Origin of the sequence: Pseudomonas sp. WC1 (assembly GCF_050586565.1) — a bacterium.
Taxonomy (GTDB): domain Bacteria; phylum Pseudomonadota; class Gammaproteobacteria; order Pseudomonadales; family Pseudomonadaceae; genus Aquipseudomonas.
Genome location: NZ_JBOBDQ010000052.1, coordinates 1 through 42946, shown reverse-complemented (window position 1 = coordinate 42946; position 42946 = coordinate 1). Strand labels below are relative to the sequence as shown.

The following is a 42946-nucleotide window of genomic DNA, read 5'->3' as shown; positions in this document are numbered from 1 at the left end:
CGATCACAGCCTGTTGTTCAGTGGCGGGGACATGCAGCTGTATACCGGCGCCTTGACCAACTTCTATGGCGACGTCTACAGCCTGGGTGGCTTGACGGTGGCCGGCAATGCCGCGGGCGGTCTGGCGAACAAGGTGGAGAACATTTCCGGCAGCCTCGAGAGTGCCGGGGACATGCGCCTGAATGCGCAGGCCATCGAGAACAGGAAGGAGGTTTTCAAGACCACGGGCACACCGAAGTGGAGCTCGATCGGTATGCGTCAGACTGGGCCGGGCGCCGGTCATATGGTGCTCGAAGAGTACTACGAGAGAAAGGTCGAGATCGACTCGCCTGCCGGGGCAATCCGTGCTGGCCGCGACCTGTTTGTGCTCGGGGGGCGGCTGGAGAACTCGGCTTCGGTGATCACCGCCCAGCGTGATATCACGGTCAACGTGCAGAACTTCCTCAACAAGGGCGAGGCACTGGGCACCTATTCGGAGCTGAAGTCGTTCTACCTGACAGGCGTTGACAAGGTCAAATACGCCATGCCGTACTTTGCCGCGGTGATGCGCTATAACGCTGCCAATGACCCGGAATATAAAAGGGACACCAGTAACGGCGGCAGGAATGTCGTAGGCACGATGCGAATGTGGGATGCCAACTGGAACGAATCACGCATCACGCCCTATACCCGGCTTGGCGGTACCGCAAACTACAACACCATCGCGGTCATCGGCTGGAAGAGCTGGTTTGACGGATTCTCGATCGGCTCGCTGAACATCGCGCCGGCATACAACCCTGATGTGAGAGCGCCGCTGCCCGCGCAGATTCAAGGCGTCACGTTCTTCGATCCGCGCACCATCGTGCATGACACCCAGGTCGGTGCGGCGAATGCCGTTGTACAGGCGGGTGGCCGGGTAAGCATCAACGCCACCAGGGACGTGATCAACAGCGTCATCCAGGAAGGGCTGACGGTCGGTGGCCCGGCAGCCAAGGCGTTCGACCCCAAGTTGCCGAGCGCTGCCGGCAGCACGGTCATCAATATTCATGCCCAGCTTCCCCCTGACCTGGCACAACAACAGGTCAACCCACTCGCCTTGGGTGGTTTCACCTTGCCCACCGGGCAGAATGGACTGTTCCGCCTGAGTGGTCAGGGCGGCAGTGGCGCAGGTGGTACAGCCCCGAGCTGGACGCTTGGCAGTGCTGAAGTCTTGACCCAAGGCCGCCAGGTGTCGACCCCAGGCGCCCAGCCTGGTGCGCTGCAGGCTGTGGATGCCAGTGCGGGGAACCAGAGCCATCAGCAGATCGACCGCATCGCCCATCAGGGCGGTGCCGTGGGCGGCAACGCAAGTACCATCGGTGTCTACGCACCGAACGGCGCACCGGTCGACGTCAATCGCGCGACGCGACATCCCGGTGCCGATGCCCGGGAACCCTCGGTCAACGGCAACCTGGGGATCAGCGCGCGTCCCGACATTGCGGGTGTCACCCGTATGCCGGACAGCCAGTACACCAGCAAGCCACACAAATATCTGATCGAGACCAACCCGGTCCTCACCGACCTCAAGCAGTTCATGAGCTCGGACTATCTGCTCGGCAACCTGGGCTACGACCCGGACCAGAGTTGGAAGCGCCTGGGTGATGGACTCTACGAGCAGCGCCTGATCCAGCAGGCGGTGGTGGCCCGTACCGGCCAGCAGTTCATCGATGGCCAGACCTCTGGCGATCAGCTGTTCAAGTACCTGATGGACAACGCCATCCGCAGCAAGGACCAGCTCCAGCTGAGCCTGGGTGTGGGCCTGACGGCCTCCCAGGTGGCGGCGCTGACCCATGACATCGTGTGGATGGAAAAACACCAGGTCAACGGCGAAGAGGTCCTGGTCCCGGTGCTTTACCTGGCCCAGGCCAACAACCGCCTGGCCCCCAACGGTGCGTTGATCGCCGGCCAGGACGTACAACTGATCGCCGGCGAGAACCTGACCAACGTCGGGACCTTGCAGGCCAGCCGCAACCTGTCCGCCACCGCTGGCAACAACCTGGTCAACACTGGCCTGATCCAGGCCGGAGAGCGTCTGGAACTGCTGGCCGGCAACAACCTGAGCAACAGCGCCGGCGGCATCATCACCGGGCGCGACGTGAGCCTGACTGCGGTCAATGGCGATATCCTCAACCAGCGTGACCAGGTGCGCGCCGTCACCCATTTCGGCGGCACCAGCCAGCACAAGGACTACCTGGATAACGCCGCCCGTATCGAAGCCGGGAACAGCCTCAGCCTCAAGGCCGGCCAGGATATCAACAACGTCGCCAGCGTGATCCAGAGTGGCGGCGACCTGTCCCTCAACGCCGGGCGCGATGTCAGCGTGCTGTCGGTCGAGGAGCGCGAAGGCTTCTACAGCAACCGCCAGCGCAACAACACCGTGCAGCAGCATGGCGCGACGGTTACCGCCGGTCGCGACCTGAGCATTGGCGCGGGCCGTGATCTCACCGCGGTGGCCAGCCAGATCGATGCGGGCCGCAACCTCTCCCTGGCCGCAGGCGAGGACCTGAACCTGACCTCCGCCGCCAACGAAGCCCACAGCTTCAGCCGCAGCAAGAAGGTCACCCAGTCCAAGGACCAGGTCACCCAGGTCTCGACCACGGTCAAGGCCGGGGGTGACGTGTCGCTGTCTGCCGGCCAGGACATGGCCATCGTCGCCAGCCAGGTCAAGGGCAAGGGCGATGTCGACATCGACGTCGAGCGCGACCTGACCATCGCTTCCGACCAGAACGAAAGCGCGTCCTATTACCTCAAGAAGAGCAAGGGGTCGTTCGGTCGCAAGAGTTCGAACCAGAAGGAGAGCTACCACAGCACCAACGTCGCCTCGGTGATCGAGGCGGGTGGCGATCTCACCGTCAACGTCAGTAAGCAGGACTATGGCGGCATCTCCCTGGACGGCGGCCGCGATGTCACGGTGATCGGCAGCCAGCTCAAGGCCGGCGGCGACCTCATGATTGGCGCGACGCGCGATGTGGCGGTGTTGTCCGGCGTCGAGGAACACGGCGAGTTCAGCAAGAAGACCAAGTCCGGCTTCCTGGGCCTGTCGAAGAGCGGCAAGAGCCAGCTGCAGACCCGCGCCACGCAGGTGGGCAGCGAGCTCGATGCCGGCAACGACATTGTCCTGGCGGCTGGCAGCGATGTGCGCTTGCGCGCGAGCAAGGCCAATGCCGGCAACGATGTGGAGCTACGCGCCGGGTTGGTGGACGACGAGGGCGATGTCAACCTGGTGTCGGCCAACGACACCGCCTATAGCCGCAGCGAGGAGTACAAGCAGAAGCTCAAGCTCTCGCTTTCGGTCAAGGACATGCTGTCGCCGACAGCGCTGATGCTGCCGGGCGTGCAAAACGTCTCGATCCCCTCGGTCTCGATTGCGTCGGCAAAGACCTCCGGGCATGAAGCGCGCAGCAGCACCAGTGTCGGCAGCCAAGTGGTCGCCGTACGCGACGCCACTCTGGAGGCGGAACGCGATATCAACGTGCTCGGTAGCGGCATCAATGCCGGACGCAATGTCAGCCTGAATGCCGGGCGTGACGTGAACATCACTGCGGCGCAGAACCAACGTGACGATACACAGTGGTCCAAGTCGAGCAGCGTCGGGCTGCATTCGGACACCGACGACAACGGTACCAATTTCTTCGCGGGCGTTGAAAAAGAGAAAGCCAAGGACCGCCTGCGCGAGCAGTTGGCTGCCGGCAGTCGCATCCAGGCTGGCAAGGACCTGGATATCAATGCTGGACGTGATATCAACCAGACCGGTTCGGACTTGCTGGCGGGGCACGATATCAGCCTTGGCGCCGGACGAGACATCAACATCGATGCCGGCCGTGACACGCGTATTCAGGAGCAGGAGCGCGAGTATGAGAGCCAGGGGGTCAGCGGCTCGATCAAACATAACGCCGGCAGTACCAAGGATGCGATAAGCAATACCGGCAAGGGCGAGGATGGTGTCAGCAAGGGTTCCAGCACCTTGCAGACCGTGGATGCCATCGGCCAGTTCTTCACCGGCCCCACCGGTGACGGCAAGATCGGCAACAGCAAGCAGACCAGCAGCCAGCAAAGCGTGGAGCAGAGCAATCGGCCTTCGACGCTGGACGCCGGCAACGATGTGAAGATGCAGGCTGGCAACGACGTCAATATCAAGGGCAGCAAGGTCCAGGCCGGGCGTGACATCGACATCAAAGGCCGGGATATCAACATAGATGTCGCCAAGGGCAGCAGCAGCCAGGAAAACAACCAGTCGCAGAGCTGGGGCGGCGTGCATGGTGGCACCAGCGGTGGCTTCAAGGTCGGCATCGGCGGCAGCCATGGCACTGCCAGTGCCGATAGCCAGCAGGGTACCTCCACGCCTGCGCAGCTGGAGGCCGGGGGCAACATCAAGCTCGATGCCAGCAATGACCTGAACATCGTGGGCAGTCAGGTCAAGGCCGGTCGCGATGTGGAGTTGAACGCGGGGAATGAGCTGAACATCGTGGCTGCCAAGAACGACAGCCAGCAGGAGCAGAACCGTCATAGCGGCGGTGGCGAGGTCGGCCTGACCTTCGGCTCGGAAGGTGTGGGCGTTTACGCCAGCGTCAACATGGGCAAGGGCGACCTGGAGCGTGAAACCCAGCGTCATCAGCAAGCCTACGTGTATGCCGGTGACCAGCTGAAGTTCACCAGCGGCAAGGACACCAACATCAAGGGCGCCCAGGTACGCGGCGACGAAGTGATCGGCCGTGTCGGTGGCGACCTCAACGTGGCCTCGGCCATCGACACTGGCAAGGTCAAGGGCAAGGAGTTCGACATCAATGCCACTGTCACCGTGGGCCCGGGCGCCGGTGTCAGTGGGTCGGTCGGCTATGGCAAGACCACCGGCAAGACCGAGTGGGTCGAGGACCAGACTCGCATCACCGGGCGTGACAAGGTCGATATCCGCACCGAGAACCACACCCAGCTCGACGGTGCGCTGATCGCCGCCGACAACGGCAATCTCAAACTCGACACCGGCACCCTGGGCTTCAGCGACATTGCCGGCAAGGACAAGGAGCACGGTTACTACCTGAATGTGGGTGGCAGCTGGAAGAAGGGTTCGGCCAGTGCCGAGCAGGATCCTTCCAACGGCAAGGTCACCGCAGACGCAGGTAACGACGAGAAGGGCCCGAAGAACCAGACCAGCTGGAGCGTCAGCGGCTGGGAGTATGAAAAGGACCGTGAGCAGACCGTCCGTGCCACCGTGGGTGCAGGTGATATCACTGTGCGCAAGGACGCCGAGAGCGGCCAGGACTCCACCGTCGGGCTGAACCGTGACCTCGACAAAGCCTACGAAATCACGCGGGACAAGGAGTCGCGCACCGATCTCTATGTGACCGACAGCTCGCTGAACGATGTGCTCAATCCCAAGGAGACGCTACAGAAGTGGAGCGATGGGCTGCTCGACTACGACAAGACGGCGCTGAAGAACTTCGAACAGGCCGGCAATGCCCTCAACGCTCTGGTCAATCGTTACCAGCGGATGACCGGGCGGCCAATGGACAGCGGCGCTGTCGCGGTCGCGGGCCGGGCGCTGGCGGAAAACACCCTCGAGTCGTTGATCCTGGCAGGGATGTCGCCACGCGATGCCATGGTCTTGATGGGCAATGAAGACTTCCAGACCCAGGTATTGCAGCAGCTCAACAATCTTGAGCATGTGTTCGAGCAGTCGCAGGATTTCACCCGGGAGCTCGAGCGAAAACTGGGGGCTCTTGAGCTTGATACAACGCATGTCACGGCGGAGCGCGACAGCGTCCAATGGACACTGACCTACGTCTCTACCATCAACGAGTACCTGGGTGCGCATCCGGATGCGGCCGAGGCGGTCACCGTGGCAATTGCCATGCTGCAAGGTCCCAAGGCTGTCATTCAGATGGCTGTCAGCCAGGTGATCGACCAGACGGAGCTGGGCAAGGACTTCAATGCTAAGGTCGAGGCGGCCGTGGCGAAGGTTGGCAAGTACATTGCCGAGCGCATGGAGGGAGAGGGCGACCTCGACAAGAAGGAAGGCGGCGACTTCCTGATTGGCGGTGGCAAGTTGATCACCAGCGTGATCATGGGCGCCATACCAGGACGCAAGGGCGGCACCCACCATGAAGGAAGCAATGGGCCGGGCTCTCACCTGGATGTGCCGGACACCCGCAAGCCGCACGAGCCTCCTGCCGGCGAGGGGCCGCCCAAGGGGCCGGCATCGGCGTTCACCCAGCTTTCCAGCCAGGCACGGCGTTATCTCAATGAGCTGGAGGCGCACACGGGCCTGAAAGTCACCGCCGAGCAACGCGACAACCTGGCAAATGCCTTGCGGGAAAAGAACTACACCAAGCTCACGCCCAAGGAAACCCAGAAACACCGACGCGAGTTCAACAAGATCAAGGACGAGCTGATCGGCCAGTGGGAAACCAAGACAGGCCAGACGTGGCCCCGCTACACCGAAAATGTGATGAGCAAGGATGGGACAAAGGTGGTACGTAAGGCCGGACAGCCCTACGATGCGCACCACATCATCGAAAGTGGGTTCGGCGGACCTAACGAATGGTGGAACATGCACCCGGCACGCTTCCCCGACCAGCATCAAGGTGGCATCCATGGGAAAGACAGTGTGGGCAGGGAAATCTTCACATCACGATAAGAGGGTAGGGTGAATGGGAATGTATGACGATCTACAGCCGGACAAGGTGTCCGGCCCCCTTTCCAAACTGGCGACCGCCGAAGCGCAGGTGCTCTCGGCGCTGGCTGGCGCCCATTCGCAGGTGCCGGCTGATTACCTGGCATTCATCAGGGAGCTTGGATGGGGGGAAGTGGGTGAGGCGGCCTATATGTTGTACGAAGGCCTGCTTACGCCTGACCAGGTCTACGATGAGGATGGGGAGAACGCCCTGGAAGGCATACTGCTGTTCGGGGATGACCTGCAGGGATACTGTTCAGGGTTTGACACGAACAACGGTTGGGTGGTCGTCGATATCGACCCGGTGAGCCGTGAGGCTCATCAGGTTGCGGACAGTTTTTCCGAATACATCCGTGAAATGCTGAACGACTTGTAACCTGCAGGGCGCGCTGCGCAGAGCAATGAGCGGGTTCGTGGTTTTGATGGAACACCTGGCAACCTCTGTCAGTCCCACGCTGTGTACCTACTTGTCCACAGCAGGAGGCTTACCCCATGAGCACATACGACTGGGACCTGATCGAACGCTTGCTGCACGAAGTGCAGAACGGCGCCGGTCACAGTTTTACGCCGCGCCCCTATGCCGAGCAGCATGCCGCCGCGCTGGCCGCTGATGGCGAGGCACCGGGCGATCTGAACCAGATCAAGGCCCAGGCCTGCGAGTACGAAAAGATCCTCTTGAAACGGGGGTTCATCGAGAGCCGGCCTGAAGCGGAAGGCGGCAACGGCGAGAATTTCGTCCTCAGCCCACGCGGTTCGCGCCTGCTCAGCCTGATCGACAGCAGCATTCCGGGCTTCGAACACCCACGCCAGGTGCTCGATGAACAGCCCGATGCCCTGGATGAAGCCACCTTCGAGCACGTCTCGGCCAAGGCGCAGATCGCTGGCGGGTCAATTTAGACTGGCATCGGCAAGGCCGGTCCCCCGATAATCGGGATCCATTCTCACTGCCGAGCCTTGCCATGTCGTTCAACCCGCAGAGGGGCCGCCCATGACCGCGGTCCGCAAGAACCCCGACGCTTTTGCTTTCCAGGTCATGCTGGGGCTGTGCCTGATCTGGGGCTGCCAGCAGGTGCTGATCAAATCCGCCGCGGTGGATATCGCACCGGTCATGCAGGCGGCGTTTCGTAATGGCATCGCGGCGGTACTGGTCGGCTTGCTGGTGTGCTTCCGGGGTGGTTGGAACCAGGTCGGCAGTACCTGGCGTGCCGGGCTGCTGGCCGGCGCGCTGTTCGGGCTGGAGTTCCTGTTCATCGCCGAGGGGCTGAAGCTGACCTCGGCGGCGCATATGTCGGTGTTCCTCTACACCGCGCCGATCTTCACCGCCCTGGGGCTGCATTTCATGATGCCCAGCGAGCGGCTGCGGCTGTTGCAGTGGCTGGGGATCCTGCTGGCGTTCGGCGGAATTGCCCTGGCCTTCGCGGGCGGTGTTTCCCTGGAGCACCTCGATGGGCGCATGCTGCTTGGCGACGCGCTGGCGATCCTCGCGGGCCTGGCGTGGGGCGCGACCACGGTGGTGGTGCGCGGCTCGCGGTTGTCCGAGGCGCCGGCGACCCTGACTTTGTTCTACCAGCTGGCAGTGGGGTTTGTCGGGCTGGTGCTGATCGCCTTGGTGAGCGGGCAGATCGCCGATTTCTCGCTGACCCCGCTGGCGGTGGGCAGCGTGCTGTTCCAGGGGATCGTGGTGTCGTTCGTGAGTTACCTGACCTGGTTCTGGTTGCTGCGCAAGTACCTGGCCTCGAACCTGGCGGTGTTTTCCTTCATCACGCCGCTGTTCGGGGTGACCTTCGGTGTGCTGCTGCTGGACGAGCCGCTGAGCCTGAACTTCGTGATCGGCGCGGTTATGGTGCTGCTCGGGGTGATCATGGTCAGCGCCGAGGCGTGGGTGCGGCAGCAGTTGCGCAAACTGGTGGGGTAAGCGGTCGGCAGTTCCGGCCCTATCGCGAGGCAAGCCCGTTCCCACAAGGGCTTGCCTCATCACAGGGTCAGCCTGCCTGTCTCAAGCTGGCACAGGTTGGTGGACCCGAGAAGCCCCCGGTCAATATCCCGGCCAATCCCATCCCTACCGCAGCCAGTACCAGTGCGGGCTGTAATCCCCCACTGAAATGGCTGCTCAACGCCGCCAGCAACGGCCCACTCAATTGCCCAAGGGCGAAACAAGCGGTCAACATCCCGGCATTGCGCTGCGTGGCATGAGGCGCCAGCTCCCGCGAGCGCTGCATCACCAGTTGCATGCAGGCCAGGAACGGCCCGCCGCACAGCAGCACGCCCAATGCCAGGCCGACGCCGCCCCCCAGCAGGCAGGCCAGTACCCCCAGCCCTTGCAGCCACAGGGTGATGCTCAGCCAGGTCGAGGTGCGGCCCGAGCGGCGCAGGCTGACGATCATCACACCCAGCGCCGAGGCCAGGCCGAACGCCGGCCAGAACAGGTCGGCCAGCCATTGCCCATGGAACTGCTGGCTGGCCATCTGCGACAGGAAGGTGGCTGGCAGGATGTAGCCGATCCCGTAGAGCGCGTAGACCAGACCCAGGCGGCCGATGCCATTGTTGGGGCCGCGGTCGGTGCCAGGGGGCAAGGTGACGGGCTCGAGCGCTCGCGGCAGCCACGGCAGCACCGCGAGCAGCATGACCAGAGCGGCGACCCCGTAAACCAGCCACAGGGCCGCCGAATCCAGCTCCAGCAGGTGCGCAGCCAAGGCCAGCAAGCCTGTCACCGCAATCCCTACACCGGGTCCGGCGAACACCAGTGCGCCGAGGCGCTGACGGCCATGGGCACTGGCCAGTTGCTGGCTGAGGCTGGCGATCATCACCAGCACCCAGGCGCTGGCCACGCCGGTGCCGAAGCGCAGCAGCAAATGGCTCCAGAATCCGTCGGCCGCCCACGATGCCAGGGTCAGCAATACGCACAGCCACAGCCCGCCATGCAGGCGCTGGCGGACCTGGCGTGGCTGGCGGGCGAACATGGCGTCCACCGCGCCGAGGAAGTAGCCCAGGTAGTTGGCGGCGGCGACCAGGCCGCCAGCGGTCAGGTCGAACTGGCCCTCGGCGATCAGCCGGGGCAGTTGCGGGGTCAGGGCGAAGCGGCCGATGCCCATGGCCATCATCAGCGCCACGGCGCTGGCCAGCAGTTGCACGAAGGGCGACATGGAAAGTCTCCTGCACGAAGGGGATGCGATGGATGGCAGGGTAGGGCGCATTGACTTTCAATAAAATTGAATAATGATGATGAAGTTGTTCTGTTTTGGAGAATCTCATGGAGTTCAGCCAACTGCGCATCTTCCAGGCCGTGGCCGAGGAGGGGTCATTGACCCGCGCCGCCGAACGCTTGCATCGGGTGCCGTCGAACCTGTCGACGCGCCTGCGTCAGCTCGAGGAGCAGCTGGGGGTGGAGCTGTTCCTACGCGAGCGCCAGCGTCTGCAGTTATCGCCGGCTGGCAAGGTACTGCTGGATTATGCTCAACGCCTGTCCAACCTTCGTGACGAGGCGCTCACGGCGGTGCAGGGTGGCCAGCCAGCTGGAGATTTCGTGCTGGGCACCATGTACAGCACGGCGGCCATCCACTTGCCGGCGCTACTGGCGCGTTATCACCAGGCCTATCCAGCAGTGAACCTGCAGGTCCAGGCGGCGCCTAGTGCCGAACTGCTCGAAGGCGTGCTCAGCCATCGGTTGGACGCGGCGTTGGTCGACGGCCCGCTCAACCTGGCCGGGCTGGATGGCGTGCCACTGTGCGAGGAAACGCTGGTACTGATCACCAGCCCCGAGCACCCGGTGGTGCACAGCGCCAGGGATGTCGCCGGCAAGGCGGTGTTCACCTTCCGCCAGGGCTGCTCGTACCGTATGCGTCTGGAAGCCTGGTATGCCCATGCCCACACGCCCATGGGCCGGGTGATGGAGATCGAGTCCTACCAGAGCATGCTGGCCTGCGTGATCGCCGGGGCCGGGGTGGCTTTGATGGCGCAGTCGATGCTCGACAGCCTGCCAGGGCGCGACCAGGTGCGTGCCCACCGATTGCAGGCACCGTTCGATCATGCGATGACCTGGTTGATGTGGCGCCAGGGCAAACGCGGGGCCAATCTGCAGGCCTGGATTGATTTGCAACAAAGCGAAACGATTGACCGACCGTCGGAAGCTGCCATCTGCGCTTGATCCGGGTCAGAATCGCCCATATCTGTAAAAGCAGAGGCATGCGCAATACAAGACATCGGACTATGATCTGTATGACGCATCGCAAGATTGATTGACCGAGAGGCTGACCCGTCAAGGGGGCAATATGAACGAACGCATGTACAACTGGCTCCATGACCTCGCTGTCGCCCTGGGCCTGCTCCCGCCACCGTTGCAGCCGGTGCCGATCCCGACCGACGAAGAACAGCGCAAGCGCCAGCCGCGTCGACGCTGAGCACCCGGCAAAAGGCCGCCGCATCCGATTTGATGCGGCGGCCTTTTGCGTTCAATGGCGCGCTACTTGCCGCGGATGAGCCGACGCAGCGCGAAGCGGTTGGGATGACATGCCTCGGCCACCGCCCTGGGCACCGGCAGCGGCTCACCAGTGACCCACGCCGCAATCAACTCACCAGACAACGGCGCTGTGATCAGGCCGCGCGAGCCGTGCCCACTGTTCACGTACAACCCCTCCAGCCACGGGCAGGCCACGTCCGGTACCTGCCGCGCATCCTTGCCCAGCATGGCGTAAGCCTCGTTGAACGCCTCGACATCGGCCATCGGCCCGACGATGGGCAGGTAATCCGGGCTGGTGCAGCGAAACGCCGCCCGACCCTGCAACTGTGCCGGGTCCAGCTCGGCGGTGCACAGGCGGGTGGCGAGGGCTGGCGAGATATCATCGAGCAGAGCCAGGTTACCCTGATGCTCGGCCACAGTCGGTGCCAGGTCTTCGCTGTTGAAGTCGAAGCTGGCGCCAAGGGTGTGCTCGTCCCCTCGCGGGGGTGCCACGTAGCCGTCGGCACAGACCACGGTGCGCAGCGCACGGCTGCCTTCGGTCACGGGCAGGCGGGTGATCTGCCCACGAATGCGCTTGAGCGGCAGCCCGGCGCACGCCGGGAAACTACGGATCTCGGCGGCGCCGGCCAGCACCACCAGTGGTGCGCTGGCCAACAGGCGCTCACCTTCCCAGGCCTGCCACAGGCCATCGGAACGGCGCAGTTCGAGCACATCGGCGTGGGTAAGCAGGCGGATACGCGGGTGACCCAGTTGGGCCTGGCACAGCGCAGGTGGGTGCACCCAGCCACCTTCTGGGTAGTACAGGCCGCCGCTGGGCAACGCGACCCCGGCGATGGCTTCGGCCTGGGCGCGCTCCAGGCGCTGTAGCAGGCTGTTGTCAAAGGCCGCGGCCAGCTTGGCCTGGCGCGCGTTCTCCTGGTCATCGAAAGCCAGTTGCAATACGCCGCAGGCCTCCCAGTCCTGGCCATGCTGCAGGTGCTCGAGCCAGCGGCGGGTGTAGCCGAAGCCGGCGAGGATCATCTGCGAAAGGGCTGTGCCGTGGGCGGAAAGCTTCAGGTACAGCACACCTTGTGGATTGCCCGAGGCCTCCCGGGCCGGGCCGTCGTGGCGCTCCAGCACGCAGACCTGCCAGCCCCGTGCTGCCAGGCTCTGGGCGGTGGCGCTGCCGGCCAGGCCGGCGCCGATCACCAGCGCTTCGCGTGGCCCCGATGCGGCTGTCGGGTGTGCGTACCAGGGTGGTGCGCCAGTGGCCGGCGCACCGCTGTAGACCCCGTGCATCACTTCCCACTTCTTGCCGATGCCCGGCACTTTCTTCATGGTAAAGCCGGCCTCGATCAGCGAGCGACGCACCCAGCCGGTGGTGGTGAAGGTACCCAGGGTAGTGCCGGGGTGCGACAGCCGCGCCAGCTGGGCGAACAGTTCCGGCGTCCACATGTCGGGGTTCTTTGCCGGGGCGAAGCCATCGAGGAACCAGGCGTCGATGCGGGCATCGAGCTGAGGCAACTGTTCCAGCGCGTCGCCGATCATCAGGGTCAGGGTGACGCGGCCACCGGCGAGGCTGAATTGCTGGAAGCCTGGGTGGATCGCCACGTACTGTTCCAGCAACGGCTGGGTGAAGGCGGCCAGCTCCGGCCACAGTTGCATGGCGCGGGCCAGGTCGTCGCGGGCCAGCGGGTACTTCTCGACGCTGACGAAATGCAGTCGCGCCTCGGCGGGCGCAAGCTCCGCGAACAGTTGCCAGGCACAGAAGAAGTTCATGCCGGTGCCAAAACCCGTTTCACCGATCACCAGGCAGGCATGCGGCTGCAGCTCGGCGAAGCGCTGGCGCAGGTGGTTCTGCTCGATGAACACATGCAGGGTCTCGTCGATGCCTTCGTTGATGGCGAAGTAGACATCATCGTATTGCCGGGAGTGGGGACGGCCCTGGTCATCCCAGTCGATCTGGGCCTGTGTAGGGGGGAGGGTGTCGGACATGGTCGGCTCGGTTGCAACAAAGGGGGGGATCTTAAGCGATCTGCAGACGCTTGCGTCGTTCGTGGCAGCGGCCTGGTGTCGCGATGGTGAGCGCAGAGGGCGCAAAAATCCTCCTCGATCCGCTAATCTTGCTTATCCATTGAAGGAGCCCTCCATGTTCGAATCCGCCGAAATCGGTCACAGCATCGACAAGGACACCTACGAAGCCGAAGTGCCCGCCCTGCGCGAGGCCCTGCTCGAAGCCCAGTACGAACTCAAGCAGCAGGCACGCTTTCCGGTGATCGTGCTGATCAACGGCATCGAGGGCGCCGGCAAGGGCGAGACGGTCAAGCTGCTCAATGAATGGATGGACCCGCGGCTGATCGAGGTCCGCACCTTCGACCAGCAGACCGACGAAGAGCTGGCCCGCCCGCCGGCCTGGCGCTACTGGCGGGCGCTGCCACCGAAAGGGCGGATGGGCGTGTTCTTCGGCAACTGGTACAGCCAGATGCTCGAAGGGCGGGTGCACGGCCAGTTCAAGGACGCGGTGCTCGACCAGGCCATCGCCGGCGCCGAGCGCCTGGAGCAGATGCTGTGCGACGAGGGCGCGCTGATCATCAAGTTCTGGTTCCACTTGTCCAAGAAACAGATGAAGGCGCGGCTCAAGGCGCTCAAGGAAGACCCGCTGCACAACTGGCGCATCAGCCCGCTGGACTGGCAGCAGTCGCAAACCTACGACCGCTTCGTGCGCTTCGGCGAGCGGGTGCTGCGTCGTACCAGTCGCGACTACGCGCCTTGGCACGTGATCGAGGGCGTCGATCCGTATTACCGCAGCCTCGCGGTGGGGCGCATTCTGTTGGAGAGCCTGCAGGCGGCGCTGGACAACAAGCCACTCAAGCACCAGGGCAATGTGACACCGCTGGGGCGCAGCATTGACCAGAAGAGCCTGCTGGGCGCACTTGACCTGAGCAAGCGCCTGGACAAACGCGATTACGAAGAGCAGCTGGTCACCGAGCAGGCACGCTTGGCGGGGCTTTTGCGTAACAAGCACATGCGCCGGCATGCGCTGGTGGCGGTTTTCGAAGGTAACGACGCTGCCGGCAAGGGCGGAGCCATTCGCCGCGTGGCGGCGGCGCTGGACCCGCGCCAGTACCGCATCGTACCGATTGCCGCGCCCACCGAGGAAGAGCGTGCCCAGCCGTACCTCTGGCGGTTCTGGCGGCACATTCCGGCGCGCGGCAAATTCACCGTCTTCGACCGCTCCTGGTATGGCCGGGTGCTGGTGGAGCGGGTCGAGGGCTTCTGCAGCCCGGCGGACTGGATGCGCGCCTACGGCGAGATCAACGATTTCGAGGAGCAACTGAGCAATGCTGGCGTGGTGCTGGTCAAGTTCTGGCTGGCCATCGACCAGCAAACCCAGCTCGAGCGGTTTGAGGAGCGCGAGCAGATCCCGTTCAAGCGCTACAAGATCACCGAGGAAGACTGGCGCAACCGCGACAAGTGGGATGTCTATTCCGAAGCGGTGGGCGACATGGTCGACCGCACCAGCACCGAGATCGCGCCGTGGACCCTGGTGGAGGCCAACGACAAGCGCTGGGCGCGGGTAAAGGTGCTGCGCACGATCAACCAGGCGCTGGAGGCGGCGTTCGCCAAGGACAAGAAGTAGGCGGATCTTGTATGGGGGTTGGCTTGGCCCTATCGCGGGGCAAGTCGCATCGGCGCACCGCCGCTCCCACGAAAGCCCGCCCACGCATTGTGCATGCATCCTGGGAATGACCTGATGAAATCTTTTCCCACCACATCCTTCCCGGCAAGCCTTTAGACTGCAGCTTCCCCCGCCAAAGCCTGATTCGAGGACACCATGCACATATCTTCCGGACGCTGGGTCCAGGGCCTGCTGCTGGCGCTGCTGACCGCGTTTCTCTGGGGCATTCTGCCGATCAAGCTCAAGCAGGTGCTGCAGGTGATGGATCCGGTGACCGTCACCTGGTATCGCCTGAGCGTATCCGGGGGCCTGCTGTTCGCGTGGCTGGCGGCCAATCGGCGACTGCCGTCGTTCAGCCGACTCGGCGTCAAGGGCAAGGGGCTGGTGGCCGTCGCGGTGGCGGGTCTGGTCGGCAACTACGTGTTGTACCTGGTCGGGCTCAACCTGCTCAGTCCCGGTACCGCGCAACTGGTGGTGCAACTGGGGCCGGTGTTGTTGCTGGTGGCCAGCGTATTCGTCTTCAAGGAGCGCTTCAGCCTGGGGCAGGGCCTGGGCCTGTTGGTGCTGCTGTTGGGATTCGCGTTGTTCTTCAACCAGCGCCTGGAAGAACTGCTCACGTCACTCGGCACCTACACCACCGGTGTACTCACCATCATCCTGGCCACCAGCATCTGGGTGTTCTATGCCCTGAGCCAAAAGCAACTGTTGACGGTGTGGAACTCGCAGCAGGTGATGATGGTGATCTACGTCTGTTGCGCGCTGCTGCTGACGCCTTGGGTGCATCCGCTGGAGGCGTTGCAGCTCAGCCCGTTGCAAGGCTGGCTATTGCTGGCTTGCTGCCTGAACACACTGGTGGCCTATGGCGCGTTCGCCGAGGCACTGGCGCATTGGGAGGCCTCGCGGGTGAGCGCGACGCTTGCGCTGACGCCGTTGGTGACGTTCGTTGCGGTGGCCCTGGCGGCCTGGCTATGGCCGGACTACGTGCATGCCGAGCAGATCAATGGACTGGGGTATGTCGGGGCGGTGACCGTTGTACTGGGTTCGGCGCTGGTGGCGCTGGGGCCATCGCTGGTGGCTGGCTGGAAAGCGCGTCGCGCGCTGGTTGATTGACGGCCTCATCACGGCGCACCGCAATGAGGCCGCTGGATCAACCCTTGCCGCCGGGCGCCAGCATGTTCTCTGGTCGCACCCACTGGTCGAACTGCTCGTTGGTCAGGTACTTGAGCTCCAGCGCCGCCTCGCGCAGGGTCTTGCCCTCGGCATAGGCTTTCTTGGCGATTTCCGCCGCCTTGTCGTAGCCAATGTGCGGGTTCAGCGCTGTCACCAGCATCAATCCACGCTCCAGGTGCGCCGCCATCTGCTCGGCATCCGGCTCGATGCCGGCCACGCAGTGCTGCTGGAAGTTGCTGCAACCATCGGCCAGCAGTTCGATCGACTGCAGCAGGTTGTGGATGATTACCGGTTTGAACACGTTCAGTTGCAGGTGGCCCTGGCTGGCGGCAAAGCCGATTGCCGTATCGTTGCCCAGCACCTGGCAGGCCAGCATTGACAAGGCCTCGCACTGCGTCGGGTTGACCTTGCCGGGCATGATCGAACTCCCTGGCTCGTTGGCTGGCAGGCGTACCTCGGCAATCCCCGCGCGCGGGCCGGAACCCAGCAGCCGCAGGTCGTTGGCGATCTTCATCAGGGCCACGGCGAGGGTCTTCAGCGCCCCGGCCAGGCTGGTCAGCGGCTCATGGCCGGCCAGGGCGGCGAACTTGTTCGGCGCGGTGACGAACGGCAGGCCGGACAAGGCCGCCAGCTCCGCGGCGATGGCTTCGGCGAAACCGTGCGGGGCATTGAGCCCGGTGCCCACGGCGGTGCCCCCCTGGGCCAGCTCGCAAACCGCCGGCAAGGTCGCGCGGATGGCGCGCTGGGCGTAGTCGAGCTGGGCGACGAAGGCCGAGACCTCCTGGCCGAAGGTGATTGGCGTGGCGTCCATCATGTGCGTGCGCCCGGTTTTCACCAGGTGCGAGTGGCGCGCCGACAGCTCGGCCAGGCCGGCCGACAGTTCGGCGATCGCCGGCAGCAGTTTCTCATGCACCGCCTGGGCCGCGGCGATGTGCATGGCGGTGGGGAAGCAGTCATTGGAGCTCTGCGAGCGGTTGACGTGATCGTTGGGGTGCACCGGCACCTTGCCGCCGCGCCCCTTGCCGGCCAGCTCGTTGGCGCGGCCAGCGATCACCTCGTTGACGTTCATGTTGCTCTGGGTGCCGCTGCCGGTCTGCCACACCACCAGCGGAAACTGGTCGTCGTGTTCGCCGTCGAGCACTTCGTCGGCGGCCTGCTCGATCAGGCGGGCGATGTCGGCGGGCAGGTCGCCGTTGCGGTCGTTGACCCGGGCAGCGGCTTTCTTGACCAGCGCCAGGGCGTGCAGCACCGCGAGCGGCATGCGCTCCTTGCCAATGGCGAAGTTGATCAGCGAACGCTGGGTTTGCGCACCCCAGTAGGCGCCCTCTGGAACTTCGACCGGGCCCAGGCTGTCTGTCTCGATACGGCTCATGCTGCGCTCACTCCTTTGTGGTTCGAAATCGCAGTTTAGGCCCTGATTCGACAGAGCGGTTCCATCGCTCGTCGTGCCACTTGAGCACTTCGCCATCACAGCGCAGAATGCTCTACTCTGAGGTACTCGCCTCCCTTTCTTGAAGGAAATGCAATGACCCGTCTCCGTGTCCTCTGTGCCGCCGTTGCCCTGGTTTGCGCCAGCGGCCAGGTACTCGCCGCCACTCCAGCCCACAACGCTGCCGCCGAGAAATTCCTGACCCTGGCCAATGCCGACAAGCTGGGCACCCCGGTGTACATGCAGGTCCAGCAGATGTTCGCCCAGCGCTTCGAGCAGACCAAGGCGCCGGCCTCCAAGAAAACCGTGCTCGACAGCTACCAGGCCAAGGCCAACGCCGCCTTGGACAACGCCATCGGCTGGAAAAAACTCAAGCCGAAGATGGTCGACCTGTACACCGCGACCTTCACCGAGGCCGAGCTGAACGATCTGGTCAAGTTCTACCAATCGCCGCTGGGCAAGAAGGTCCTGCGGGAAATGCCCAAGGTCACCCAGCAGTCCGCCCAGCTGACCCAGCAGAGCCTGGAACCGGCCGTGCCAGTGGTCAACAAGCTGCTCGAAGACATGACCAAGGAACTCGACCCAAGCGCCGGCAAGGCCCCGGCGAAGAAGTGAGCGTGACGCGATGAGCATGCAGCAACGCATCGAGCAGCAACTGGCGCCGCTGGGCACGCAACACCTCGAAGTGCACAACGAAAGCCACATGCACAGCCGTGGCCAGGAAACGCACTACAAGGCGGTGCTGGTCAGCGAGCAGTTCGCCGGGCTGAACAGCGTCAAGCGCCACCAGAAGGTCTACGCCACCATGGGTGATCTGATGGGCCAGATCCACGCCCTGGCGATTCACACCTACACGCCTGAGGAATGGGCGGCGGTCGGTGTGGCACCGGCCTCGCCGGTGTGTGCCGGCGGCGGCAAGCACTGAATCCTTTCCGTCGTTCTGGTACAATTCGCGTTATTCCTTCGGGGCCGCTTTGCGGCTCATCGCCGGCAAGCCGGCTCCCACAAGTCCTGCGCAAATTTCGAGTCTTGCGCTGAGCGTGTGGGAGCCGGCTTGCCGGCGATGGGCTGCGCAGCGGCCCCATGCTTTTGCCAAACCCGGTCCGCCCCTTACGAGGGCAACCACCTGGAGATTCAACGCAATGACCCAACCGATCGTCGTGGCGGCGCTGTACAAGTTCGTCACCCTGGAAGACTACGTCGAACTGCGCGAGCCGCTGCTCAAGGCCATGCTCGACAACGGCGTCAAAGGCACCCTGCTGCTGGCCAACGAAGGTATCAACGGCACCGTCTCGGCCACCCGCGAAGGCATCGACGCGCTGCTGGCCTGGTTGCGCAACGACCCACGCCTGGTGGACGTCGACCATAAAGAGTCGTACTGCGACGAGCAGCCGTTCTATCGCACCAAGGTCAAGCTCAAGAAAGAGATCGTCACCCTCGGCGTGCCGGGTGTGGACCCGAACAAGGCGGTCGGCACCTACGTCGATCCGAAAGACTGGAACGCCCTGATCAGCGACCCGGAAGTGCTGCTGATCGACACCCGCAATGACTATGAAGTGGCCATCGGCACCTTCAAGGGCGCCATCGACCCGAAGACCGAGACCTTCCGCGAGTTCCCCGACTACATCAAGGCCCACTTCGACCCGAGCAAGCACAAGAAGGTCGCCATGTTCTGCACCGGCGGCATCCGCTGCGAGAAGGCCTCCAGCTACATGCTCGGTGAGGGCTACGAAGCGGTCTATCATCTTAAGGGCGGCATCCTGAAATACTTCGAGGAAGTACCCCAGGAAGAAAGCCTCTGGGACGGCGACTGCTTCGTCTTCGACAACCGGGTCACGGTGCGTCACGACCTGACCGAGGGCGAGTACGACCAGTGCCATGCCTGCCGCCACCCGATCGACGTGAAGGACCGGGAGTCGGAGCACTATTCGCCAGGCGTGAGCTGCCCGCACTGCTGGGACAGCCTGAGCGAGAAGACCCGGCGCAGCGCCATCGACCGCCAAAAGCAGATCGAGCTGGCCAAGGCGCGCAACCAGCCGCACCCGATCGGTTTCAACTACAAAGCCGAGGCCTGATGCATGTCCGCACGCCTGCTCTATGTGATGGACCCGATGTGCTCCTGGTGCTGGGGCTTTGCCCCGGTGGCCGAGGCGCTGATCGCCCAGGCCCTTGAGGCGGGTGTCGAGACCCGCCTGGTGCCGGGCGGCTTGCGCACCGGCGGCAGCGCCCTGGACGCCTCGACCCGCAAGTACATCCTCGAGCATTGGCAGGCGGTGCATGACGCCACCGGGCAGCCGTTCCGTTTCGACAACGCGATGCCCGACGGTTTCGTCTACGACACGGAGCCGGCATGCCGCGCCCTGGTGACGGCACGCGAGCTGGACGACAAGCGGGCCTGGCGCCTGCTGCAACTGATCCAGGCGTCGTTCTACGTGCAGGGCGTGGATGTCACCCGCGCCCCGCAACTGGTGGAGCTGGCCGAGCAGGCCGGCTTCGACCGCGAACAGTTCTCCCAGCGCTTCACTCTCCCTGACACCCGAGTCGCCACCAGTGCCGATTTCGCCTGGGTGCAGGACCTGGGCATCGCTGGCTTCCCCACGCTGCTGGCCGAGCGCAATGGCCAGCTCGCCCTGCTGACCAATGGCTATCAGTCGCTGGAAAGCCTGCAACCTTTGCTCGGCCGTTGGCTGCAGCAGGCCGCCTGTGCTTGACCTGCCAGGGTCGCCAGACCCTGTGCCAGGGAAGTCCCCCGCTGTGCCCGATCGCCTGAGCTGGGCGGAAATCCGCCGTCTGGCCCTGCACCACAAGCAAGCCCTGTGGACTGCCAACCTGGTGGCCGTGCTTGCCGCCCTGTGCAGCGTGCCGATCCCCTTGCTGCTGCCTTTGCTGGTGGATGAAGTGTTGCTGGGGCATGGCGACGCGGCGCTGAAGTGGATGAACAATTTCCTGCCCGCGGGCTGGCAGGTGGCCGCGGGTTACATCGGGCTGATGCTGTGCGCCACCCTCGGCCTGCGCCTGGCGGCGCTGGTGTTCAACGTGGTCCAGGCCAAGCTGTTCGCCGGCCTGGCCAAGGACATCGTCTACCGCCTGCGCATCCGCCTGATCGAGCGGCTCAAGCGCATTTCGCTCAAGGAGTACGAAAGCCTGGGCAGTGGCACGGTGACCACCCACCTGGTCACCGACCTGGACACCCTCGACAAGTTCGTCGGCGAAACCCTGAGCCGCTTCCTGGTGGCCGTGCTCACGCTGACCGGCACCGCGGCCATCCTGATCTGGATGCACTGGCAGCTGGCGCTGCTGATCCTGCTGTTCAACCCGCTGGTGATCTATTTCACGGTGCAGTTGGGCAAGCGCGTCAAGCACCTGAAGAAGCTCGAGAACGACAGCACCGCACGTTTCACCCAGGCATTGACCGAGACCCTCGACGCGATCCAGGAGATCCGCGCCAGCAACCGCCAGGGCTACTTCCTCGGCCGCTTGGGGCTGCGCGCCCGCGAGGTGCGCGACTACGCGGTTGCCTCGCAGTGGAAGAGCGACGCCAGCGGTCGCGCCAGTGGCCTGTTGTTCCAGTTCGGCATCGACATCTTCCGTGCCGCTGCCATGCTCACGGTGCTGTTCTCCGACCTGTCGATCGGCCAGATGCTGGCGGTGTTCAGCTACCTGTGGTTCATGATCGGGCCGGTGGAGCAGTTGCTGAACCTGCAATATGCCTACTACGCCGCCGGCGGGGCGCTGAGCCGCTTGAACGAGCTGCTGGCGCGGGCCGACGAGCCGCAGTACCCGGCGGCCGGCGACCCGTTCGCCGGGCGCGAGACGGTTGGTATCGAGGTGCGCGACCTGCGCTTCGCCTATGCCGACGAGCCGGTGCTCGACCAGCTCAACCTGACCATCGCCCCGGGCGAGAAGGTCGCCATCGTCGGTGCCAGCGGCGGTGGCAAGAGTACCTTGGTGCAGTTGCTGCTTGGGCTGTACAGCGCCCAGGCCGGGACCATCCGCTTCGGGGGCGCCAGCCTGCAGGAGATCGGCCTGGAGACCCTGCGCGAAAATGTCGCGGTGGTGCTGCAGCACCCCTCGCTGTTCAACGACAGCGTGCGTGCCAACCTGGCCATGGGTCGTGACTGCAGTGACGAGGACTGCTGGCAGGCGCTGCGCATCGCCCAGCTGGACGCCACCATCGCCGCGCTGCCCCAGGGCCTGGACAGCATCGTCGGGCGTTCCGGCGTGCGCCTGTCTGGTGGCCAGCGCCAGCGCCTGGCGATCGCCCGCATGGTGCTGGCCGAACCCAAGGTGGTCATCCTCGATGAGGCAACCTCTGCGTTGGACGCGGCTACCGAGTACAACCTGCACCTGGCCTTGGCGCGCTTCCTCAGCGGGCGCACCACGCTGATCATCGCCCACCGCCTGTCGGCGGTGAAGCAGGCGGACCGGGTGCTGGTGTTCGATGGCGGCCATGTCGCCGAAGATGGCGACCACCAGCAACTGATCGCCGAAGGCGGCCTGTACGCCAAGCTCTACGGCCACCTGCAGCAAACCTGAAAACCGTCTCAAGCTTCGAGCTGCAAGCGGCAAGTTGAAGTCAGCGCACTTTTTCTTGCCGCTTGGGGCTTGCAGCTTGTCGCTCCTTCATGGCAAATGGCCTACGCTGTGCTTGTCTAGGTCGATTCGTGCCTTATCTGCCGTCATGACAGGGATTACATGAAGGGAAATCGGACTCTCGAAGCGCCAAGGCTGCTGGGTATCATCTGGCCCTTCGTCGCCGTTGTGGTTTTCCAGGTACTGCTGGGCAGTCTGAGTCTTTATGCGTTGTCCGCCGTGCGTGCCTATGTGGCGGGCGAGAGCCTGTGGTCCAAGGCGCAGAAGGACGCTATCTACTACCTCAACCTCTATGCCGATGATCGTGATCCGCTGACCTATGCCCGCTACCGTCGGGCCATCCTGGTGCCCCAGGGGGATCACAACCTGCGCCTGGCCCTGGATCGGCCCGATCCGGACCTGGAGGCGGCGCGCCAAGGCGTGCTGCAGGGCGGCAACCATCCCGAAGACGTTGCCCGGATCATCTGGTTCTACCGCAACTTTCGCCATATCAGCTACATGGAAACCGCCATCGATTACTGGGACATCGGTGACGACTACCTGCGCCAGCTCGACGTACTGGCCCAGCAGATGCGCGAAGGGTTTGCCGGCGACAAGGTCGACGCTCACCAGGTTGCCAACTGGAAGGCGCGCATCGTTGCCATCAATGATGGCGTGACCCCTGCCGCCAAGGCATTCAGCGATGCCTTGGGCGAAGGTTCGCGGATGCTGCTCAAGGTGTTGATGCTCACCAACCTGGCAACCGCGCTGTTCCTTATCGCCATGGCCTGGCGGCGCTCGAGCAAGCTGCTGGCACAGCGCCAGGCGTTCGCCAGTGCGTTGCAGGAGGAGAAGGAGCGGGCGCAGATCACCCTGGAGTCGATCGGCGACGCGGTGATCACCGCCGATGTCGACGGTTGCATCAGCTACATGAACCCGGCTGCCGAGCAACTGACTCACTGGCAGGCGGTGCAGGCCCAGGGCCTGCCGCTGGCGGCGCTGTTCAGCCTGCTCGACGAGAATGCCGAAGGCGATAGCATGACGTTGGTCGAGCAGGTGCTCAGCGGCAGCCTCAAGGGCGGCGCCGAGCACGCCCGGCTGATCCAGCGCCTGGACGGCAGCACGGTGTCGGTCAACCTGGTGGGCTCGCCCATCCTCACCGAAGGGCAGGTCAGTGGCATTGTGGTGGTGCTGCATGACATGACCCAGGAGCGCCAGTACATCGCCAACCTGTCTTGGCAGGCCACTCACGACGCTCTGACCGGGCTGGCCAACCGCCGCGAGTTCGAGTACCGCCTGGAGCAGGCGCTCAATGGCCTGGCGCGCCAGGCCGGGCGGCATTCGCTGATGTTCCTCGACCTGGACCAGTTCAAGCTGGTCAACGACACCTGCGGGCATGCCGCTGGCGACGAGCTGTTGCGGCATATCTGCGCGGTGCTGCAGTCGGGCCTGCGCGAGGGCGACACCCTGGCGCGCCTGGGCGGTGACGAGTTCGGTGTGCTGCTCGAGAACTGCCCCCCCGAGCAGGGCGAGCGCATCGCCGAGCAATTGCGCCAGGCCGTGCAGAGCCTGCATTTCGTGTGGAAGGGCAGGCCCTTCGTCACCACGGTCAGCATCGGCCTGGTGCATATCGCCCAGGTGCCCAGCACCCTGGAGGCGTCGTTGCGCGCGGCGGACATGGCCTGCTACATGGCCAAGGAGAAAGGACGCAACCGCGTCCAGGTCTATCACGCCGACGACAGCGAACTGTCCATGCGCTTTGGCGAAATGGCTTGGATCCAGCGCCTGCACGTAGCGCTGGAGGAGAATCGCTTCTGTCTCTACGCCCAGGAAATCGCCCCTTTGCATCCCCACGAGGGGCCGGGGCATATCGAAATCCTCCTGCGCCTGCACGACGAAAGCGGGCGTACCATTCTGCCCGACAGCTTCATTCCCGCAGCCGAGCGCTACGGTCTGATGACCGCGCTCGATCGTTGGGTGGTGCGCAGCGTGTTCCAGGTGATTCGCCAGTGCCTGGACGAGGGGCGGGAGGGGCCGTTGGCCATGTGCGCCATCAACCTGTCGGGTTCGAGCATCGGCGACGACAAGTTCCTCGAGTACCTGCAGCGCCTGTTTGGCGAGTTCGACATTCCGCCACGGTTGATCTGTTTTGAAATTACCGAAACCAGCGCCATCGCCAATCTGGGCAGCGCAATCCGCTTCATCAATGAATTGAAAGGATTGGGCTGCAAATTCTCGCTGGACGACTTCTGCGCCGGAATGTCGTCATTCGCCTATTTGAAGCATTTGCCTGTAGACTTCCTGAAGATCGACGGAAGTTTCGTCAAGGACATGCTCGATGACCCGATCAATCGGGCGATGGTTGAAGTGATCAATCACATCGGCCACGTCATGGGTAAGCGGACCATCGCCGAGTTCGTCGAGACGCCACTGATCGAGCAGGCTTTGCAGGAGATCGGCGTGGATTACGCCCAGGGATATCTCATCGAACGCCCGCAGGTGTTCACCTGCGACAGCCTGCAGCGCCAACGGATTGCCGCGAGGCCCCTTCTGCACCGGGCGCCGGGGACCTTTCGCTGAACAACGCCCGGAAATCACAGGGAATCAAGGAGCTGACAGTGATTGACGCGTTCGTAAGGATCGGACCATTGATGGATCCGGCCAGTTATCCGCAGTGGGCCCAGCAACTGATAGAGGATTGCCGCGAAAGCAAGCGCCGGGTGGTGGAGCATGAGTTCTACCAGCGCCTGCGTGATGGCCAGCTCAAGCAGTCGACCATCCGCCAGTACCTGATCGGTGGCTGGCCGGTGGTCGAGCAGTTTTCCCTCTACATGGCCCACAACCTCACCAAGACCCGTTACGCCCGGCACCCCGGCGAGGACATGGCGCGCCGCTGGCTGATGCGCAACATCCGCGTCGAGCTCAACCATGCCGACTACTGGGTGCACTGGTGCCAGGCCCATGGCATCCACCTGCATGAACTGCAGTCCCAGGAAGTGCCGCCCGAGCTCAATGGCTTGAACGACTGGTGTTGGCGGGTATGCGCCACCGAGTCGCTGGCCATCGCCATGGCGGCCACCAACTATGCCATCGAAGGGGCCACCGGCGAGTGGTCGGCGGTGGTCTGTGCCGAGGACACCTACGCCCAGGGCTTCCCCGAAGACACCCGCAAGCGCGCCATGAAGTGGCTGAAGATGCATGCGCAGTATGATGACGCGCACCCGTGGGAAGCGCTGGAAATCATCTGCACCCTGGCCGGCGAGAGCCCGACCCTGGGACTGCGCACCGAGTTGCGTCGGGCGATCTGCAAGAGCTACGACTGCATGTTCCTGTTCCTGGAGCGTTGCATGCAGCTCGAAGGGAGCCAGCAGGGGCGTCTGCGCCCGGCCTTGGCGGCGGGCTGAAAGCATCGCGGGGCAAGTCGCATCGGCGCACCGCCGCCCCACGCAGCAAGGCGTGGGGCGGGCTTGCCCCGCGATCAGTCTTATCGGATTTACTGTGCGTTCAGCGCCTGCCCGTTCACATCCTTGCTGTCCGGCCCCATCAGGTACAGGTACACCGGCATGATCTCCTCGGGTAGCGGGTTGTTCTGCGGGTTCTCGCTCGGATAGGCCTGGGCGCGCATCGCCGTGCGCGTGGCGCCCGGGTTGATGCTGTTGGAGCGCACCGGCGCTACGCCTTCCAGTTCATCCGCCAGGGTCTGCATCAGGCCCTCGGTGGCGAATTTCGACACCCCGTAGGCACCCCAGTAAGCGCGGCCCTTGCGTCCAACACTGCTGGAGGTGAACACCACCGAGGCGTCCTCCGACAGTTTTAGCAGCGGCAGCAAGGTGCTGGTCAGCATGAAGGTGGCATTGACGTTGATGTGCATCACGCGCATGAAGTTGTCGCCCGACAGCTGCTCCAGCGGCGTGCGCGGGCCAATGATCGAGGCGTTGTTGAGCAGGCCGTCGAGGCGGCCGAACTGGTCCTCGATCATCACCGCCAGTTCGTCGTACTGGTGGGGCAGGGCGGTTTCCAGGTTGAACGGGATCACCACCGGTTGCGGGTGGCCCGCGGCTTCGATCTGGTCGTAGACCTCGTTCAGGTTGGCTTCGGTCTTGCCCAGCAGCAGCACGGTGGCGCCCAGGGCGGCATAGGCCTTGGCGGCGGCGGCGCCGATTCCGCGGCCGGCACCGGTGACCAGGATGATCCGGCCCTTGAGCAGGTCGGGGCGGGCGGTGTAGTCGAACATAGGTCTGTCCTTGAATATGAGCTGCAAGCTATAAGCGGCAAGCTACAAGAGAAAGCGGATCAGTGTTGGAGCTGCTCTTTCTTGAGGCTTGAAGCTTGACGCTTGCGACTTGAAATCAGCAGCCGCACAGCGCGCTGTCGATCACCTTGCGCAGTTCCAGCGGGTGGTCCACCACCACGTCGGCGCCCCAGTTGTTGGGGTTGTCCTCTGGATGAATATAGCCATAGCGCACCGCTGCGGTGCGGGTGCCGGCGTCGCGGCCGGATTCGATGTCGCGCAGGTCGTCGCCGACGAACAGGACGCTGGCCGGGTCCAGGTCAAGCGTCTTGCATGCCAGGATCAGCGGCTCGGGGTCGGGCTTGCTGTTCTTCACGTGGTCCGGGCAGATCAGCAGCGCTGAGCGCTCGGCCAGGCCCAGGCGTTGCATGATCGGTTCGGCGAAGCGCACCGGCTTGTTGGTGACCACGCCCCACAGCAGGTTGCCTTTCTCGATGTCGGCCAGCAGCTCCGGCATGCCGTCGAACAGCTTGCTGTGCACCGCGCAATCGCGTTGGTAGCGCTCGAGAAACTCCAGGCGCAGGGCTTCGAAGCCGTCGGCCTCGGGGTCCATGGCAAAGGTCGCCGCGACCATGGCGCGGGCGCCGCCGGAAATCACCTCGCGGATGCGCGCGTCGTCGATGGCCGGCAGGCCGCGGTCGGCGAGCATCGCCTGGCAGATGGCGATGAAGTCCGGCGCCGTGTCCAGCAGGGTGCCGTCCATGTCGAAGAGTACTGCTCGCAGGCGCATGCTCATTCCTCGCGCAGGGTCTGGATCATGTAGTTGACGTCGACGTCGTTGCACAGCTTGTAGTGCTTGGTCAGCGGGTTGTAGGTCAGGCCGATGATGTCCTTGACCTCCAGGCCTGCGGCACGGCTCCAGGCGCCCAGCTCGGAGGGGCGGATGAACTTCTTGAAGTCGTGGGTGCCGCGCGGCAGCATCTTCAGCACGTATTCGGCGCCAATGATCGCCAGAAGGTAGGCCTTGGGGTTGCGGTTGATGGTCGAGAAGAACACCTGGCCGCCCGGCTTGACCATGCGGTAGCAGGCGCGGATCACCGACGAAGGGTCGGGGACGTGCTCGAGCATCTCCAGGCAGGTGACCACGTCGAACTGTTCAGGCATCTCTTCGGCCAGGGCCTCGGCGGTGATCTGCCGGTATTCCACCGCCACGCCAGACTCCAGCTGGTGCAGTTGGGCCACTGCCAGCGGCGCCTCGCCCATGTCAATGCCGGTCACGGTGGCACCGCGCTGGGCCATCGCCTCGCTGAGGATGCCGCCGCCGCAGCCGACGTCCAGCACCTTCTTGCCGGCCAGGCCGACGCGCTCGTCGATCCAGTTGACCCGCAGCGGGTTGATGTCGTGCAGCGGCTTGAACTCGCTCTCGCGGTCCCACCAGCGGTGGGCCAGGGCTTCGAACTTGGCGATTTCGGCGTGGTCGACGTTGCTCATGGGAACAGTCCTCTGAATCTTCGATAAATAGTGTCGCGGGCCGGCAGCCGTGGCTGTCGGTCGTTCATTCATTGCGCCCGCCGATGCGGGCTCCCCAGGCACGGGCGTTGGCGGCCAGCGCGGCTTCGTCCATCCGTGTCAGGCGGCGGTCCTCGACCAGTTGCTGCCCGGCGACCCAGACATCCTTCACGCAATCGCGACCGGTGGCGTAGATCAGTTGCGAGACCGGGTCGTGCACCGGTTGCTGCGCCAGCCCCGACAGGTCGAAGACTGCCAGGTCGGCGGCCTTGCCCACCTCGAGCGAGCCGGTGATCGGCTCCAGCCCGAGGGCCCGGGCGCCATTGAGCGTGGCCATGCGCAGCGCCCGGTGGGCGTCCAGGGCGGTGGCCGAGCCGGCCACGGCCTTGGCCAGCAACGCAGCGGTGCGGGTTTCACCGAGCAGGTCGAGGTCATTGTTGCTGGCGGCGCCGTCGGTGCCGACGGCCACGTTCACTCCGGCCTGCCACAGGCGCTCTACCGGGCAGAACCCACTGGCCAGCTTGAGGTTGGACTCGGGGCAGTGGACCACGCTGGTGTTGCTTTCTACCAGCAGCGCCAGGTCTTCGTCGCTGATCTGGGTCATGTGCACCGCTTGCAGGTTCGGGCCCAGCAGGCCCAGGCGCGCGAGGCGCGCCAGCGGCCGCTCACCGTTGTCCTTGAGCGCCTGCTCGACTTCGCTGGCGGTCTCGTGGATGTGCATGTGCAGCGGTGCGTCCAACTGGTCGGCGATCACCCGGATCTTCTCCAGGCTCTCGTCGCTCACCGTGTAGGGTGCGTGCGGGCCCAGGGCAATGGTGATGCGCGGGTGGTGGCGCAGCTCGCCGAATAGCTCGATGGCCAGGTGCAGGGCCTCGTCCGGGGTGCGTGCGCCGGGGATGGGGAAATCCAGCAGCGGCACGGCGATCTGCGCGCGGATGCCGCTGCGGTGCACGCGGTCGCAGGCCTCGCGGGGGTAGAAATACATGTCGGCGAAGCAGGTGATGCCGCCCTTGAGCTGCTCGGCAATGGCCAGGTCGGTGCCGTCGGCCACGAAGGCCTCGTTCACCCAGCGACCCTCGGCGGGCCAGATATGCTCCTGCAGCCAGGTCATCAGCGGCAGGTCGTCGGCCAAACCGCGGAACAGGGTCATGGCGGCGTGGCCGTGGGCGTTGACCAGCCCGGGCGTCAACAGGCAGTCGGGCAGCGTTCGCACGTCCCGGGCCTGGGGTGCCCGCTCGCGTGGGCCGAGCCAGGCGATCTGGCCGTCGCGGATGCCCAGCGCATGGCCCTCCAGCACGACACCGGCCGGCTCCACGGGGACCAGCCAGTCCGGCACAAGCAGCAGGTCGAGGAGCGGAGTGGCAGTGGGCATGCGCGACATTTACCTGGATCGGTTCGGCTAAACGCGCAGTATACCCGAGCGTCCGTGGCACAGGCTCGCTATAATCGCCGGCTTTTGATGCCAGGGCGACGGGGAGAGGCGATGCGCGAGCAACTGATGGCGGCGGAGACGGTGACGGGCATCGAGTGGCGCGACGGCGTGCTGCACCTGCTCGACCAGCGCCTGCTGCCGCTTGAGCAGTGCTGGCTGGCCTGCACCGAGGCGGCCGAGGTGGCTGAGGCGATCAGCGACATGGCCGTGCGTGGCGCTCCGGCGATCGGCATCTGCGCCGCCTACGGCCTGGTGCTGGCGCTGCGCCGTCGCCTGGCCGAAGGCGAGAGCTGGGAAGAGAGCCTCGAAGAAGACTTCATGATGCTCGGCGAGGCGCGGCCCACCCCGGCCAACCTGTTCTGGGCGCTCAACCGCATGCGTGAGCGCCTGCAGCGCCTGCGCCCGGATGAAGACGTGCTGAAGGTGATGGAGGCCGAGGCGGTGGCGATTCACCAGAGCGATCGCGAGGCCAACCTGACCATGGCCCAGTTCGGTGTCGAGCAGATCCGCAGGCACCAGGGCAGCGAGCAGGCCCTGCTTACCCACGGCAATGCCGGGGCCCTGGCCACCGGCGGCTTCGGTACTGCCCTGGGGGTGATCCGCGCCGCCACCCTGGAGGGCATGGTCGAGCAGGTCTATGCCTGCGAGTCGCGGCCGTGGCTGCAGGGCTCGCGCCTGACCGCCTGGGAGCTGGCCGCCGACGGTGTGCCGGTGACCGTGGTCGCCGACGCGGCGGCCGGGCACCTGATGAAGACCAAGGGCATCACCTGGGTGGTGGTCGGCGCCGACTGCATTGCCGCCAATGGCGATGTGGCGGCGAAGATCGGCACCTACCAGATGGCGGTGGCGGCCATGCACCACGGGCTGCGCTTCATGGTGGTGGCGCCGAGCACCAGCATTGATCTGAATCTGCCTACCGGCGAGGATATCCCGCTGGAGACCCGCGGCGAGGAAGAGCTGCTGGAGGTAGCGGGCATCCAGGTAACCGCTGATGTCGAAGCCTACAACCCGGTGGTCGATGTCACGCCGGCCGACCTGATCGACGTGATCGTCACCGAGAAGGGCGTTGTCGAGCGCCCGGATACCGCAAAGATCGCCCAGTTGATGTGCCGCAAACGCCTCCATTGAGGCGTTTTTCCATCCGTGCGGATGGTGCTGTACGGCAACCTGCCATATCTCCCATGCACGCAGCGTTTGTGATACCATCCGGCAGTTTCCAAGGCCGCTCTTTACCGCGGCCTTCATTGCGCAGATCCATGGCACAACTCATTGATTTGTCGTAAGTCGTCGCACCCCAATTGCGCTGCGGCGGCGAGCTTCGTTCGTCCTTCGAGGGATCAGGCGAAGTTTCACCAGAAAAAGGAATCAGGCTTCTCATGGGCGAACTGGCCAAAGAAATCCTCCCGGTCAATATCGAAGACGAACTGAGACAGTCTTACCTCGACTACGCGATGAGCGTTATTGTCGGGCGAGCGCTGCCCGATGCGCGTGACGGCTTGAAGCCCGTGCATCGTCGCGTTCTGTATGCGATGAGCGAACTGGGCAACGACTGGAACAAGCCGTACAAGAAATCCGCCCGTGTGGTCGGTGACGTGATCGGTAAGTACCACCCGCACGGCGACACCGCCGTGTACGACACCATCGTGCGCATGGCCCAGCCATTCTCGCTGCGCTACCTGCTGGTCGATGGCCAGGGCAACTTCGGTTCGGTGGACGGCGACAACGCCGCGGCCATGCGATACACCGAAGTGCGCATGTCCAAGCTGGCCCATGAACTGCTGGCCGACCTGCACAAAGAGACCGTCGACTGGGTGCCGAACTACGACGGTACCGAGCAGATCCCAGCGGTCATGCCGACCAAGATCCCCAACCTGCTGGTCAATGGCTCCAGCGGTATCGCCGTGGGCATGGCGACGAACATTCCGCCGCACAACCTCGGCGAAGTGATCGACGGCTGCCTGGCGCTGATCGACAACTCCGACATCACGGTCGATGAGCTGATGCAGTTCATCCCGGGGCCGGACTTCCCGACAGCGGGCCTGATCAACGGCCGCCAGGGCATCATCGAGGCCTATCGCACCGGCCGTGGCCGCATCTATATGCGTGCCCGCTCCGAGATCGAAGACATCGACAAGGTCGGTGGCCGCCAGCAGATCGTGGTCACCGAGCTGCCGTACCAGCTGAACAAGGCGCGCTTGATCGAGAAGATCGCCGAGCTGGTCAAAGAGAAGAAGATCGAAGGCATCACCGAGCTGCGCGACGAGTCCGACAAGGATGGCATGCGCATCGTCATCGAGCTGCGTCGCGGCGAGGTGCCGGAGGTGGTGCTCAACAACCTCTATCAGCAGACCCAGCTGCAGAGCGTATTCGGCATCAACATCGTCGCCCTGATCGACGGTCGTCCGCGCCTGCTTAATTTGAAAGACCTGCTCGAGGCGTTCGTCCGTCACCGCCGCGAGGTGGTTACCCGCCGCACCGTGTTCGAGCTGCGCAAGGCCCGCGAGCGGGGTCACATCCTTGAAGGCCAGGCGGTCGCGCTGTCCAACATCGACCCGGTCATCGCCCTGATCAAGGCCTCGCCGACGCCGTCCGAAGCCAAGGAAGCGCTGATCAGCACGGCCTGGGAGTCCAGCGCGGTGCAAGTCATGGTCGAGCGCGCCGGTGCCGAGTCGTGCCGTCCGGAAGACCTGCCGGAGCAGTACGGTCTGCGCGAAGGCAAGTACTACCTGTCGCCGGAACAGGCCCAGGCTATCCTGGAGCTGCGCCTGCACCGCCTGACCGGCCTGGAGCACGAGAAGCTGCTGGCCGAGTACCAGGAGATCCTCGAGCAGATCGGCGAGCTGATCCGCATCCTCAGCAGCGCCGAGCGCCTGATGGAAGTGATCCGCGAAGAGCTTGAAGCGATCCGCGCCGAGTACGGCGATGCCCGCCGCACCGAAATCCTCAATGCCAGCCATGACCTCAACTACGGCGATATGATCCCCGAAGAAGAGCGTGTGGTGACCATCTCCCACGGTGGCTACGCCAAGACCCAGCCACTGTCCGCGTACCAGGCCCAGCGCCGTGGTGGCAAGGGCAAGTCGGCCACAGGCGTCAAGGACGAGGACTACATCGAGCACCTGCTGGTCGCCAACAGCCACGCCACCCTGCTGCTGTTCTCCAGCAAGGGCAAAGTGTACTGGAAGAAGACCTACGAGATTCCCGAGGCCTCCCGCGCCGCCCGCGGCCGCCCGCTGGTCAACCTGCTGCCGCTGGAAGAAGGTGAGCGCATCACCGCCATGCTGCAGATCGACCTGGAGGCGCTGCAGCAGCACGCAGACCCAGACGAAGAACTGGAAGACAGCGACGACAGCGTAATCGAAGGCGAGCTGGTGGAAGCCGAGGAGATCGACGAGGAAGACGGCGACACCCCAGAGTGGGCCGCCGAACCGACCGGCGCCTACATCTTCATGGCGACCGCCTCCGGTACTGTCAAGAAGACCCCGCTGGTGCAGTTCGCCCGTCCGCGTTCCAACGGCCTGATCGCCTTGAAGCTCAAGGAAGGTGACACCCTGATCGCTGCCGCCATCACCGACGGCGCCAAGGAAGTCATGATGTTCTCCGACGCTGGCAAGGTGATCCGCTTCGCCGAGAGCGTGGTGCGTGAGATGGGCCGTACGGCCCGTGGCGTGCGCGGCATGAAGCTGGGCAAGGGCCAGCAGATCATTTCCATGCTGATCCCGGAGTCCGGCGCGCAGATCCTCACCGCTTCCGAACGTGGCTTTGGCAAGCGCACCCCGCTGTCCAAGTTCCCGCGCCGCGGCCGTGGTGGTCAGGGCGTGATCGCCATGGGCACCAAGGGGCGCAACGGCCTGCTGATCGGCGCCATCCAGGTGCAGGAAGGCGAGGAAATCATGCTGATCTCCGACCAGGGCACGCTGGTGCGTACACGGGTCGGCGAGGTGTCCAGCCTGGGCCGTAACACCCAGGGTGTCACGCTGATCAAGCTGGCCACCGACGAGACGCTGGTGGGGCTTGAACGCGTCCAGGAACCCTCCGAGGAAGAGCTCGATGAACTGATCGAGACGGACGAGGAGGGCGCCCCGCTCGATGCGGTGGGCGACGACGATGCCGGCACCGAAGAGGCGCCTCAGGAATAATCGATGCAACAACCCGAGCGGGGCGACCAAGGTCGCCCCGTTTGACTGATGAAGGTGGGGCATTGGCGCTGCAAGGCAGCCCCGGTGCCGGCGACACAGTCTTGACTGGTCGGCAGCGAATTACGATTTTGTTCTATTTGGCAGAGCGAGAGTGGATGTGAGCAAACGAGCCTTTAACTTCTGCGCAGGCCCTGCCGCGCTTCCTGATGCCGTGCTGCAGCGCGCCCAGGCTGAGATGCTGGACTGGCGCGGCAAGGGTCTGTCGGTGATGGAAATGAGCCATCGCAGCGACGACTATGTGGCTATCGCCGAAAAGGCCGAGCAGGATCTGCGTGACCTGCTGTCCGTCCCCTCCAACTACAAGGTGTTGTTCCTGCAGGGCGGCGCCAGCCAGCAGTTCGCCGAGATTCCACTGAACCTGCTGCCGGAAAATGGCACCGCCGACTACGTCGAGACCGGTATCTGGTCGAAGAAGGCCATCGAGGAAGCGCGCCGCTTCGGCACTATCAACGTTGCTGCCAGCGCCAAGCCCTACGACTACCTGGCCATCCCGGGCCAGAACGAGTGGCAGCTGACCCGCAACGCCGCCTATGTGCACTATGCGTCCAACGAGACCATTGGTGGCCTGCAGTTCGACTGGGTGCCCGAGACCGGTGACGTCCCGCTGGTGGTCGACATGTCCTCGGACATCCTGTCGCGCCCGATCGACGTGTCGCAGTACGGCCTGATCTATGCCGGCGCGCAGAAGAACATCGGCCCGAGCGGCCTGGTGGTGGTGATCGTGCGCGAAGACCTGCTGGGTCGTGCCCGCAGCAGCTGCCCGACGATGCTCGACTACAAGGTATCGGCCGACAACGGCTCGATGTACAACACTCCGGCCACCTATTCCTGGTACCTCTCGGGCCTGGTGTTCGAGTGGCTCAAGGAGCAGGGTGGCGTCGAGGCGATGGAGCAGCGCAACCGCGCCAAGAAAGAGCGCCTGTACGGCTTCATCGATGCCAGCGAGTTCTACACCAACCCGATCAGTGTCAACGCCCGCTCGTGGATGAACGTGCCGTTCCGCCTGGCCGACGAACGTCTGGACAAGGCCTTCCTGGCCGGCGCCGATGCCCGTGGCCTGCTCAACCTCAAGGGCCATCGTTCGGTCGGTGGCATGCGTGCCTCGATCTACAACGCCCTGGGCCTGGAGGCTGTCGAGGCGCTGGTGCAGTACATGGGTGAATTCGAGAAGGAGCACGGCTGATGTCCGATCAGGAGCTCAAGGCCCTGCGCGTGCGCATTGACAGTCTCGACGAGAAAATCCTCGAGCTGATCAGTGAGCGCGCCCGTTGCGCCCAGGAAGTGGCCAAGGTCAAGACCGCATCGCTGCCAGAAGGCGAGGCGCCGGTGTTCTACCGTCCCGAGCGCGAGGCCGCGGTGCTCAAGCGCGTCATGCAGCGTAATCAGGGGCCGCTGGACAACGAAGAGATGGCGCGGTTGTTCCGCGAGATCATGTCCTCCTGCCTGGCGCTCGAAGAGCCGCTTAAGGTGGCCTACCTCGGCCCTGAAGGGACCTTCACCCAGGCCGCAGCCATGAAGCACTTCGGCCATGCCGTGGTCAGCCGCCCGATGGCGGCCATCGACGAGGTGTTCCGCGAAGTGGCGGCGGGTGCGGTCAATTTCGGCGTGGTGCCGGTGGAGAACTCCACCGAAGGCGCTGTCAGCCACACGCTGGACAGCTTCCTCGAGCATGACATGGTCATCTGCGGCGAAGTCGAGTTGCGTATCCACCATCACCTGCTGGTGGGCGAGAACACCAAGACCGACAGCATCACCCGCATCTACTCCCATGCCCAGTCGCTGGCCCAGTGCCGCAAGTGGCTGGACGCCCATTACCCGAACGTCGAGCGTGTGGCTGTGTCGAGCAACGCCGAGGCGGCCAAGCGGGTCAAGGGTGAGTGGAATTCGGCGGCCATTGCAGGTGACATGGCGGCCAACCTGTATGGCCTGACCCGCCTGGCCGAAAAGATCGAGGACCGGCCGGACAACTCCACGCGCTTCCTCATGATCGGCAGCCAGGAAGTGCCGCCGACCGGCGACGACAAGACTTCGATCATCGTCTCCATGAGCAACAAGCCGGGTGCTCTGCACGAGCTGCTGGTGCCGTTTCACGAGAACGGCATCGACCTCACGCGCATCGAGACCCGTCCGTCGCGCAGCGGCAAGTGGACCTACGTGTTCTTCATCGACTTTGTCGGCCATCACCGTGATCCGCTGATCAAGGCGGTACTCGAGCAGATCAGCCAGGAGGCTGTGGCGCTGAAGGTGTTGGGCTCTTATCCGAAAGCGGTGCTCTGATCGATTTTGTTGGGGTCGCTTTGCGGCCCATCGCCGGCAAGCCGGCTCCCACAGGGAGCGGTGTATCGCTGGCATATGTGGGAGCTGGCTTGCCAGCGATGGGCTGCGCAGCAGCCCCCTGCGGTCTCAACGACTGGCATGTTTTTGAACAGGGTTCGCACTTGTGGTTAATGCTGTAACAAACAATCCCGCTCCGCTCATCGACCGTCTGGTGGTCGTAGGCCTCGGCCTGATCGGCGGCTCCTTCGCCAAGGGCCTGCGCGAAAGCGGCCTGTGCCGCGAAGTGGTCGGCGTCGACCTCGACGCCGAGTCGCGCAAGCAAGCCGTGGCGCTGGGCGTGGTCGATCGCTGCGAGGCAGACCTTGCGGCCGCTTGTGTCGGCGCCGACGTCATCCAGTTGGCTGTGCCGATCCTGGCCATGGAGAAAGTCCTGGCTCGCCTGGCCCAGCTCGACCTGGGTAATGCGGTGATCACCGACGTGGGCAGTGCCAAGGGCAATGTGGTGCGTGCCGCGCGCGAGGCGTTCGCCGAGCGCCTGCCGCGTTTCGTGCCGGGGCACCCGATCGCCGGGTCCGAGCAGAGCGGGGTGGAGGCCTCCAATGCGGCGCTGTTCCGCCGGCACAAGGTGATCCTCACTCCGCTGGCGGAAACCGAACCGGGCGCGCTCGCCCTGGTCGATCGCCTCTGGCGGGCGCTGGATGCCGATGTCGAGCACATGTCGGTGGAGCGCCATGACGAAGTGCTGGCCGCCACCAGCCACCTGCCTCACCTGTTGGCCTTCGGCCTGGTCGACTCGCTGGCCAAGCGCAATGAAAACCTGGAGATCTTCCGGTACGCTGCGGGAGGCTTCCGCGATTTCACGAGAATCGCCGGCAGCGACCCGATCATGTGGCACGACATCTTCCTCGCCAACCGCGAGGCGGTCCTGCGCACTCTCGATACATTTCGCAGCGACCTCGACGCCTTGCGCGACGCGGTCGATGCTGGGGACGGGCACCAACTGCTGGGCGTGTTCACCCGCGCCCGGGTTGCCCGCGAGCATTTCAGTAAAATCCTTGCCCGTCGGGCCTATGTGGACGCTATGAACGCCAACGATCTGATTTTCCTGGCCCAACCGGGTGGCCGCGTGTCCGGACGGATCCGCGTACCTGGCGACAAATCGATTTCCCATCGCTCGATCATGCTCGGCTCGCTGGCCGAGGGCACGACGGAAGTCGAAGGTTTCCTCGAGGGTGAAGACGCCCTGGCGACCTTGCAGGCCTTCCGCGACATGGGTGTGGTCATCGAAGGGCCGCACCATGGTCGCGTGACCATCCATGGCGTCGGCCTGCATGGCCTCAAGCCGCCGCCCGGTCCGCTGTACGTGGGCAACTCCGGCACCTCGATGCGCCTGCTGTCCGGCCTGCTGGCAGCGCAGTCGTTCGACACCACCATGACCGGCGACGCCTCGCTGTCCAAGCGCCCGATGAACCGCGTGGCCAACCCGCTGCGTGAAATGGGTGCCGTGGTCGAGACTGGCCCTGAGGGTCGTCCGCCGCTGACCATCCGTGGTGGGCACAAGCTCAAGGCGCTGAACTACACGCTGCCGATGGCCAGTGCCCAGGTCAAGTCCTGCCTGCTGCTGGCTGGCCTGTATGCCGAAGGCACCACCACCGTCACCGAGCCTGCGCCTACCCGTGACCACACCGAGCGCATGCTGCGCGGCTTCGGCTACGCGGTCGAGTCGAACGGTCCGGTAGCCTCCCTGCAGTCCGGTGGCAAGCTCACCGCCACCCGTATCGAAGTGCCGGCGGACATTTCCTCCTCGGCCTTCTTCCTGGTGGCGGCGTCCATCGCCGAGGGTTCTGATCTGGTCCTGGAGCACGTCGGCATCAACCCGACCCGCACCGGCGTTATCGACATCCTGCGCCTGATGGGCGGCGACATCACCCTGGAAAACCAGCGTGAAGTCGGCGGTGAGCCGGTGGCCGACCTGCGCGTGCGTGGCGCCAAGCTCAAGGGTATCGACATCCCGCAAGAGCTGGTGCCGCTGGCCATCGACGAGTTCCCGGTGCTGTTCGTCGCCGCCGCCTGCGCCGAAGGGCGTACCGTGCTGCGTGGCGCCGAAGAGCTGCGGGTCAAGGAGTCGGACCGCATACAGGTGATGGCCGACGGCCTGGTTGCCCTGGGCGTCAAGTGCGAGCCGACCCCGGACGGCATCATCATCGACGGCGGCCAGATCGGCGGCGGCGAAGTGCACGGCCACGGCGACCATCGAATCGCCATGGCGTTCAGCATCGCTTCGCTGCGCGCCAGTGCCCCGATCGTCATTCATGACTGCGCCAACGTCGCCACGTCGTTCCCCAACTTCCTGGCGCTGTGCAAGGAAGTCGGCATCCGCGTCGCCGAAGAGGGCAAGTCGTGAATTCGCAAGCACCGGTCATCACTATCGACGGGCCTAGCGGCTCGGGCAAGGGCACGGTCGCAGGGCTGCTGGCTCGTGAGCTGGGCTGGCGCCTGCTCGACTCTGGCGCCCTCTACCGCTTGTTGGCATTCAATGCCAGCAATCACGGTGTCGACCTGACCAACGAAGAGCTGCTCAAGGCGCTGGCCGCGCATCTGGACGTGCAGTTCGTCGCGGCGGAGCCGGGCAAGCTGCAGCAGATCATTCTCGAAGGTGAGGATGTCAGCAATGCCATTCGCACCGAGACAGTCGGTGCCGGGGCCTCGATGGTTGCCTCGCTGCCGGCGGTGCGCGAGGCGCTGCTGCAGCGCCAGCGTGCTTTCCGTGAAGCCCCTGGGCTGATCGCCGACGGTCGCGACATGGGGACCGTGGTGTTCCCGGACGCGCCGTTGAAGGTGTTCCTTACCGCCAGTGCCGAGGAGCGTGCCCGTCGCCGTTACCTGCAGTTGAAGGGCAAGGGCGAAGATGTTAGTCTGTCGAGTCTGCTAGATGAGATCCGTGCGCGCGATGAGCGCGACACCCAGCGCGCAGTGGCCCCGCTCAAGCCGGCGGCCGATGCAATTCAGCTGGATTCCACGGAGCTGTCCATCGAGCAGGTGCTGCAACGCATCAGAAGCGAGCTCGCCCTGCGCGACCTGGCCTGATGGAGAGGAGGGCCGGCAGGGGCACCAGTCAACGTCCTGTCAGCACTTCTTAACTTAACGAAACCCACATTGTCTGGAATGTGGCTATGGGCGTCTTTTTCGCCCGAATCTACAGGAATTAAAATGAGCGAAAGCTTTGCAGAACTCTTTGAAGAAAGCCTGAAAACCCTCAATCTTCAGCCGGGTGCAATCATCACCGGTATCGTTGTCGACATCGACGGCGACTGGGTTACCGTACACGCTGGCCTGAAGTCCGAGGGTGTCATCCCGCTCGAGCAGTTCTACAACGAAACTGGCGAACTGACCATCAAGGTCGGTGACGAAGTTCACGTTGCGCTGGACGCGGTCGAAGACGGCTTCGGCGAAACCAAGCTGTCCCGTGAAAAAGCCAAGCGCGCCGAGTGCTGGATTGTTCTGGAAGCTGCTTTCGCTGCTGAAGAAGTGGTCAAGGGCGTTATCAACGGTAAGGTTAAAGGCGGCTTCACTGTCGACGTTAACGGCATCCGTGCGTTCCTGCCGGGCTCCCTGGTTGATGTCCGCCCAGTGCGCGACACCACCCACCTCGAAGGCAAAGAGCTGGAATTCAAGGTCATCAAGCTGGACCAGAAGCGCAACAACGTTGTCGTTTCCCGTCGCAGCGTCCTGGAAGCCGAAAACAGCGCCGAGCGCGAAGCTCTGCTGGAATCGCTGCAGGAAGGCCAGCAGGTCAAAGGTATCGTCAAGAACCTCACCGACTACGGTGCGTTCGTTGACCTGGGCGGCGTCGATGGTCTGCTGCACATCACCGACATGGCCTGGAAGCGTATCAAGCACCCGTCCGAGATCGTCAACGTTGGTGACGAGATCGACGTCAAGGTCCTGAAGTACGATCGTGAGCGCAACCGCGTTTCGCTGGGCCTGAAGCAACTGGGCGAAGACCCATGGGTTGCTATCAAAGCCCGTTACCCAGAGAGCACCCGCGTGACTGCTCGCGTTACCAACCTGACCGACTACGGCTGCTTCGCTGAGCTGGAAGAAGGCGTTGAAGGCCTGGTACACGTTTCCGAAATGGACTGGACCAACAAGAACATCCACCCGTCGAAAGTCGTTCAGGTTGGCGACGAAGTGGAAGTCATGGTTCTGGACATCGACGAAGAGCGTCGTCGTATCTCCCTGGGCATCAAGCAGTGCAAGTCCAACCCATGGGAAGACTTCTCCGGCCAGTTCAACAAGGGTGACAAGATCACCGGTACCATCAAGTCGATCACCGACTTCGGTATCTTCATCGGCCTGGACGGCGGCATCGACGGTCTGGTTCACCTGTCCGACATCTCCTGGAACGAAGCCGGCGAAGAGGCCGTGCGTCGCTTCAAGAAGGGCGACGAGCTGGAAACCGTCATCCTGTCGGTTGACCCAGAGCGCGAGCGCATCTCCCTGGGCATCAAGCAGCTGGAAGACGATCCGTTCTCCAACTTCGTTGCTGTCAACGACAAGGGCGCTATCGTCAAGGGTATCGTCAAGGAAGTTGACGCCAAGGGCGCTATCGTGACCCTGGCCGACGACATCGAAGCTACTCTGAAAGCTTCCGAAATCAGCCGTGACCGCGTTGAAGACGCTCGTAACGTGCTGAAGGAAGGCGAAGAGATCGAAGCCAAGATCATCAGCGTCGACCGCAAGTCCCGCGTCATCAGCCTGTCCATCAAGTCGAAGGACGATGCTGAAGAGCGCGAAGCCATCCAGAGCCTGAAAAACGCTCCGGAAGCGGCTGCCGACACCACCATGGCCGCGCTGCTGCGCGAAGCTATGGCCAAGCAGAACTGAGTTCTGTTTGATCGGTAAAAAGGGCGACCCTCGGGTCGCCCTTTTTTGTGCCTGTGATTTCTCGGCAGGTGTGGAGCCTCCGTACCTTGGCCCGATTCCTGGCGGCTTGTCACGACTGTGAACAAATCCTTACCTTGAATTTTTTTGTTTAGTCAAGAACCGGCCTGTTCAAATCGCTCGGAGCGTGCTACAAACTGATTAAGCAATGATCTAGCTGCTTGATAACGAAGGGAAAAATATGACGAAGTCGGAGCTGATCGAACGTATTGTCACCCATCAGGGGCTACTCTCGTCCAAGGACGTCGAGTTGGCCATCAAGACCATGCTTGAGCAGATGTCGCAGTGCTTGGCGACCGGGGATCGTATCGAGATCCGTGGCTTCGGCAGCTTTTCCCTGCACTATCGCGCGCCCCGTGTAGGACGCAACCCCAAGACCGGTCAGTCGGTCAGCCTCGAAGGTAAGTATGTGCCGCATTTCAAGCCCGGTAAGGAGCTGCGTGATCGGGTCAATGAAGATGAGCATGTGACCCATTGAGTGAAAAGGAGCGATTTGATGCGTAGTCTCAAGCGTGCCTTGGCGGTGCTGTTCGTGCTACTGCTGGCGGCTGTGGTGTTGTTCTTCGTGCTGGAGAATCGTCAGGATGTTTCATTGATCATGTTTGGTTGGGTTGCACCGGGTATTCCTGTGGCGGTGCTGGTATTGGCGACTTTGCTTGTTGGGTTGGTTGTCGGTACATTATTTGGTGCTTACGGATCGAGGCGTGAGAGGCACAGGGTGCATCCTGCAGCATCGCATAACAATTAAAAGAATTTTCCTACATATGAAATAGACTTCTCCCTTTGTCGGTGGGGGAGTAATGCGCTAATTTCGTTCTCTTGCTGGACTGGCTGGGGTGTCTTTACGGGGGCGTCAGGGCTGGTCAAGCTGCGACGGATATCTCTCTTGTTCGATTCGCGATGGGCTGCATTCATTTTCTGTTTTTCACTCTTCCTTCAATCTGCTTGAGTATATTTGCTGCTTGCTCAGGTAGGCCTTGCATTGCGCGTAGTGGTGGCTCTTCGTCGAGGCGCCAAACATCTGAATCTACTCCGGCAAGTCAATTGTGATCTATCCTTAAGATGATCGGTTGTGGTGTGTAAGTTTAGGTCGGGCAAGGCAAGGAGTGTCACAAGCTCGCAGCACCTCTCTGCTGGGCTTGGGCGCGTTGATCGGTTCGATGGAACTAAGTTTCGGTTGAGTGCTCCATGAATAGCTAGTCTCATGCATGGGATGGGACATTTCATAATGCCATCTACTATGCTGGGGGATGGTTAAGAATTTGACTTGTGCTCAAGATTACACGGACCCAAGGAATTAGAGAGAAATGCGCAATGAACGTGAGCGCCGGAGTGGTGGTGAATCTGACTTGTTTGACTTGCTTGAGTGGTTGTGGTTGCGAAAATTCACAATATTTCTCGCTGCCCTTGCGGGAGGGGTGCTGGCGGCTATATATGCGTGGATGGTTGCTCCTGTATATGAGTCTAAAGTCATCGTGCAGCCGCCCGTGCAGACTGATATCGCTCGATTAAACTACGGCAGAGGAAATGGAAGTGGCTTAAGTTTGTTTTCGGTCAAGGATGTTTATGGTGTATATGTTCGAAATCTTCAGTCCGAATCCTTGTCTAGAGACTTTTTCTTGAAATATTACCTTCCCAGTCTGTCAAGTCGGGAGCGCGCGGGATCGCAGGATGGACTCTATCGTCTTTTCAAAGAGGCCGTAACTCTTAAGGGGGATGGAAAGGAGGCGTCTGGGCGTTTCACTGTTGTGGTGCGGTCTTCTGATGCTCGGCGCTCAGTAGATTGGGCGCAGGCGTTTGTGGAGATGGCGGCAGCCCGTACAAAACTTGAAGTGATCGAGGATGCTCGTTCGGATGCTCTTGTGCTGGCTGAGAGTCTTGAGCAGCAGGTCGAGATGGCCAGGGAAAGTTCGGCCAGGCAGCGCAAGGACCGCATTGCTCAGTTAAAAGAGGCGTTGAAGGTTGCGCGGGCGGTGAATATTGAGTCTCCGCCTATTGTCTCTAATAGTTTGTATGGTGGGTTGTCAGCCGATGAGGGTGGGGCGCGGCTGTATATGAGGGGTAGCAGGGCTCTGGAGGCGGAGATTGACAACCTGGCGAATCGAGTCTCGGATGATTCGTTCATTGATGGGCTTCGGAAACGTGAGGGGCAAATTAATTTTCTACGTAAACTGAATGTTGCTTCGGAGAATCTGCAGGTCTTTCGCCAGGATGGGGGTGTCGAGTTGCCGGATGCTCCGATCAAGCCTAAAAAGCTGCTCATTGTTGTGTTTGGGGTGATGCTGGGGGTAGTGTTGGGGGTGGTTCTGGCTCTGCTTTTTTATCTGAGAGGGAGTCTGCATCGCTTTAGGTGCAAGAGCGAGTAAATAATTGATTCGTGA

Annotated in this window: 32 protein-coding genes; 25 read left to right on the top strand and 7 right to left on the bottom strand. The window is 63.4% G+C overall.

Annotated features, from left to right (window positions below):
• Window positions 1-172 precede the first annotated feature (172 nt).
• The 4 genes from ACQ4OD_RS20650 to ACQ4OD_RS20635 all read left to right on the top strand — a co-directional run bounded on the left by ACQ4OD_RS20650 (window position 173) and on the right by ACQ4OD_RS20635 (window position 8603).
• Window positions 173-6652, top strand: a complete 6480-nt coding sequence (locus tag ACQ4OD_RS20650; RefSeq protein WP_430944849.1) for a hemagglutinin repeat-containing protein — start codon at window positions 173-175, stop codon at window positions 6650-6652.
• A gap of 19 nt (window positions 6653-6671) precedes the next feature.
• Complete coding sequence (locus tag ACQ4OD_RS20645) at window positions 6672-7064, top strand: SMI1/KNR4 family protein (protein WP_139672906.1); 393 nt, start codon at window positions 6672-6674, stop codon at window positions 7062-7064.
• Between the two features lie 116 nt (window positions 7065-7180).
• Window positions 7181-7585 (top strand): transcriptional regulator, encoded by a 405-nt coding sequence (locus ACQ4OD_RS20640; RefSeq protein ID WP_258598862.1) that lies wholly within the window; start codon window positions 7181-7183, stop codon window positions 7583-7585.
• A gap of 91 nt (window positions 7586-7676) precedes the next feature.
• On the top strand, window positions 7677-8603 hold the full coding sequence (locus tag ACQ4OD_RS20635) for a DMT family transporter (protein WP_258701069.1): 927 nt from the start codon (window positions 7677-7679) through the stop codon (window positions 8601-8603).
• Window positions 8604-8670: 67 nt separating this feature from the next.
• Here ACQ4OD_RS20635 and ACQ4OD_RS20630 read toward each other — a convergent pair whose 3' ends face one another.
• Complete coding sequence (locus ACQ4OD_RS20630) at window positions 8671-9831, bottom strand: MFS transporter (protein WP_430944848.1); 1161 nt, start codon at window positions 9829-9831, stop codon at window positions 8671-8673.
• A 107-nt stretch (window positions 9832-9938) separates the two neighbouring features.
• Between ACQ4OD_RS20630 and ptrR the strand changes: the two genes are divergently transcribed.
• Together ptrR and ACQ4OD_RS20620 are read left to right on the top strand one after the other, a co-directional pair.
• A complete protein-coding gene (gene ptrR, locus ACQ4OD_RS20625) occupies window positions 9939-10832 on the top strand; it encodes a putrescine utilization regulator PtrR (RefSeq protein WP_430944847.1) in 894 nt (297 codons plus the stop codon).
• A gap of 124 nt (window positions 10833-10956) precedes the next feature.
• Window positions 10957-11085, top strand: coding sequence for a PA1414 family protein (locus ACQ4OD_RS20620; protein WP_256206021.1), 129 nt, complete (start codon window positions 10957-10959; stop codon window positions 11083-11085).
• A 62-nt stretch (window positions 11086-11147) separates the two neighbouring features.
• On the opposite strand, the gene mnmC is transcribed toward ACQ4OD_RS20620, so the two are convergent.
• On the bottom strand, window positions 11148-13118 hold the full coding sequence (mnmC, locus tag ACQ4OD_RS20615) for a bifunctional tRNA (5-methylaminomethyl-2-thiouridine)(34)-methyltransferase MnmD/FAD-dependent 5-carboxymethylaminomethyl-2-thiouridine(34) oxidoreductase MnmC (protein ID WP_430944846.1): 1971 nt from the start codon (window positions 13116-13118) through the stop codon (window positions 11148-11150).
• Between the two features lie 154 nt (window positions 13119-13272).
• On the opposite strand from mnmC, the gene pap reads away from it, so the two are divergent.
• Window positions 13273-14763 carry a polyphosphate:AMP phosphotransferase gene (gene pap / locus ACQ4OD_RS20610; RefSeq protein ID WP_139672891.1) on the top strand — a complete coding sequence of 497 codons (1491 nt, stop codon included), beginning with the start codon at window positions 13273-13275 and terminating at the stop codon, window positions 14761-14763.
• A gap of 195 nt (window positions 14764-14958) precedes the next feature.
• Complete coding sequence (locus ACQ4OD_RS20605; RefSeq protein ID WP_139672888.1) at window positions 14959-15912, top strand: DMT family transporter; 954 nt, start codon at window positions 14959-14961, stop codon at window positions 15910-15912.
• Between the two features lie 37 nt (window positions 15913-15949).
• Here the strand turns inward: ACQ4OD_RS20605 and ACQ4OD_RS20600 are convergent, their stop codons facing one another.
• Window positions 15950-17344 (bottom strand): class II fumarate hydratase, encoded by a 1395-nt coding sequence (locus ACQ4OD_RS20600; RefSeq protein ID WP_102684348.1) that lies wholly within the window; start codon window positions 17342-17344, stop codon window positions 15950-15952.
• Between the two features lie 153 nt (window positions 17345-17497).
• Here ACQ4OD_RS20600 and ACQ4OD_RS20595 point away from each other — a divergent pair, with 153 nt between their 5' ends.
• The 7 genes from ACQ4OD_RS20595 (at window position 17498) to ACQ4OD_RS20565 (ending at window position 25377) form a co-directional block, all read left to right on the top strand.
• The gene (locus ACQ4OD_RS20595; protein WP_110698029.1) at window positions 17498-18016 is read left to right on the top strand and encodes a DUF2059 domain-containing protein; all 519 of its coding nucleotides are present in this window, start codon (window positions 17498-17500) and stop codon (window positions 18014-18016) included.
• A gap of 10 nt (window positions 18017-18026) precedes the next feature.
• On the top strand, window positions 18027-18326 hold the full coding sequence (locus ACQ4OD_RS20590; RefSeq protein ID WP_102684346.1) for a BolA family protein: 300 nt from the start codon (window positions 18027-18029) through the stop codon (window positions 18324-18326).
• Between the two features lie 217 nt (window positions 18327-18543).
• Entirely contained in the window at window positions 18544-19476 is a 933-nt protein-coding gene (locus ACQ4OD_RS20585; protein ID WP_023631440.1) for a rhodanese-related sulfurtransferase, read from the top strand.
• Window positions 19477-19479: 3 nt separating this feature from the next.
• Window positions 19480-20112: a DsbA family protein gene (locus ACQ4OD_RS20580; protein WP_430944845.1), complete on the top strand. Its 633-nt coding sequence runs from the start codon at window positions 19480-19482 to the stop codon at window positions 20110-20112.
• On the top strand, window positions 20105-21937 hold the full coding sequence (locus tag ACQ4OD_RS20575; RefSeq protein ID WP_102684344.1) for an ABC transporter ATP-binding protein: 1833 nt from the start codon (window positions 20105-20107) through the stop codon (window positions 21935-21937). The genes ACQ4OD_RS20580 and ACQ4OD_RS20575 overlap by 8 nt, the downstream gene beginning before the upstream one ends.
• A 159-nt stretch (window positions 21938-22096) precedes the next feature.
• Entirely contained in the window at window positions 22097-24553 is a 2457-nt protein-coding gene (locus tag ACQ4OD_RS20570) for an EAL domain-containing protein (protein WP_430944844.1), read from the top strand.
• Between the two features lie 38 nt (window positions 24554-24591).
• Window positions 24592-25377, top strand: coding sequence for a TenA family transcriptional regulator (locus ACQ4OD_RS20565; protein ID WP_430944843.1), 786 nt, complete (start codon window positions 24592-24594; stop codon window positions 25375-25377).
• Window positions 25378-25466: 89 nt separating this feature from the next.
• Here the strand turns inward: ACQ4OD_RS20565 and ACQ4OD_RS20560 are convergent, their stop codons facing one another.
• The 4 genes from ACQ4OD_RS20560 to ACQ4OD_RS20545 form a co-directional block, all read right to left on the bottom strand.
• Window positions 25467-26207, bottom strand: coding sequence for a YciK family oxidoreductase (locus ACQ4OD_RS20560; protein ID WP_110698212.1), 741 nt, complete (start codon window positions 26205-26207; stop codon window positions 25467-25469).
• Window positions 26208-26322: 115 nt separating this feature from the next.
• Window positions 26323-26994, bottom strand: a complete 672-nt coding sequence (mupP, locus tag ACQ4OD_RS20555) for an N-acetylmuramic acid 6-phosphate phosphatase MupP (RefSeq protein ID WP_102684341.1) — start codon at window positions 26992-26994, stop codon at window positions 26323-26325.
• A 2-nt stretch (window positions 26995-26996) separates the two neighbouring features.
• Entirely contained in the window at window positions 26997-27695 is a 699-nt protein-coding gene (gene ubiG, locus ACQ4OD_RS20550; protein WP_139672879.1) for a bifunctional 2-polyprenyl-6-hydroxyphenol methylase/3-demethylubiquinol 3-O-methyltransferase UbiG, read from the bottom strand.
• A 64-nt stretch (window positions 27696-27759) separates the two neighbouring features.
• The gene (locus tag ACQ4OD_RS20545) at window positions 27760-29085 is read right to left on the bottom strand and encodes a TRZ/ATZ family hydrolase (protein WP_430944842.1); all 1326 of its coding nucleotides are present in this window, start codon (window positions 29083-29085) and stop codon (window positions 27760-27762) included.
• A gap of 111 nt (window positions 29086-29196) precedes the next feature.
• Between ACQ4OD_RS20545 and mtnA the strand changes: the two genes are divergently transcribed.
• The 10 genes from mtnA (at window position 29197) to ACQ4OD_RS20495 (ending at window position 42931) form a co-directional block, all read left to right on the top strand.
• The gene (gene mtnA, locus ACQ4OD_RS20540; RefSeq protein ID WP_198755265.1) at window positions 29197-30273 is read left to right on the top strand and encodes an S-methyl-5-thioribose-1-phosphate isomerase; all 1077 of its coding nucleotides are present in this window, start codon (window positions 29197-29199) and stop codon (window positions 30271-30273) included.
• A gap of 248 nt (window positions 30274-30521) precedes the next feature.
• Window positions 30522-33284: a DNA gyrase subunit A gene (gene gyrA / locus ACQ4OD_RS20535; protein WP_111531823.1), complete on the top strand. Its 2763-nt coding sequence runs from the start codon at window positions 30522-30524 to the stop codon at window positions 33282-33284.
• A gap of 157 nt (window positions 33285-33441) precedes the next feature.
• Window positions 33442-34527 carry a 3-phosphoserine/phosphohydroxythreonine transaminase gene (gene serC / locus ACQ4OD_RS20530; RefSeq protein WP_046857873.1) on the top strand — a complete coding sequence of 362 codons (1086 nt, stop codon included), beginning with the start codon at window positions 33442-33444 and terminating at the stop codon, window positions 34525-34527.
• A complete protein-coding gene (gene pheA / locus ACQ4OD_RS20525) occupies window positions 34527-35621 on the top strand; it encodes a prephenate dehydratase (protein WP_110698041.1) in 1095 nt (364 codons plus the stop codon). The genes serC and pheA overlap by 1 nt, the downstream gene beginning before the upstream one ends.
• Before the next feature lie 163 nt (window positions 35622-35784).
• Window positions 35785-38025, top strand: a complete 2241-nt coding sequence (locus tag ACQ4OD_RS20520; protein ID WP_258598835.1) for a bifunctional prephenate dehydrogenase/3-phosphoshikimate 1-carboxyvinyltransferase — start codon at window positions 35785-35787, stop codon at window positions 38023-38025.
• The gene (gene cmk, locus ACQ4OD_RS20515; protein WP_102684336.1) at window positions 38022-38708 is read left to right on the top strand and encodes a (d)CMP kinase; all 687 of its coding nucleotides are present in this window, start codon (window positions 38022-38024) and stop codon (window positions 38706-38708) included. Before ACQ4OD_RS20520 ends, cmk begins: the two co-directional genes overlap by 4 nt.
• 123 nt (window positions 38709-38831) lie before the next feature.
• Window positions 38832-40508, top strand: a complete 1677-nt coding sequence (gene rpsA, locus ACQ4OD_RS20510) for a 30S ribosomal protein S1 (protein WP_046856619.1) — start codon at window positions 38832-38834, stop codon at window positions 40506-40508.
• A gap of 238 nt (window positions 40509-40746) precedes the next feature.
• Complete coding sequence (gene ihfB, locus ACQ4OD_RS20505; RefSeq protein WP_139672864.1) at window positions 40747-41043, top strand: integration host factor subunit beta; 297 nt, start codon at window positions 40747-40749, stop codon at window positions 41041-41043.
• 18 nt (window positions 41044-41061) lie between these two features.
• Window positions 41062-41313, top strand: coding sequence for a lipopolysaccharide assembly protein LapA domain-containing protein (locus ACQ4OD_RS20500; protein WP_139672862.1), 252 nt, complete (start codon window positions 41062-41064; stop codon window positions 41311-41313).
• A gap of 559 nt (window positions 41314-41872) precedes the next feature.
• On the top strand, window positions 41873-42931 hold the full coding sequence (locus tag ACQ4OD_RS20495; protein ID WP_430944841.1) for a Wzz/FepE/Etk N-terminal domain-containing protein: 1059 nt from the start codon (window positions 41873-41875) through the stop codon (window positions 42929-42931).
• The last annotated feature ends 15 nt before the right edge of the window (window positions 42932-42946 follow it).

What these genes read in the sequence shown, in the direction of transcription:
- ACQ4OD_RS20630 (WP_430944848.1), bottom strand. Translation starts at nt 9,831, where the DNA reads ATGTCGCCCTTCGTGCAACTGCTGGCCAGCGCCGTGGCGCTGATGATG.
- ACQ4OD_RS20585 (WP_023631440.1), top strand. Translation starts at nt 18,544, where the DNA reads ATGACCCAACCGATCGTCGTGGCGGCGCTGTACAAGTTCGTCACCCTG.
- rpsA (WP_046856619.1), top strand. Translation starts at nt 38,832, where the DNA reads ATGAGCGAAAGCTTTGCAGAACTCTTTGAAGAAAGCCTGAAAACCCTC.
- ACQ4OD_RS20645 (WP_139672906.1), top strand. Translation starts at nt 6,672, where the DNA reads ATGTATGACGATCTACAGCCGGACAAGGTGTCCGGCCCCCTTTCCAAA.
- mupP (WP_102684341.1), bottom strand. Translation starts at nt 26,994, where the DNA reads ATGCGCCTGCGAGCAGTACTCTTCGACATGGACGGCACCCTGCTGGAC.
- ubiG (WP_139672879.1), bottom strand. Translation starts at nt 27,695, where the DNA reads ATGAGCAACGTCGACCACGCCGAAATCGCCAAGTTCGAAGCCCTGGCC.
- ACQ4OD_RS20640 (WP_258598862.1), top strand. Translation starts at nt 7,181, where the DNA reads ATGAGCACATACGACTGGGACCTGATCGAACGCTTGCTGCACGAAGTG.
- ACQ4OD_RS20580 (WP_430944845.1), top strand. Translation starts at nt 19,480, where the DNA reads ATGTCCGCACGCCTGCTCTATGTGATGGACCCGATGTGCTCCTGGTGC.
- ACQ4OD_RS20570 (WP_430944844.1), top strand. Translation starts at nt 22,097, where the DNA reads ATGAAGGGAAATCGGACTCTCGAAGCGCCAAGGCTGCTGGGTATCATC.
- mnmC (WP_430944846.1), bottom strand. Translation starts at nt 13,118, where the DNA reads ATGTCCGACACCCTCCCCCCTACACAGGCCCAGATCGACTGGGATGAC.
- ACQ4OD_RS20600 (WP_102684348.1), bottom strand. Translation starts at nt 17,344, where the DNA reads ATGAGCCGTATCGAGACAGACAGCCTGGGCCCGGTCGAAGTTCCAGAG.
- ACQ4OD_RS20595 (WP_110698029.1), top strand. Translation starts at nt 17,498, where the DNA reads ATGACCCGTCTCCGTGTCCTCTGTGCCGCCGTTGCCCTGGTTTGCGCC.
- ACQ4OD_RS20495 (WP_430944841.1), top strand. Translation starts at nt 41,873, where the DNA reads ATGCGCAATGAACGTGAGCGCCGGAGTGGTGGTGAATCTGACTTGTTT.
- pap (WP_139672891.1), top strand. Translation starts at nt 13,273, where the DNA reads ATGTTCGAATCCGCCGAAATCGGTCACAGCATCGACAAGGACACCTAC.
- pheA (WP_110698041.1), top strand. Translation starts at nt 34,527, where the DNA reads ATGTCCGATCAGGAGCTCAAGGCCCTGCGCGTGCGCATTGACAGTCTC.
- gyrA (WP_111531823.1), top strand. Translation starts at nt 30,522, where the DNA reads ATGGGCGAACTGGCCAAAGAAATCCTCCCGGTCAATATCGAAGACGAA.
- ACQ4OD_RS20590 (WP_102684346.1), top strand. Translation starts at nt 18,027, where the DNA reads ATGAGCATGCAGCAACGCATCGAGCAGCAACTGGCGCCGCTGGGCACG.
- ACQ4OD_RS20560 (WP_110698212.1), bottom strand. Translation starts at nt 26,207, where the DNA reads ATGTTCGACTACACCGCCCGCCCCGACCTGCTCAAGGGCCGGATCATC.
- ACQ4OD_RS20650 (WP_430944849.1), top strand. Translation starts at nt 173, where the DNA reads ATGCGCCTGAATGCGCAGGCCATCGAGAACAGGAAGGAGGTTTTCAAG.
- ACQ4OD_RS20635 (WP_258701069.1), top strand. Translation starts at nt 7,677, where the DNA reads ATGACCGCGGTCCGCAAGAACCCCGACGCTTTTGCTTTCCAGGTCATG.
- ptrR (WP_430944847.1), top strand. Translation starts at nt 9,939, where the DNA reads ATGGAGTTCAGCCAACTGCGCATCTTCCAGGCCGTGGCCGAGGAGGGG.
- ACQ4OD_RS20545 (WP_430944842.1), bottom strand. Translation starts at nt 29,085, where the DNA reads ATGCCCACTGCCACTCCGCTCCTCGACCTGCTGCTTGTGCCGGACTGG.
- ACQ4OD_RS20620 (WP_256206021.1), top strand. Translation starts at nt 10,957, where the DNA reads ATGAACGAACGCATGTACAACTGGCTCCATGACCTCGCTGTCGCCCTG.
- ACQ4OD_RS20500 (WP_139672862.1), top strand. Translation starts at nt 41,062, where the DNA reads ATGCGTAGTCTCAAGCGTGCCTTGGCGGTGCTGTTCGTGCTACTGCTG.
- ACQ4OD_RS20605 (WP_139672888.1), top strand. Translation starts at nt 14,959, where the DNA reads ATGCACATATCTTCCGGACGCTGGGTCCAGGGCCTGCTGCTGGCGCTG.
- ihfB (WP_139672864.1), top strand. Translation starts at nt 40,747, where the DNA reads ATGACGAAGTCGGAGCTGATCGAACGTATTGTCACCCATCAGGGGCTA.
- mtnA (WP_198755265.1), top strand. Translation starts at nt 29,197, where the DNA reads ATGCGCGAGCAACTGATGGCGGCGGAGACGGTGACGGGCATCGAGTGG.